The organism is Thermohalobacter berrensis, assembly GCF_003609645.1.
GTDB lineage: Bacteria > Bacillota > Clostridia > Tissierellales > Thermohalobacteraceae > Thermohalobacter > Thermohalobacter berrensis.
Window position 1 is genome coordinate 1 of sequence record NZ_MCIB01000023.1, and the last position, 57,671, is coordinate 57,671.

Sequence of the window (57,671 nt, forward strand, 5' to 3'; positions counted from 1 at the left end):
AAATCAAAGGGACGGTTCTTTTGATTTATAAGTAAAAAGCAGGTATTGCTCTTACTTGGCCAATGTAGCTGTAATATATATTTGATAAATGTTTAAAATCTGGTCTAGTTGCAGTATTTGTTAAGTATGCTGATTCAGTTGCCCCTTCCCGTCTAAAATTGTTTAGAATTCTTATCATTTCTTCAATAGTTTTTATTCCTATACCATGACCATAATAATAACCATCTCCAAGATCTATGGCATTTTCACCCTGCCAATACGGGGTTTCAGGATCTACATCAGGGTTTTTGATATATAAACAATCACCAGGAATATAATCAGTAATATTTCTATAGAGATTTACTCCTAAATCTCTATCAATGTGATGCCAGTTCATTAGATATATACGTTGAAATGTACGATCAAACAACTCCTTTGGATAAACATCAATAACTGCTTTATAAAAAACAATAACCATGGCTGTAGCACATTCTGTACCGTACATGTAGCTGTTTATATAAATATCATTTATTGCATTCAAAGGACTTACACCATCCTTTAATAAAAAACCCCCCTCATTAGTACGCTCCCAAAATTCAGGATTACAAGTAGACTCCCTAAAAACTTTAAAAGAAAACCTACTTCTATAAAGGTCTTTAGATGCCTTAATTATATTTATTCTTAATTTAATTTCAAAGGTTAGCTGTTCTAAGGATTCATAATTATATACTGTCTGACTTGTAGATAGTTTTCTAATTATTTTTACTTCAATACTATTAGGGGGATATTGACTAATAAGACTAGTTGGATCAAATCTGTTACCTGCTATTATAATCATTATATCCCTCCTTTTCTAATACGGGCTATCCTTAATTGTTCTTCTATTGACTTATTAATCCATGAATTCCACCAATGGATATTTTTTCTTCGCATTTTGCATGAAAAACTAGCCAATAAATCTCTACTACTATCATCTAAACTATTAAAATCCTTTATTTTACCAAATTCTTTGGAACTAAGTGTACCATATATATTTTGAGAGTTAGTTGGAATAGTTTCACAAAGATATTTTGCTTCAAGGGAAACTGCATAAGGTATAGGATTACACCCTTGCTGAAAGCTTTCTCCTGTAAAATATAAGAATGATCTGTTTTCTTCAAACCAATTAATAAAGTTAAAGTATAAGTAATCTTTATTAGTTTTATATTTGATATCTATGCCGGGTATAAATTTAAGAAGGTCACAGGCAAGCTCAACTTCCTTCATATTTTCTGAACGTAGTCTTTTGCCTATTAAAAATAAACAGTTAGGATCTCTAGACTCATAAAAGGCCCAAACTAAATCATGGATTAATCTTCCTTCTTTATATCTTTTAAAAATTATATCTAAAATAAGGGGTAGTAAATCTAATTCATTAAATACTTTTATCAAAATTATAGCTACAATGTCTAATAATTTATCGAAATTATCATCTAGTCCATCATCTTTAGAGCCGGTTTTTAATATCCATATTAAGGTTGATTTAATTAGGTGTATTAACTTAGGTATGGTATGTTGTATATTAGTAATTTTTCCATCCTTATCTAGAATCTCTCCAGTTGTTTCTAAAGCAATTTGATTTCTGGGAGACAGATTTTCAAGTATATCTGGATTTTTAAGCTGTTCTTTTAGAAGAAATAGAGTAGTAAAAGATAGGTTTTGGTCATTAATATAATCTATTGCTTTATCTGGATTTGAATTAACTAATTGAGTAAAATGACTACATAACCTTTCTTTACCACTTTGTATTCTAATTTCATCTAAAGGGGTTTTAGGATTAGAATTATCCATGAAAATTACACTCCTTTCTATATATTAGAATTCAAATTAATTAACCACAAATATATAAGTTTTAAAAGAAAAGTTTATTTACAAAAAAACTATTACTATATCATATTAAAAGTGAATCTATTTGGTCAGAAAAATTACAAAAAGTAACAGACAGTTTGAGTTATTTTTTGATAACAGAGCATAACTTGACAAATTAAGAGAGATAATGTATCATTATATACGAAAATGATAATCATTATCAATAATATGAAAGGAGAAGAAAAATGAGTGTAGTTGTCCTTGGGGGACATGAGAGAATGGAAAAATTATATAAAAAAGTCTGTAAAAAACATGGATGTAGAGCAAAGGTTTTTACACATATGAAGACAAATTTAGAAAAAAGAATAGGATGTCCTGATTGTATAATACTGTTTACAGATGTAATATCACATAAATTAACTAATACTGCAATGAAAATATCAAAAAAGAAAGATATACCTAAAGTGAGACTACATAATAGTAGTTTAAATACATTGGAGAAGGCTTTAAAGGAGATTAAACCTGAAAACTAACGTTCGCGAAAGCGAACGATTATTTTTTTGCCAATATAACTGACATATGCCCAAAAATGAAAGGAGCTTTTTTAATGCCAAGGGGAGATAGAACAGGTCCATATGGAGAAGGTCCAGTGACAGGAAGAGGAATGGGTTACTGTAGAGGATTTGGAAGAGGTTATATAGGCAGAGGCTTCAGAAGAGGATGTAGTAAAAGATTTGCAGCATATAATGCCCACCATAATGCACCTATAATTAAAAAATCAAACAACTATAGAAAAAATTTTTAAAATTTTTTTAGTGTGATTGGTTGATTTTTTTGCTTATCTCTTTTTATATAGTGTAAGGCGAAAATGTTGGCCAACAGATAGAAGTCTTACAAATAAAAATATTATATAAGGAGAGATTAATTATGAGTAGAAAAGAATATATTGACACACTTACGTTAACAAAAGATGATCTATATAAAGCTAGAAGAGCACAAGCTGAAATAAGACAAAATGGTTTTAAGCAGCCAGATGAATCTAAACTTGTAGAAGGCTTAACAACTTTTACAACAGTTTTATCACTTATGTTTAAATTACCAACTCCAGTAACGTTAGCAGCGGGAGTCATTTCAGCAGTAGGAAGTATGATCCCAAGTGATATTGATACTTTTATTAGCGTTTCTCTCAATGGAGAGGATTTTTTAGATGAAGTTTATAATTTTCTGTACGATAATCTAGACTACGATCTTGTAGAAGTAAAATTGCCATTTCTTGAATTTGTTGATGAAGGGTTTAGAATTGTCCAGGGTAGAGGAGTGGTTACTAAAGTACACGCTGGAAATGGATGGATTTTAGTATAAAAATTTAAATCAACAAAGTGGGTTGTATTACAATTTTATTGTAATACAGCCCACTTTTGTTATTTTTGAGAAGTATTAATTAAGTCATTAACATACTTATAATCAAATTTGGAATCTATAATTTTATAGTATCCATCATGGAATCCTGGTTTATTAGATCTAATAAAAAGAACAGATAAATTATCTAACCATATTTCATCAATAGTTATATAATAATGTGTTGATGGTTTTGGTGGACGAAATCTAAACCTGTAAGAAAAATTTATATCACTCTCGTGTTCAAAAATTTCTTCTTTATTTGTTTCTTCTTTTAAAGGTATCAAATTTAAATCACTAAAATATTTAAAAATAAGAGTATTAGTATTTAAATTATAACTAGCATTGGTTATCCCACCATTAGAATAATTTAAGGTAAAATGACAACTATAAGGATTATCTGTGATGTCTTCTAAAGGATTATAAGGAATTAGATAGTATATATAATTCTGATAAAGATTTACTAACAAAACAGATAATATCAATACAGTGAACAAATATTTGATTTTTTTCATATTTATTATTCACTCCTTTCTATCTATAACAAATTCTATAAATATCATATACAACTATTATATGTATATGGAAATCAACCGAGCATTACTATAATAAATGTAATTACTTGTATTGATTTATAAATCATTCTTTCCTTTTCCAAATAGAACATTCCTTAATTTTATATTTGTTATTTATTAATCAAGTCAAAATATATTTAAATTATATTTATTATATAATTAGTAACCAGATTTTGTAAACACTACAAGGGAAATTAATTGAGGAGCAATAAGTAATAAAAAATATACATTTTGTTCATTCTTTATAAAATCTAGGCTACAAAGAGTTTGTAATTTATCTTTTGCGCAATTTGGTAAATCTTCTATTACTAGAGCTTCAATATATTTTTTATAAGGGAATTTAGTATTCCTTATCCTATTTTTTCTACCATTTTCTTTTCTAACATCATAAGCATTTTTGAAAACATAACATAAAAATTCTTCATAAGTTTTATTTTTTCTATCGGCTTCATTTATTTTCTCTTCTAAATACTTCTGGACTCCTTTTATAGGTAGCTACTAATTTATTATCATAATATACTTTAATTTTTTCAGGATATATTTTTACAAATGTAAATTTACCAACTAAATCTTCTAGAACTGAGTATTTATTTTGCTCTATATCAATAACAGAATATTTATTTACTCTAAGCTCTTTTGTTCTTGCAATATCATAATCTAGCTTAATGGCTAACAAATAATCTTTTACGTATATTACAAAATAAAGTGATAGTTTTAAAAGCTCTTCTGTAGGAATCTTTTCTGTTTTACTTACAAATATTTTTTTGCCAATATAATTGACATATGCCCAAAACCATAGTATAATAAAATCAAATAACAAGCATATGCTCAAAATAAAAGGAGGTTTTTTAATGCCAAGGGGAGATAGAACAGGTCCATATGGAGAAGGTCCAATGACAGGAAGAGGAATGGGTTACTGTAGAGGATTGGCAGCACCTGGATATACTAGAAGCAATAGAAGAGGTTTTGGTAGGGGATTTGGAAGAGGTTATATAGGCAAAGGCTTCAGAAGAGGATTTGGTAGAAGATTTGCACCATATAATGATTACAATAATGTACCTAGTAATGAAGATATTAAAGGATTTTTAGAAGAAGAAAAGAAAATATTAAAATCAGAAATAGAAGAAATCGAAAAAAGATTAAAAGAAATAGAAGATAAAGATAATGATTAACTGAAAATTTGGGACGGTTCTGTTTTTCACCATAATTTTCCAAAAGTGAAAATCAGAACCGTCCCCTTTTTCATTTAAAAGGATATTTATATCTTTTGTTGAATTATAGTATTGATATTACTATAGGAGTGATTTGTGTGAATAAAGGGATAATTTACTATGGACCTATAAATAATGATAATAAAGAAAAATTTATAAAAAAGGCAAAGGAGTATCTTAAAGAGAACAGAGGTGATAAATTTTTCTACATTCTTCCATCGGGAAATCTTCTTACTAGATATAGAGAAAGATTAATGGAAGGATTGATAGGTGTTCTTGATATAAATGTAATTACCTTTGACGATATAGTAAATAGATTACTAGATTCAGACTTTTATACAAAAATAGATGAAAGTACTAAGGAAACTATTATTTCTAAAATAATTAATGATTTAGATAATAGGGGTAATATCTCATACTATAAAAACTTAATAGATAAGGAAGGATTTATATCGTCCTTAAGCTATATAATTAGCAAAAATAAGATGTCTTTAGTAGAACCTAAGACATTTAATTTAGAGATACCAAATGAAAAAAGATTTAAAGAAATAGGATTAATTTATGAAATGTATCAGGAATTTATAAATGAAAATAAACTTTTAGATAATGAAGAAACATTTATTAAGGCTATAGAAAATTTTAATGAAAAAAAGGATATATTTAGTCAATTAGATTTCATAATTATAGACGAATTTTTTGATTTTAGACCTCAAGAGTTAGCCATTTTAAATAAATTAACTACACTTGATATAGATATATACATAAATATGCCTTTTAAGACAAAAGAAAGATTTAAAACAGTTGAGAACACATTAGATACATTAAGGGATATGGGATTTACAATAGAGGAAAATAATAAAACTAATAATAAAACCTATTTTGAACAAATATCAGACAACATATTTAATTCTAAACTTCCAATACTTAGTAAAACCGATAAAATAAAACTTATTAAAGCTCCTAATAAGTACCTTGAACTAAAAAAGATTTGTGAAGAAATAAAAAGACTTGAATATAATGGAGTTTCCCTTAAAGATATTGCAGTCATAGTAGGAAATTTAAATAATTATAGGGAGATTTTATCTAAGGTATTAAAGGAAGAAGGAATTCCATCAACATTAAAGGAAGAGATTTCCCTTTATGATATACCCCTTGTAAGAGAAGTTTTAAGTTTAATAGAGCTAAAAATAAATAACTTTAAAAAGGATAATATAATAAAGACTTTAAAATCAGGGTATTTAGATATTTCTGAAGGCTCTATAGATAGTGACAAGCTTGAGAACCTTTTTTATAATTTAGGAATACAAGATATGAATAGTGAGTTTAAAGAAAAGATAGAAAAGGAAAAAAGAAGACTAAGGCTTTTAATAAAAAATGATGATGAAAATAAAAAAGTTTATGAAGATAAATTAGAGGATATAGTAAATTTTGAGTTTATAATGAAAGATTTAACTGAGAAGATGTCTGAACTTCCAGAAAAAGAAAATCCAAAAGGGATTAAAGACAGTATATTAGATATTTTAGATTATTATTCTTTAAGGGAAAAAATAAATGATATCTACAAAAAAACCGATGATTATTTACTTTTTTATAGGGATAAAGCTGCCTATTATAAACTAATGAATATAATTGAAAGGGCTACATTAGTAGCAGAAATTACCTTTAAAAAAGAAATTTGTATAAAAGAATTTTATGATATTATGGTTAGAATCCTTAAAGATGAAACAATAGTTATGAACCAACCAAATAGAAAGGGAATTAGTATATTAACTCCAACAATATCAAGGGGACTAAAGTTTTCCTATGTCTTTTTTGTTGGACTATCACAAGGAGAATATCCAAACATTAAAGAGGATAATTGGTTCTTTAGAGAAGAAGATTACAGCATTTTTAAGAAAGTAGGAATAGATTTAAAAAATTATGATGAACTATTTGATAAAGAATCACTTATTTTTATTTTAGGAATTACAAGGACAAAAGAGGGATTAATAATAAGTTATTCAGAAGATGTTGGGAAGGATACAAGTATACCTTCTATATTTTTAGAAGAAATACTTAATATATTTAAAGGAGATAAAATTGAAAATAAGGTTAATTTTCTTCCTTTAGATATGACTTACCTTTTAAAAGAAAAGCTTGAAGATGTAACCCATGAAAGAGAACTTGTAAAATGTATTCTACATAAATACTATAATAGCCAGGATGAACAGGAGCATTTAAGTTTGCTAAATAATATAAATAAAGATGTTGTTAAGGAAATAATAGAAAAAATAGAGTGTGAAGTAAAAAGGGAAGAAAATGAATTTAATGAATTTGATGGACTTATAATTGATAAGGACATAAAGAATGATTTAACAAATAGTTTTTCTAATAGTAGGTTTAGTATTACACAGCTTGAGACCTATGGTAAATGTCCCTTTAGATTTCTTTATGAAGTAGTGTTAGATGTAAAAGAAGTAGAAAAGGAAGTATTAGATTTTTCTCCAATAGAGCGTGGAAGCTTATATCATAAGGTTTTAGCAGAATATTATAATAGGCATAAAGATGATTTTAGAAATTATGTATTAAAAAATGAACAATTTAAAGTAGAAGATACTAAAAAAGAGATCGAGGAGCTTGTAATAGATGAAGTATATAATTTAGGTGTTAAGTATATAAACAACATGTGGAAATTAAGAATTGAGCAAATAACTGATAATATTATAAACTTAGTTAACAAGGATTTAGAAAGACTTAAAAAGTATAAGGGTAATTTATATCCAAGTGAATTTGAAGTAGAGTTTGGTTTTAAAGAAAAATATATTATTAAGATAGATGATATTGAAATTCCCCTATTAGGAAAAATAGATAGGATAGATATGATAGATGAAGGAGATAGTCAAAGTTTTATAGTTTATGATTATAAGTATTCTTCATACGGGATAAAGTACATTAAAGATATATTAGAGGGTATATCCTTTCAGTTACCTGTATATATAATGTCTCAAATTGATAAAGGAAAAGAGGTAATAGGTGGAGGATATATTATTATCAAAGATGGTAAGGTCTATATACAGATGATTAAAGAAGATAAAAGGTCCTATTTAAATAAAAGAAAGAGTAAAAGTACATTATCTGATGAAGAATGGAATCTTTTAATAGAAGAGGTAAAGAAAAAAATAAAGGATTATATTGAAAAAATATTTATGGGTGACTTTAGATTAAATCCACATTACTGTGAAGATTTCTGCCAATACAAAAATATGTGTAGGTATGATGAAGAGAGAATATTAAGAAAGGGGCAGAATAATGGAATTAACTGATAGTCAAAAAAAGGCTGTATTTACAATAGATAAAAATATTGCAGTAAGTGCAGGAGCTGGTTCTGGTAAGACAAGGGTACTTGTTGAGAGATATTTATACATATTAGAAAAGGGTAACCTAAGAAAGGGCAGAGAAATAGATTCAATAGTAGCAATAACATTTACCAAAAAAGCAGCCGCGGAAATGAAAGAGAGGGTACGAAGGGCTGTATATAAAAAAATTGAAGAAGATGAAAAATGGAAAAGGATATATATAGATATAGAAAGGGCTAATATATCCACAATCCATAGTTTTTGTTCTAAAATATTGAGGGAAAATCCAGTTGAAGCAGGGATAGATCCAAACTTTGCCCTACTTGAAGATTATGAGGAAGATAGGCTTCTAAATGATGTCATAGAAGAATATATTACTGATGGTATAGAAAATAGTAATAAGGTATTTGAATTAATAAAGCATTTTTCAGCATCTAAGTTAGATGGAAGCTCATTTAAAGGTGGGCTTATTTCTGATATAAAATGGGTTTATAGAAAGGTAAGAAGTACAGGAATAGATTTTAAGGAATTAAAAAGGATTACCCTTGAAACTATAGATAATATTAAAATAGATAAAGAATTACTAAACAAAATAAAATATAAATTTCAAGAATTAATAGATGATTCTACAAAGAGGTCAAAATTAGGCAAACTTGCAGATGATGAAGTATGGATAGATTTTAAAAACAATAATTTTAATGATGTAGACGAGAACATTTTAGATACACTTTATTATCTATATAAAAATATAGGTACTTCATCAAAGGAAGAAAAGCAGAAAAAGATAGATGAATTAAAGGGCCTAATAGGTAAAGCTTTCTTACTTAATGAGAAGAAAATGATAAATATATATGAAAGCTTTTTAGATGTTCTTATTGTAATCGATAATAAATATACTAAGGAGAAGAAAATAAGAGGTTTACTAGATTATGAGGACCTTCAGATTAAATTACTTAATCTTTTAGATAATGATAATATAAGAAAAAGATATCAGGATAGATTTAGATACATAATGGTAGATGAGTTTCAAGATACTAATGAGCTTCAGAAAAAGATAATCTACAAACTGTGTAGTGAAAATAGTGACCTTGATAGAGAAAATCTTTTTATAGTAGGTGACCCAAAACAATCTATATATGCATTTAGGGGAGCAGATGTAGATGTTTTTTATGATGTAGTAGAGGATATTAAAAGGATATCAAAAGAAAGCCCTATATCCCTTAAGGATAACTTTAGAACTATGGATACAGTAATGAATTTTATTAATGATATATTTAATAAATTAATGAACAATATATATGAAGAACTTGTTCCTAATAGAACTTCCTCCAACGATATAGATGTTGAAATACTGGAAAATGAAAATTTAGAAATACCAGAAGGAGTTTCTAAAACACAATATGTAAGGGAATATGAAAGTGAACTTATAGCCAAAAGAATTAAACAGTTAGTCAATAATGAAGGATATAATTATAATGATATAGCAATATTATTTAGGTCTATGTCAGATACCCATATTTATGAAAAGGCTTTAAAGGATTATAATATTCCATATTATAACTTGGGAGGAAAGGGCTTTTATAATAAACAGGAAATATTAGATATTATAAATGGTTTAAAAGCCATAAATAACAAATATGATCCCCTTTCTATTGTAGCTGTATTAAGAAGTCCTATGTTTGGACTTTCAGATAAGACTATATACTGGTTAATAAAGAATATGGAAGATAATTTAATTTCTACTTTATCAAAGGATATACAAAATATTACTGAAAAAGAGATGAAAAAGGTAAAAAAAGCATATAAGATATTGTCTAGTCTTAATACTAAAAAATATATGGCTAAGATATATGATTTAATAGAAGAATTGTTAGATAGAACCTACTATATTGAAACATGGATGCTTAAGTTTGGTAGTAGACAGGCTATAGCCAATATATATAAGTTTATTGAAATGGCAAGGGAATTTGACAAAAAGGATAATAACAGTATAGAGGATTTTATCCAATATATAGACAGTAAATCTGACAGCTATGATGAAGGACAAGCTCAAATTGAATCAGAGGAAGGTAACACGGTAAAGATTATGACAATACATAAATCTAAAGGATTAGAATTTAAAGTTGTAATTGTACCTCAGATGGCTAAGAGGTTTAATATGAATTTTTCCAGTATTCTTTTCGATAAAGATAAGGGTATAGCTATAAAACATAATACTTTCTACGAAAAAGATAAAGGGTTAATTTCTCCATTATATTATGATTTAAAGGAAATTGAAAAGAAAAGGGAAAAGGAAGAAAATAAGAGAATACTTTATGTTGCAATGACTAGAGCTGAAGATAAGCTTATAATTGGAAATCAAGATACTGATAAAGATACTAAGAATACCTTTAGGGAGTTTATAAAGGATTTAATACCTGAGGATAGGTGTGTAAAAATAGATAGTATTGATATAGAAAAGGATAAATTTATTAGTATAAAAACTATAAATAAAGTGGATACAAATAAAACATATGAGAATAAGTTTCCATTACTAAAGAAATTTAAGGAATATGGTAGCAAAGATTTTAATAGAGTTAGTATAACCCAGTATATGACCTTTAAAGAATGTAAAAGAAGGTTTTATATGTCTTATTACAGAAAAATACCTATAGACACTATTATTGAAAATGAAACAAATATTGAAAATTATATAATAATAGATTCTGCTACTAAGGGATTAGTAGTACATAAAATATGTGAAAATTATAAAAAGGGAATAAATACATTAGAGCTTATAAAAAGTGTATTAAAGTCATATAACTTAAAACCTTCAAAAGAGATAATCGATGAAATAAAGGTATATGTAGATAACTATTCTAAATACCATAGTGAAGATTATGATAAAAGATTCAATGAAAAAAGCTTTTACTATAAAATACAAAATAAATTTATATACGGAATAATAGATAGAATAAATATAAAGGGAAAAGAAGCCGAAATAGTTGATTTTAAAACAAATAAAGTTGAAAATATAGAATACATTAAGAAGAAATATGAACCTCAAATCCATTTATATTCTAAAGTCTTTAAAGATATATATAAAATACAGGTAAAGAAGGCAGGACTTTTACTTTTAGAAACAGGTGATTATGTAGACATAGACATAAGTAGTCATAAAGTAGATAATTCTATGGAGGATATAAAAAATTTCATAAATTATATAGATAAATTTAAAAATATTAAGGACTATAAAAAAGATAAGAAAAATTGCCAGTTTTGTAAGTTTAACAAATTTTGCATAGATTAGAGGTCAGGTAATGATTACCTGACTTTTTGTATTTGTAATAAAAAATTTACAAAAAATTCGCAATAGTATGATAAAATAATATTAAACATCATTTGAAGATAACAAAAAATTTGGGGGAGAATGTATGGAAGAGATAAAAATTTTAAGCCAAGGAGAAAGATTAAAAAAGATTAGGAAGACTCTAAACTTAAGCCAAGAGGAATTAGCTGGAGAAAAGTTTTCTAAAAACTATATATCTATGTTTGAAAACGATAAAAGAAGAATTAGTCCAATAAATGCAATATATCTAACACAACAGATTAACAATTTTGCTAAGAAAAAAAATAAGAACATACATATTACTACTACCTATTTACTAAAAACGGAAAAAGATATAGCAAAGGATAAATGTGAAAAGCTTCTTAGAGAGGTAGAATCTAATCTTGGTATTTCAAATTACAACATACAATTAAATCTTTATGTTGCTTATGTCCTATCTAAAAAATATAACCTTAAAAACTTTTTAGCTAAATCACTATATCTAAAGGGATTGAATTCCCTAAAAAGAGAGTTAGACCAGTGTGCTGTTATTCAATTTCTAGAAGCATTAACTTATTTCTCTAAAATAGATGATTTTCAAACAATAGCCCAATTATATACCAACATAGGAGTAATCTATTTAAAACAAAATAGAACTGTTGATGCCCTTCCATATTTTAATCTTGCAAAGAATTCTCTATCAAAACTAGAGGAATTTGATGATGTTAACTCAACTATTAAGCATATAGACTATTATAGGACTTTATGCTATCCTAGAACTGGGGTAAAAAGTTAAAACATACAATAAATGTAAAAAAAGAGTCGAATAATAGGGGGCTTATTTTGGCTGATCAATGGAACGTAACTAAGACTATTGAAAACCTTTTGAAGAAATGAATAAATTATCTATACCTGTAATTAATATAGGTCCTTGGGGTAAGGATTTGCATAAGTTTACAGAGAGGGTATATAAAGAAGACCTTTTTGAAAGAACACCAAGAATAATTGATTTAGCAATAGAACATGTTTTAAATGAATAAAGTTAATTATTTTTTAATTAAAAAGTAGCAGCTACTTTATTAGCTGCTACTTTTAATTTAGTATGAAGGAATTTTATTGTTTTTGTAGAAATTTTATAGAAACAATATTAAAAATCAGAGAAAGAGAGGCAGCTAAATGGATTTTTTACAGCTTGTTAATATGGTTATTGGGGTTGTAGGAGTATTTTTAGTTTTGTTAATGGTTATTTTAGTATCGTTAACAAAAGCAACCTTTGAGTGGAAAATAACCCGTTATTTAACTGCCGTTTTTCTAGGTTTTTCTATTTGGGCCATATATAGATTTTTAAAACTCTTTCCTGAAGTAACTATATTTGACTATTTGACTTTAATATTTAATATTGGCCTGGTAATAGTTTCGAAATATGCATCTACACATATAGATGAATAATATTAACTTAATACATGTTCTCTGCGGGGCTTTACAGCGTACCTTATTCCCATAAACTCTGCTAACTCCTTATCTACAGTAACTAAATCCTCTTTACTTAATTCTTTTATTGAATATTTTCCTACAGCCTGAACGGCTAATTTCATTTCTTCAAGGCAGGATTTTAAGAAGTTAGCTAGATTCCTAGCTGCTTTATCTACATTTAGCCTATCTGTATATTTACCTATATATAAAGAAAGTTGAGTAGGTGGTGCTTCAGGAAGGGTTTTAATAGCTTCACATTGTATAGCTGCAAAAACCGCAATAGAACCAATATAGACAGCATCTGCTCCTAAAGCAATAGCCTTTAGGAAATGACCAGGTGTTGTTAAACCACCGGCTGCTATGACACTAAATCTATCCCTTTCATTATTTTCTTCAAGCCAATTAATAGTTCTAACAAGTGAATGTAAGGTAGGTAAACCTACATTATCTTCAAGGGTTGGAGGGGCAACTGCTGTACCTCCTTCTGAACCATCAACTACTATATAGTCAGCATTTGTCTTAGCAATAACTTCAAGTTCGTATTCTATATAATCTGTTCCAGCTATTTTTATTCCTACAGGAACATCATATTGTTCCTTTAAGTTGTTTACTAAATCTATAATATCCTGAGTTGAAGTTACCCCGGGCATACGTGAATAAATTGTGCAATCCTGTCCATCTTTTATATGCCATATTTTCCTTAAATGAGTACCTATATTTTCAGATTCCATAGTAGATTCAACAGCTCCACCCCATGCTCCTTGACCTAGTTGTACTTCTATTGCATCAAGCTGACCTAAAAGTTCAGGACTAGTCTGTAAACCTCCGCGATTATATTGACCTATTAAATATTTTGCATTATCTCTTACTTCATGGGTTACTGCAGATTCTCCTGTATTTGTTGATGTTCCAACCATTGCAGCACCTTTAGCTAGAGCCATTTTCATCTTTAAACTTAAAGAACCTCCATAGGACATACCAGTAATCATTATAGGAATATCAAGCTTAAGGGGTTTTTTGGCATTTGGCCCTATTATAGTAGCAGAGTCAACATTACTAGTACTAGGTGTTGGAAGTTGGAATAACTGTTTAGGACTAAGTAAAATTTTGTTCCATGGTGATAAAACTACAGGACTTCCATATGGAAGTTTTAATACTTTACCACTTTCAGCCCTTAACATTGCTTCTACTATTGCTTTAGGTGTAAGCTTTTGGCTAGCAGTTACCATTACATACGGATTATCTGGAAAATCTTCAGTAAACATTTTCTTTACTATATCATCTGAAAAAGGGTCTAATAATTTAAGTAAAGCCCAATTAAGCATAATAACACCTCCAAATAAAATTTATAACTAAATATAGTATTTGTTTGGAGTAAATTTTTATTTATTGTTGCATAATAAAACTATGGTATATAATGGTTTATTTTTTTTATTATAGTTTCTATAAGGAAAATAAGGGTAAAAATTACCATATAATATTAAAAAATAGAAAATAGGAGGATGATGTTATGATACTTGTAAATACTGACTATATTCCAAACAAAAAGATTGTAAAAACATTAGGTATAGTTAAGGGGAATACTATTCGTGCTAAACATATAGGAAAAGATATTTTATCAGGATTAAGACATATAGTTGGAGGACAAATGAAGGAATATGAAGAAATGTTTACAGAAGCTAGACAATTTGCTGTTAATGAAATGGTAAAGGAAGCAGAAAAATTAGGTGCAAATGCTATAATAAATATTCGCTTTTCTACTTCAGCAATTATGCAGGGAGCAGCAGAGATGCTAGTATATGGTACAGCTGTAGTTGTAGAGGATGAAAATTAAATTTAAAATTTCCATTTACTCTTTTTAGCTTGTAAGAATAACATTTTATAATTTTTTTAGAAAACAGTTGCAAAATACAACTGTTTCATGATACAATTAATTTGAGGTGAGAATATGAAAAATTTTACAGAAGCAAATCTTTTAAGGGAACTTGTAAGGTTACTTGTTAGAAATTTAGGAATTTTAGAAAAGGATGAAGCAACTTGCTGTGGTGTAACTATTTCACAATGTCATACTATTATTGAGATAGGAAAACATAAAGAAATTTCTTTAAACGATTTAGCCACAATACTTAATTTGGACAAAAGTACAATAAGTCGAACAGTTAATAGACTAGTAAAGGAAGATTTAGCCCAAAGAATACCTGATGAGAATGATAGAAGATTTGTAAAAATAATGCTAACTGATAAGGGAAAAAGAATATTTAAAAATATAGAAAAAAATATGGATGACTATTACCAGAGAATATTTCAATCTATACCAGATGATAAAAAAGACCAAGTTATAGAGAGTCTTAATATTCTAATTAATTCTGTAAAACAAAATAAATGTTGCTAAAGGAGTGGGATTATAATGAATTCAGACATAAAGAAAAATGTTAAAAAATATTATGGAAGTATAGCTAAAGAAGTATTGAATGGTTCAACAAATGGATGTGGATGTGGTCCAAGCTGTTGTAGTAATCCTATGGATGTAACTCTTTTTTATGAAAAAGAAACTATAAAGGATTTGCCTAAAGAGGCTGTTAATGCATCATTAGGATGTGCTAACCCTATAATATTTGCAGACATTAAAGAAGGAGAAACCGTATTAGATTTAGGTAGTGGTGGAGGAATAGATGCATTACAAGTATCTAAACAAGTAGGATTAAATGGTAAAGTATATGGTTTAGATATGACTGATGAAATGCTTCAATTAGCAAACAAAAATAAGGAAAAAAGTGGTGTTACAAATGTTGAATTTATGAAGGGATATATTGAAGATATTCCCCTAGAAGACAACATTATAGATGTTATAATATCAAACTGTGTAATAAACTTATCTGAAAACAAGAAAAAAGCAATCTCAGAAGCCTATAGAGTTTTAAAAAATGGTGGAAGGCTATGTATTGCAGATATTGTAACTACTAAAGAAGTACCAAAAAAATTAGTAGAAAGCGTTGGAATGTGGGTAGGATGCATAGCAGGAGCATTAAGTATTTCAGAGTATAAAGAAATATTAAAAGAGGTAGGATTCAAGAATGTTAGAATTATAAAAGCCCAGAGTTATGATAAAAGATTTATTAAAGACATGGCAGAGAAGTTTAACGAAAATATAAATGAGATTTTTAGTGAAGAAGAAATAGAGCTTTTAGACAATGCTTTTGCAAGTGCTATTATAAAGGGAGTTAAGGATGAGTAATAAAATGGAAAAATATAGGACTAGGATAGCCAATTTAGATGATATTTCAAGTATAACTAAGATATATAATGAAGGTATAGAAGATAGAATGGCTACACTAGAAACAAGGCCAAGGACAAAAGAAGAAATGGAAGAGTGGTTTGTTAAAAGAAATGAGAAATATAAGGTAATAGTAATTGAAAATACAGAAGGGAAAATTTTAGGTTGGGCTTCATTAAATCAGTATAATTCAAGATGCTGCTATAAAGGAATAGCAGACATTTCAATTTATATCAAGGGAAGTATGAGGGGAAAAGGGATAGGTAAAAAATTAATGAGATATTTAATCAAAACAGCTAAGAATGAAAGTTTTTATAAGCTAGTTTTAAAGATGATTAGTCATAATAAAGCAGCAAAAGGGTTGTATTTATCAATGGGGTTTAGAGAAGTTGGCATATATAAAAGACATGGGATGTTAGATGGAAATTGGGTTGATATAACTATAATGGAAAAGCTTCTTACAGATTGATTTTTTCTAAAAATTCGTTGGTCTTTAGCAGTAGTTAAAGGTCAGCGAATTTTTTATATAAAAAAATTTATTATTAATATATTCACTAATACTATAGGAACTAACTACATGGCCAGTACATATTATAAAATTGACAAAAATATAATATAGGAGTTGATGATATGAATAACTATCCATACGATATGAAGCCAATGTATCCTACAATGTCTACTCAAAACGTAACCTTAGTAGATCCATATGTTATAAGGACATTAGAAACAATTAGGGGAAGAAATGTTGTTGTAGAAACGGTTAGAGGTAGTTTACATGGAGTATTGATGGATGTAAAACCTGATCATATCGTTGTTAAATCTGATAATGGAGATTCTAGATTCTTTGTGCGTATACAACAAATTGTTCACATAATGCCAATTTAAAAATTTTTTAGTAGCCAATCTATAGAATAAGATATCTATAGATTGGCTAATTTTTATTAAACTGGAATAGATTCAACAAATTAAAAATTAATAAAGTTTAGATTAAAAATATACAGTGATATAATATAAGCTGTGATAGGAAGATAATAATATACTTTAAATTATTATAAAGGATTTGATTTACATGGAACATGAAATAAGGGTGTCAGTGAGAAATTTAGTTGAATTTGTAATGCGTTCAGGAGATTTAGATACTAGATTTATGGGGAAAAGTAGGGCACTTGAAGGAACAAAAGCACACCAAAAGTTACAGAAATCAAGTGATGAAAACTATACTCCAGAGGTTACAGTAAAACACCAGTTTGAATATGAAGGTTTTAAATTTACCATAGAGGGACGAGTAGATGGAGTTATTGAAGATGTAGAAGATATAATAATCGATGAGATTAAGACAACAACTAAAGAGCTTAAATTAATAGATGAAAACTATAATCCAATCCATTGGGCTCAAGGAAAATGTTACGGATATATTTATGCAACACAAAATAATCTAGATAAAATAAGTATTCAGCTTACTTATTTTCAGTTAGATACAGAGGAAATAAAGAGGATTAAAAAAGATTATAGTATTGAAGAGCTAAGACAGTTCTTCTATCAATTATTAGATAAATATCTCTATTGGGCTAAATTTGTTAAGGGTTGGGTAAATAAGAGAAACAATTCAATTTTGAGTTTGGAGTTTCCCTTTAAAAACTATAGAAAGGGCCAAAGGAAACTTGCAGTTGCAGTCTATAAAACAATAGTGGATGAAAAAAATCTTTTTGCACAAGCACCAACGGGAATAGGAAAGACTATATCTACAGTATTTCCTTCAGTAAAGGCTATGGGGGAAGGTTACACATCTAAAATATTTTATTTAACAGCAAAAACTATTACTAGACAGGTTGCAGAAGAAACCTTCTGTATTTTAAATGATAATGGTCTAAAATTTAAAACTATAACATTAACTGCAAAGGATAAAATATGTTTTAAGGAAGAGTCAAACTGTAATCCTGAAAAATGTGAATATGCCAAGGGACACTTTGATAGGGTTAATGATGCAATATTAGATATATTAAAAAATGAGAATTTAATAACTAGAGAGATTGTAGAAAGGTATGCTAAAAAACATAGAGTATGTCCCTTTGAATTTTCATTAGATATTGCCATTTGGACTGATGGGGTTATATGTGACTACAATTATGCATTTGACCCTAGGGTATATTTAAGGAGATTTTTTGACGAGGGAGATGGAGATTATATATTTTTAGTAGATGAGGCCCATAACCTTGTTGACAGAGGAAGGGAAATGTTCTCTGCTGAGCTTTATAAAAAGACTTTTCTAGATGTTAGAAGAAAAATTAAAGATAAAAATAAATACATTGCTAAAATACTAAGCAAATTAAATTCTTATATGTTAAAACTAAAAAAGAAATGTGATAATAAAGATTATTATATTTTAGATGATGAGCCAGAAGGAATATATGGTTATTTAAGACAATTAATCACAGAATCAGAGGATTGGCTTGCTAAAAATCAAGATGTAGACGGATATGAAGAATTACTTCAACTTTACTTTGATGCCCACGCTTTCTTGAGAATAGCTGAATTTTATGATGAAAGATATGTAGCATATGTTGAAAAAGTTAATAAGGATTTTAAATTAAAATTATTTTGCCATGATCCATCATATTTACTAGGAGAGGCTGTAAAAAGGGGAAATAGTGCCATTTTCTTTTCGGCAACCCTTACTCCTATTAAATATTTTAGAGATGTTTTAGGGGGAAAAGAAGATGACCATATAATGAGACTTCCTTCCCCATTTGATAGGAAGAATTTATGCTTAATGATTGCTAGTAATATTTCAACTAGATATAAAGATAGGGAAAATAGCTACTTAAATATAGCTGAATATATAAATGAAGTAGTAAAGGGGAAAAGTGGTAATTATATGGTGTTTTTTCCATCATATAAGTATATGACCTCAGTAATAGAAATATTTAAGGAAAGATATCCTAATTTTTCACTTATAGAACAGGCTCCATCAATGACAGAAGAAGAACGGGAAGAATTTTTAAGACAATTTAAGCCAGATTATAAAGAAACTTTAGTTGGGTTTGCAGTATTAGGTGGAATCTTTTCAGAGGGAATAGATTTAAAGGGTGAAAGGCTTTCAGGGGCAATTATTGTAGGGGTTGGTCTTCCACAGTTATGCCTTGAAAGAGATATAATAAGGGATTATTTTAATGATGTGAATGGTAAAGGGTTTCAATATTCATATATGTATCCGGGAATGAATAAGGTTCTTCAGGGGGCTGGAAGGGTTATACGTTCAGAAAAGGATAAAGGTGTAGTTTTATTAATCGATGACCGTTTTTGTTATTCCAGTTATGAAAGATTGTTTCCAAGGGAATGGTTTCCATATATTGGGATTAAAAATAAAAAAGATATTCCATATTATTTAAATAAATTTTGGAATAGATAAAAACCACAGTATTAATACTGTGGTTTTTATAAAAAACTATTTCATTTTTTTCAAAAAAATATTGTTTACTAAATAGATATAAAGGATTAAAATACATATGTGGACAAAGGACATTTGCTAGTAGAGGAGGTAATAAAAATGAAAATAATTTTTCTAAGTTTACTTTCAGGGTTTATTCTAGGTTGTGCATTTAAGTTTTTTAGATTACCATTACCTGCACCGCCATCATTAGCTGGTATAACAGGTATTGTAGGTATATATCTTGGTCATATATTTTATGAAATAATACTTAAATATTTGAGATAAAAGGTTGAAAATTTATTCGACAAAACCCATCTGTTCTTGACAAAATATCAAAATACTATTATAAATATTATTTGTACGCATACAGTTCATCTTTTTTTAAATATTTAACCTCTCTCATCACGGTGTATTATTTATTTTTGCGTCCTTTAATGGGCGCTTTTTTCTTTTTTAAAAAGGTTTTTCTATAGATAATATAGAACTATTATGAATAATATAGAATAGAAAAAATTAAGGGAGAGGTTTGGTGAATAATAGAGTTAAGTTGTTTTATATATTTAAGCTTGTAACACTTGTTATATTATTTATTGGTGCAATAATGTTTGAAAATGCCCATGGAAGCAGATTATATCTTTTAAGCTTAATATTTATATTGTATATTTTAATAGGGATATTAAGAGGTAGAATTTTTAAAAATAAAAGGATTTATAGTCTTTCATATTTTATAGATATAGCCTTAGTTTATTATCTTGAACATAATTCAAGGTTTCTAATTAATTATTTTTTTCATACCTTCTATATAGGAATATTAATAGAATCCTCCCTTACCCTAAAGAAAAAGGACAGCCTTATTATAGGGATTATAACTGTAGTTACCTCTCTAATTAAATATGTACTTTTAATTTATTATAAGACAAATCTGTCTAATATTTCCCAAATATCATTTTTTACACTTATAAATGTATTTATTTTAGTACTTACACATTTTGCACAATATTATAAAGAAGAAAAGGAAAAACAAGATAAATTGTATAAGCAGCTTATAAAGGCACATAAAAAGCTAAAAGAGTATGCTGATAAAATTGAAGGACTTACTATAATCGAGGAAAGAAATAGGATTGCAAGGGATTTACACGACACTTTAGGACATAATATGACAGCTTTAATAATGGAGATGGAAATGGCAGAGCTAATGATAAATGATGATATTGATAAGGCAAAGGAGTTAATAGGAAGGAGTAAAAAGACGGCACGGGAGGGATTAAGAAAGGTTAGAGAAGTTGTTGAAACTTTAAGGCCTGAAAAAAGAATATTAAAGGGTGTAGAATCTATAAAGGAGTTAATAGAGGATTTTTCTAATAAAGCTAATATAAATGCAGAATTAAATATAAAAGGAAAAATTGTAAAGACTAGTCCTACAATAGATGTTACCTTATATAGAATTGTACAGGAATCTTTGACTAATGCTGTAAGACATGGTAAAGCCAGTAAAGTTAAAATAGATTTGGAGTATACATATAAAACTGTTAATTTTAAAATTAAGGATAATGGAATAGGTATAAAAAAAATAGAGAAAGGTTTTGGACTTAAAGGGATGGAAGAAAGGGTAAGGAACATAAATGGTGAAGTTAAGTTTCATTCAGACAAAGGATTTTTAATAGAAGGATATTTGCCGTTGGAGGTGAACAGAGTTGATTAAGGTTGTCATTGTTGATGATCAAAAGATATTAACAGAGGGACTTAAAATGGTTTTAAGTAAAAAGGAGGAAATAGAGGTTTGTGGTATTGCACTTGATGGAGATGAAGCATATATGGTTTGTAAAAAAACTAATCCAGATATAGTTTTAATGGATATTAAAATGCCTAAAGTAAATGGAGTAGAGGCTACCAAAAGGATAAAAAGGGATTTTCCAAGAACAAAAATAATTGTACTTACTACCTTTAATGATGATGAATATATATATGATGCACTAAAGAATGGGGCATCTGGATATCTTTTAAAGGATGCTGACCCAGATAAAATTGCTGAAGCTATAAAAACTGTTTATAATGGAGGAGCATTAATACAGCCTGATGTTGCTACAAAGGTTATAGATAAGTTTTCACAATTAGCTAAGGGAAGTTTAGAAAAGGATATAGATAAAAGGGTAGATAAGCTTACAAAAAGGGAAAAGGATATATGTAGGCTTTTAGGTGAAGGTAAAAATAATAAGGAGATTGCAAAAGAACTTTATTTAAGTGAAGGAACAGTTAAAAACCATATTACAAATATTTTAGGAAAGCTTGAATTAAGGGATAGAACACAGCTTGCAATATTTGCAGTAAAAAATGGTTTAAGTTAGTAAAGCCACTTATGTGGCTATTTTTTATTATGCAAAAAGTCATAGGTAAAAATAGAATAAGTGAAATAAGATAGAAGAATCCCTTTATGGAAAATAATACAATATAAGTAAATAAAGACAAACAAGGAGGATATATATGAAGAGATTATTAGTACCATTTATTTTAATTATATTATTAGTTTCAGCCTTTGGATGTAGTGAAAATACCCTAAAAACATATAAGGATGCAGTTAAAAAAACAGATGAAATAAAAAGGGGAAAACTTTATAGTGAAATGAAGATTACAAATGATTTTAACTTAGAAGGCCTAACACCTGAACAAATAAAAAAAATAAATTACTTTAAAGAGATTGAAGGATCAACTGAGATGACCTTTGATTGGGAGAAGGGTAAATTAATTACTAGAAATTATTTTAACTTTGGCGGAATGGGTTTTGACTCAACATTTTATAAAAATGGAGAAGAAATGTTTATTAAAATGCCTATGATGGGGAAATATCTTAAAATAAACGATTTAAAAGAAGTAGAAAATAATGCTGAAAATAATACTGAAAAAAATTCTGACGTGCCTTTAAGTGAAGAAAGTAGACAAAAAATTAAAAAACAGTGGATAAAGGTTTTAAATGAAAAGGATGTTTTAAAGGGAGAAGATACAGTACTATCTACTCCAGATGGTGAAGTTAAAGTAAAGCATTTGACTATAAAACTTAATCAAAATCAGATTAAGAATATATTAAATAAATGGATAGATATTTTGTCTAAAGATGAAAAGCTTAAAGAGTTTATAGATAAAAATATAGAAGCTGAAAAAGACTTATTTACAATTGCAAAAGAATCAATTGAAAATAGTAAAATTAAAGAGTTTACAAATAATGTATATATAGATATAGATGGCTATATTATAGAAGAAGATGTAATGATAAAGATTAAATTTAATAATCCAAAGAAAGGAAATGTAAAGGAACAGGAAATAGACTTTCAAATAAGAAGATGGGGAATTGAAAAGGAGCAAGAATTTGATTTTCCAAAGCTTACAGATGAAAACACCCTTGAAGAAGAAAATATAGAGCAAGGAGTACCTTTTATATTTGAAGATTTTATAAAAAAAGAGGGGGAAAAGTAGGTGACTTTATTAGAAATTAGGAATCTAAAAAAGTATTTTAAAAATGTAAAGGCCGTTGATGATATTAGTTTTAGAGTAAATAAGGGTGAAATATTTGGCTTACTAGGGCCTAATGGAGCGGGAAAGTCAACAACAATTTCAATGATTTCAACCCTTATAAAACCCACATCTGGAGAGATACTTTACAAAGGAGAAAGTATAGTAAAAAAACCTTCCATTATACAGAAAAAGCTAGGAGTTGTACCACAGGATATAGCCCTGTATCCTGACTTAACAGGATATAACAACTTAAAATTTTGGGGACATTCATATGGATTAAGAGGTAAGCTTTTAAATAAAAGGATAGATGAGGTATCAGAAATAATAGGATTAAAGGATAAATTGAAAAAGAAGGTTAATGAATATTCAGGTGGTATGAAAAGAAGGTTAAATATTGGTGCAGCACTTTTGCATAAGCCTGAGCTTTTAATAATGGATGAGCCAACGGTTGGTATAGACCCTCAATCCAGAAACCATATTTTAGATACAGTACTAAAACTGAATAAACAGGGGATGACAATTATATATACAAGTCATTACATGGAAGAAGTAGAGTATGTATGCTCAAGAATTAGTATTATGGATAATGGGAAAATAATAGCCATGGGAACTAAAGATGAGTTAATAGATATTATAAAAGGTCAAAAAAAGATAAGTCTTAAGTTTGATGAATTTTCAGAAGATGTTGTAGAAAAAATTAAGGGGATAGAATCTGTAAAGGATGCTTATATTTTAGATGATGAGATTATTATTAGTACAGAAAATGGTGAAACAATCTTTAAAGATATTATAACAGAGGTAAGTACAACCAACAGCAGCATAACATCAATTGATATACAAAAACCAAATCTGGAAACAGTATTTCTACATCTTACAGGTAAATCCCTAAGGGATTAGGAGGCTTTATTATGAGAGTTTTAGATATAGCAATTAAGGACTTAAGATTAATGTTAAGTGATAAAAAAGCATTGGCTATTATGATTATGATGCCTATAATATTAACTTCAATTTTAAGTTTTGCTTTAGGTGGTACTTTTACAAGTGAAGATTCCATAGGTAAAACAAAAATAGCAGTAGTTAAAAAATATAATATTGCCACTGAAATTGAAGATTTTAGGTACTCTTTAAGTAATGGTATTGTAAGTGAAAATATTTCTAAATCAGATTTAGAAAAAATTTCGAAAGGAGTAGAAGAACTTAGTATTGAAAAAATCTTTTTTAAAGACTTTCTTGACAATAAAGATATAAAAGAGTTTTTAGAGTATGAAATAGTTAGGGAGGATGAAGCTCTAAAGCTGTTAAATAGTAAAAAAATATCAGCTATTGTAATTCTTCCTGAAAATTTTATTTATGACATGTATACAAATTTTTTAACTCCCTTTAGAAATAAAGTAGAAATTAAGGTTATAACTCATCCTGATATGAATTTTAAAGGTAGGATAGTAAATGGTATAATGGAGAGCTTTACAGATATGACATCCACATTAATAGTAGGTAAAAATGTGTTGATAGAAACAGCTTTAGAGGAAGATGTAATAGATAAGGTATTTAATAATATGAATGATGTAATAGATGATATAACTGTAAATCTTAGTAACAATTCACCTGAAATTGTTTATGAAAGCCTTAATGGAAGAAATCCAATATCAAGCTTTTCTTATTATTCAGCAGCAATGACATCTATGTTTATATTATTCTCAGCAGGATATGGTGGTAAATCTCTATTAGAAGAAAAAGATAATATAACATATCAGAGGATGATTATAGCTGGGGTATCCAGGTGGAAAATACTTGTTGGAAAATTCTTTACTATACTTGCCTTTACACTTATTCAGATATTTGTGATGGTTACATTTTCAACCTTTGTATTAAAGGCCAATTGGGGAAATATATACATTGTAACTATTATAAGTATACTAGCTGCATTTGCAGTAGCTGGTTTAGGAACTTTGATTGCAGTATTAACATATAAGGTTGGAAACTATAAAATGACAAACATCTTTGAATCAGGCATAATACAGGTAATGGCATTTGTAGGAGGAAGTTTTATTCCGATAGATGTACTTCCAAAGTTTATTAGATTCTTAAGTAACTTAACAATAAACGGGCTTGCTTTAAATTCATATTTTAGAATAATGATGGGGTATGGCATAGGGGAAATATTAAAGTACTTGGCATTATTAGTTTTAATTGGAATTGGATTAATGTTTATCTCAATATACCTATTTAGGGAGAAAGAGAGGTATTATTATGTTGAGCGTGTTGATGCTGAGAATTATGAAACTGCGTAATGAGTGGATGCTCTTTTTAATGATGATAGCTATGACATTAGTTTTTTCAACAGTATTTGGGTTTACTTTATCCCAAGGTCATAGCCCTAAAATATTAATAGTTGATAAAGATAAAACTGAATATTCCCAAATATTAATAGATGAACTAAGTAAAGATGAAATATTTGAATATGAATTTGCAAATTATGAAGATGCAGTAAAGATGGTAGATGAAAATAAGGCATTAAGTGCAGTTATAATTGAAGATGACTTTTCTGAAAAGATTAAAAATGGTAAGAAGACCACCTTAAACATACTCAAGGTCAAAGAAAATAGGGAACTTATGATATTTGAAAATCTTTTATCTAAAACTACAGCTAAAATTGCTGGAAATATAAATATTGCAGAAATAATAACTAATTATATTACTGAAAACGGTAGTGAAGATAAAATAGAGATTTTTAATAAAGCATATACTAGAATGAGTAAAGGTCTAAAATATAGAAGACCTCTAATGATAGAAAAAGAGATTTTCAATAGTTCTAATAATAGATATGATAATTATAAACATCTTGTAATAGGATTAATGCTATTCTTTTCTATGTATACAATGGTTTTTGGAATAGGTGAAATTTTAAATGAAAGAAAATATAATACTTGGCAAAGACAGTTAGTTTCCCCATTGTCAAAGTTTTCAATATTGTTAGGTAACATGGTATATACTTTAATAATTGGAATGGTTCAAATAAGTATATTAATACTTTTTAGTAAATATATTTTTAGGGTAGAGTGGGGCTCAAGTATAGGAGGCATACTTTTAGTAGCATTTGGTTTTACTTTCTCTGTAACTTCATTGGGATTATTATTATCAGGTATAGTAAAAACCCATGGACAGCTATCAGCAATAACGCCTGTAGTTTTAACAAGTACTTCCATGTTAGGTGGATGTATGTGGCCACTTGAAATAGTTAATTCAAAAATACTTTTGGCACTTGCTAATATAACACCTCAAAAATGGGCAATTGAAGGCATGGAGAGGATTGCAATGTATGGGCAAGGTTTTGAATCAGTTCTATTTCCAACATTAGTTTTATTTATGATGGGTATTATATTTTTAGGAGTTGGCACAAAACTAGTAAAGTTTGAATAAAAAGAAACGCGAATCGGGTTCGCGTTTCTTTTTGATTTACTTATTTATATTAGTTAAAATATATTCTACATATTTTTTTTAGTTGTTAGATCTTCTTCTAATTCTCTAATTGTGTTTTTTAGCTTCGTATTTTCTTTCGAGCAATCATTATATAGTTTTTCATAGTCTATGACATTAACTTTAGTATTGATTAGAGGTTTAAGATAGTCTCTTACAATGGATTTCCCATAATCAGGGTTAGGAGCCCACTTACCTCCTAATTCTTCAACATATTTGATACTACCAGCCCAAGATAGGTTTTTTACAAGATAGTATCTATCATGGGGTTTTCCTATAGGATTAACACCTATATAAGCTGCTATATGATTAAAATGGGCCCTTATACCATCTTCCATAGTTGGAAAGCTTTCATGGTCTTCTGTTCTATCTCCCTTAGGATTTTTTGTTTTTATTCCAGCAAAGTTGTTCATATCTTCAGTAACCTTTCCAGTATACTTTCCAAAATTGGTCTCTTTTGCACTTTGACAGTAAAGTACATCTGCTCTTATTCCTATAAGCTTATTATATTTTGCATAAATTTCTGCAGCATTAATAAATTTTTCTGTAGCGTTATTATTCTTGGCCCAAGCCTTCATTTGCTCTAAAGTTGCTTTGCTTTCTCCTAGTATTTCTGTCTTTTCTTCAGCTTGTCCTTCAAGACCTAAATAATTTAACAGCCCTTTAAAAATATGCTGTGCACATTTCTGTCTAAAATTATCATCTTCTAACTTTTTACGTCCTTCTGGATTAGTATAAAATTCATGTTCAATTAATACAGCTGGCATTTTGGTATGCCTAAGAACATAAAAGTTTGCTTCTTTTATTCCTCTATTCTTAATTTCAGTTCCAATACCTAGAATCTCTTTTGCTGCTTCCATTATAGATTTAGCAATTTCGTATCTTTCTTCACTCTTCCTAAAAACATATATTTCATATCCACTTACATCAGGGTCTGAATAGGCATTTGCATGGATAGAAATGAATATTGATTTACCCTCAACACTATTCGCTACATTACATCTATGTTGAAGGTTTGCTCTTCTTCCATATGATGTAGTTTCAGGATATGGATGAGTAGGCTCTTTCATAGTAAGAACTACTTTGCCATAAGGTTCAAGTAATGATTTTAATCTATATGCAACATCATAATTAAATTCATATTCAAAAAAACCGTTAAATCTTTTTCCAGGTGTATCCTTACCATGACCAGGATCAATAATAAAATTCATATAAGTCCCCCCTTGAAATAAATATATTTAAAAACATCCATACTAATAGAATAGTCACTGACTTTTTTTTATACTATTAAAAAAAATAAACCCTTCCCTTAGACTAATTCGACATTTTTCTCAAGTTATGCAAACCGGGACGGTTCTCCTTTTCACCATTATTTTCCAAAACTGAAAAATAGAACCGTCCCCATTTTCCATAGTTTACATTCTTTAATATTAAGTAAAATTCAAATTATTATTAAAGTAACATTTAACAATAATTTATAAATGCTGAGTTTTATCGTAAAACATTTCTCCTTTTTATCTCTTGACTTATTTCGGAATATACAGTATACTTTTAAGGCATTAACAAAATATGGAATATACATTGTAAAAAAATCTAAAGTTTTCGTATTATGTTTTATTTCATTTTTTCTAATTTAGTATTAGAAAACCAAATTAATGATTCATATGTTGATTATAAGGGAGTACGGTAAAAATAAAACAAGATATTTCAGAAATGAAAGTTAATAATTCAACTCAAATAATCCTTTCAAAGCCATTATCTTCATCAGCAAATATTAGTAAAACAATAATAGTAGATAAAAGGAATGAGATTGATTCTACTAAGGCTAGTTTTGAAAAATGCGTAGTTATGTATGAAGAGAAAATAATTATTACATTGCAAGATAATAGTTTATATACGAATATGTATAATTTGAATAGTGTAACATCTAAATTAGAAACAGATACTAAATACGTCACTTTTCAAGGTGTTACTATTGAATTAATTTCATAAATATAAGCTTCAGTAATTTATTACCCTATTGAAGGGGTCGATACAGATGTAATGAAGATAACCCAAGTTGAAGATTACTGAGAAGGCAATAATTTAGAATATAACACAGTAATGCGTGGAGTTGAAAAAAAGACACCGACAACAAAAAAAGGGGGAATTTAATGAAAAAAATAATTTTATTTATATTGATAAGTATACTAACTTTAACTAGTTGTAATATCAATTCAAATAACAAATCAAACGAAAAAAAAATTAATCAATTAGAATTGGAGAATTTAAAATTAAAAAGCAGAATACAAGAACTTAAAAAAGAAAATAAAAAATTAAAAGAAAGAGATAAATTATATAAAAGTCATATAAATGACGAAAGTTTTAAATGGATAAATATTAAAGAATGGGATAAAGTAATAATTTCTAATCCAGTAACAAATCAAAAAGTAGATGTATTAGAAACTAAGTTATTCAAAATGATTGATTTGAAAGAAATTTTCTATCCACTTACAAATTATTATATTGCAAGTGAATGGTTACCTGATGTTCAGCCATATTTTTTTGATTTCATCAAAGACAATTCTGCTTACAGGATAGAAGTAAAGGGACGTAACATAATAAAGTTTAAAGACAAATATTATACTGTTTCAAACAAGTTATATCGATTAGGAAATGCACTTCTTCCTTCTCCTGAATATATGAAAGTAGGTAATACATTAGCAAAAATGTATTATAGTGGATATATGATAGAAAAATCTTTAAATTTAAATAATAAATACGAAAAATCTTTACATTCTGATATTGGATTGATACGTACTTTCCCTCAATATATACATAAAGAGTTTTCAAAAGGCAATTTAGTTATAATTGATGCTTTACCTTCAGACAACATAAAGTTAGCATCAACTTTAAAATTTTATTGGCATGGAGATATAGTTATTATGAATATATATAACTACAATGGAATAGAAAGTAAATATATTGAAATAACAGATGATAAGAAAAAAATAATATATGAACAAAAAAATAGAGGTAATATTCGTTTGTTTTTAGGTATGTAAATATAAGGAATGGGTTTAAAATAAAAACCCACTCCTTACTATTGATTTAATTTACCATCTTCCTACATGAGTAAATATATCAGCTAAATAATCCTGGTAACTTGAAGAACTATCTCTCCACTCACAGTTACTTAGATCATTCATATCAGTTAATATAATATATCCTTTATGTGGTCCACCAACTCCACCCCTACTGGAATGGGCATAGTTAATTCTCCAAGGTTCGTATAATCCTGTATCTGGATTTTTTGCATATTCCACTTCATATATAACAGCTACATGTCCTGTAAAAAATATTAAATCATTTGGCCTAATATCTTTTATATCAGTGACTTCTGTACTATGTTCAATCATATCCTCAACATTTGTATAATATCTAGATTCTCCTATAACATTTGAAAAATCACCACTAGTTGCATTATCTAATGTAATATATACAAATCCAGAACAATCAACCCCACAGCCAGATGTGTTGTTATCCATAAAACTTTGTAGTTGAGAACTAGAAGTATCATCACCATTATAATTATTATCAATATAGCTTGTGATTTGTTCTACAGTATTTTTGCCACCTAAATGATACGGAACATCTAATGAAATACCGTTGTATTGATATTTTGTGTATTTTTCAATTTCAGCTAATAATGTTTCGTTTTTATAACCAGTAAAAGCCATAAAAATTCTCTCCTTTCACTTTTTTTAATAGGATTTCTAGTCGGCCGACTAATTTTACTTTCACTATATAAAAAGAGATAATGTACAAAAAAATCAACTATATCTTAAAAAATTTATAAAAAGCTTCATTTTCGGATTTTAAATTTCTTCTTATTTAATGGGGAATAAATAATAAATGCAAACCGGGACGGTTCTCTTTTTCACCATTATTTCCTAAAACTGAAAAACAGAACCGTCCCTAATTTTCACAGATACAAAAAAATAGAGGGATTTACAACTTATTGAAGAATACCTTAATTAAAGAAAGTATTATGATAGGTGAATGTGATCGCCAATGTATGTAATAGACATAGTTGTAAAAGGAGATGAGGTAGAAAAAATGCAAAAGAAAAGCATTATTTTATTCAATGTATCATTTGGAATACTTATTTTTCTTCCCCCAGGTTGGATAGTGATAGTCCTAGTATTAGTACTAGAGACGTTTCTTTTAAGTAGATATTTGGAAAATAAGAAATTTTATTCACCTATTACTAAATCAGTTTTGTTAGCTAATATAATAAGTGGAGCTGCGGGCATTTTTCTTTCTAGTAAACATAATGGAGGCTGGTGGCTAGTATGTTGGTTTCCTTGGGTTAGTAGAAATGAAGTGAAGTTTGATGACATACAAAGTTTTATTATATATTTTGCAGTAGCTTTAATAGGATCTATACTTATAGAAATTTTAGTTAACTTATTACTACTGAAGAAGAAATTTGAAATCTCTAAGATTACCAAGGGTACATTAATTGCTAATTTGTTTTCAAATGTAATCATAATTCCAATAATGTATCTTATTAGTTTTTTAATATAACAATATTATAGTGTTATTGTATTGAAATGTGGCAAGGCTACGTAGCTATTTTCCCAACATCGTATAACAAGATGTTTGAGAAAGGGCGCCTTAGAGGTACGCTTTTGGGCTCGAATCCATTGGTACAACATCTCTTTGCTGGGAGCAAAGCTCCAACAAGGAGTATTCTTCTCGGGTCCAGTTCAGAGACGTCTTAAGCACCAGAACGTTAGGTGAAATCACGACAAATATGGAGGTGTACAATGAAAAAGAAAATATTGTATGTGGGTGATAGTATAACTGAAGGTATCTCCGGTGTGAACTATGTTAAATATATAGAAAAAGAGTTTCCTAATTATCTGCACATAAATCAGGGACTAGGTGGAGATACACTTTTAGGTATTAGCAATCGACTTATGTCTCTACTTGAAAATGAAGAGTTTAATTACATTGTATTTGAAGCGGGACATAATGATATAATAATACCTTATTTTGAGAAACAAGGTTTATTATTAAAAATGACAGCAAAAAAGTTAAGATCTAGAGGAAGTATTCCAACAGATATTAATAATTTTAAAGAGGTTCTTGAAAATAAAATGAGAGAAATAAAAAAAATAACAAATGCCGAGATAATATTAACTACCTTAAGTTGTATTGGAGAAGTTTTAAACTCAGATTTAAATAATAAACGTGCAGTTATAAATAGGAGTATTAAAGAAGTTGCAAAAAAATATAAATGTAAAATAGCAAATGTTGGAGATGCCTTTGATGAAAAATTAAGAAGAGTAGATAGTGGAAATTATTTACTAGGTGGATTTTATAAATTAATGCTTATTGATCCGATATTTTCTAAAAAAAATAAATGGGCAGAAAAGATTAGTAGGCACAGAAAATTATATTTAACAATAGATGGGGTACATATAAATGGAGAAGGTGCAAAGATATATGCTAATGAAATCATTGAAACATTAAGAGGGTGTCCTGACTTCGTATAAGATGGTGTTCCATCCGCCAAAAGAGTGGGTGACCCTACGGGACATGCTCTCTAGCACAAAGTTTGCATAAACTTAAGTAAGTTATGCTACAGCAAACTTTGCACCAGGCCTTTGGCACGACAACGTTTGCAGACATAATTTTTATGGAAGTATTTTTAAACTTAGGGGTAAACAAATATTATTTAGTTATTATTGAATATATTTATGATAATAAGGAGTGTGTTTATGAGAACAGAAAAAGAAGTTTTATCACAGTTCAAAGAATGGGCTGAAAGAAACGAATTAATTAGAGCGGCAATATTAACTAGTTCTCGTGCTAAACCTGATGCAAATGTTGATTTTTTATCTGATTATGATATTGAATTATATGTATCAGATTTGAGTAAATTTAAAAAGAGTGATGATTGGCTAGAAGAATTTGGAGCTATTATGGTACGTTGGCCATTTAAGCCACGTTCTACAGGTTTCAAGACTGGTTGTTGGATTACTCGACTTGTTTTATTTAAAGATGGTGTTAGAATTGATTTTCAAATTACAGATCAGCTTAAAATAGACTCAGATGCTTATGATAATGGTTATAAAGTCTTAATTGATAAGGATGAAATAACTAAAGGATTATCCAAACCAACATATTCAGAATATATAATAAAAAAACCGAGTAAAGAAGAATATGAAGTTTTAGTAAATGAGTTTTGGTGGAATGCGTATTATGTTCCCAAATATCTTTGGAGAGATGAGTTACCATTTGCTAAATATATGTTAGATTACACACTTAAGTATTCCTTTTTACATAAGATTATAGATTGGTATATTGGAATGAAAAATGATTGGTCAGTGGAAACAGGAGCTTTTGGGAAAAAATTTAAGAAGTATCTTAGCTCAGAAACTTGGAAAGAGTTTAAAGAAACATATGCAGGAGCAGATATAGAGGAAAATTGGAATGCATTTTTTAATACAATTACTTTTTTTAGAAAGATAGCAAAAAAAGTTGGAGAAAATTTAGGATACAAATACCCGGACCAAGTAGATAAAGAGGTTATACAATTTTGCAAGAAAATTAAAGAAACAAAGAAGATTGATTGATTTTAAAGACATATGTTAAATTGCAACTTTAGTTAGAAGTTGTAAGCGTTTATAGTAATGTCGCGAAGTTGCGGAACGTTATGTAAAATCGGCTAAAAGCCATAAACAGCATTAATAGACCAGAAACTTGGGTACTTCTTTAGAAATAATTGTTTACATATAATAATATAATTAACGCTTTAAGTCATTAATTTTGAGGAGGAGTTATTTTGAAGGGAAAATTTTGTAAAATTTTAGTGTTAATTATAATTATATCTATTGCTGCTAATGTTGGATGTAGCAATAAAAATGAAGACAACAAAACAATCGCTTATATTTCATCAAATGAAGGTTCGGAATACGAAAATACATTTAAAGAATTAAACCTTGGGTTATTATTTGATTTTAACTTTAAATTGTCTAGAGCAGATAAAAGTTGGGTCAATTTATGGGTGGAAGGATATAGTAACGGAAAAGCTATTAAGCCTTTTCCTCTTATACAACTTTCTCAGGGGTTAAGTCCTGAACAATTTGAAGAAGGGAAAATAGGATTTGGAATAATAAACTCCAATAAAAACCCCTTATTTTTTTTATATTCAACAGGTGCTAGTGTAGGACCCCTTGCTATTGATAATAACTTTTTTGTTGATTCTGGCATTAGTAGCTGGGACTATGCTATTAGAAGTGAAACAGTTGGATTAGAGTATGGTGAAGAAATGGTATTGGCAGTATATAGGCAAGGAAAAGAGTCATTAAGGACAGCTTATGATTATCAAGATCCAGAATCTATTAAAAAGATTATAGATGAAGACATCACTGTGCTTTTACTTAAAATTAAAGTAACAAAGAAAAATGAATTATAAGATTGAATATATATTAATACTTTATAGTTTAAAACAAAGACAAATTCGACTATCAGCTAACAATATGTTTCCATAAGGACGTTGCAGGACAGATGGATTTTGGGAAAGGAAGCGACACACCTCCTCACTAGGAGCAAAGCTCCACCCATGAGTATTCCGATGAGGTCCAGCTCGAAGGCGTGGCAAACAAGGAAAGTTATGTGAAATGGCCAACTATATAAACAGGGACGGCTCTCTTTTTGACTATTATTTTCCAAAACTGCAAAAGAGAACCGTCCCGCTTTTCACCATTATTTTCCGTCTAGTCAAATTCTCTTTTTACTGCATCCCATTTCTTTTTGTTTGCCCTCAAAGTTTTAACATCAATTAGTTCATCATGGATATCTGGATTAACATAGAAAAATGAACTTTCTGACCTTTTTGGCTTTTTTCTAAAGTGATGTTTTCTCTCCATAAAAATCTCCTTTCAGATGATTTGTAATATATAGTTTCTCTAATTTAATAAAATATATAAATAATACTTTACCAATGTTTAAAGAGGGAATAGAGGAATTTTTGATTTTTTTGTAGAATTTATGTAAAATAAAGAAAATTAATAAAATTAAGAACACATTTATATTGTTAGGGGGCCTATTTATGAAAATAGAATTTTTAGGAGCTGCTAAGGTTGTAACGGGCTCTAATTTTTTAATTACCACAGATAAGTATAAAATTTTAATTGATTGTGGAATGTTTCAAGGAAGTGAACAATTAGAGAAGTTAAATTTTGAAGATTTTAAGTTTGATCCTTCTGAAATAGATTTTATGCTTCTAAGCCATGCACATATAGATCATAGTGGCAGGATACCTAAGCTAGTAAAAGAGGGCTTTAATGGTAAAATTATATGTACGAAGGCTACTAAAGATTTATGTGATATTATGCTTAAAGATAGTGGTCATATACAGGAATCTGATGCAAAATGGGAAAATAAAAAGAGAAAGAGAGAAGGTAAACCTTTAGTAAAACCACTATATACCGTAAAAGATGCAACTGTTAGTTTAAACTATTTTGATCCTGTTTTATATGACCAAAAAATTGATATAAATGAAGATGTAACAGTAAGATTTAAGGATGCTGGTCATATATTAGGTTCATCAATAATTGAGCTTTGGATAAAGGAAAAGGGAAATACAGTAAAAATAGTTTTTACTGGTGATTTAGGTATGAGGGATAGACCAATTATAAGAGATCCTGAGCTAATAGAAGAAGCCGATTATCTTATTATTGAATCAACATATGGTAATAGGCTACATGAAAATGCAGAAAAAAGAACGGAAAAATTAGTAGAAATCATTAACTCTACTGTTATGAATAATGGTACAGTAATAATTCCTTCTTTCGCTGTAGGACGAACACAAGAGCTTATTTATGAACTAAATAAATACTATGAATACAATAAAAATCTTGACCAATTTATGAAAATTCCTATATATATAGATAGTCCAATGGCTGTATCAGCCACAGAGGTTTTTCAGGAAAATACCTACTGTTTTGATGAAGAGGCTAAAAAATTGATATTAAGCGGAGATAACCCATTTGAATTTAGCAACCTTCACTATGTTAGAGATCAACAAGAATCTATGCGTTTAAATAATGCAAACTATCCAAAGGTTATTATTTCTGCAAGTGGAATGTGTACTGCAGGAAGGGTTCGTCATCATTTGAAACACAATTTATGGGATGAAAAAAATAGTGTTGTTTTTGTAGGATATCAGGCAGAGGGAACCCTAGGAAGAATATTAAAGGATGGAGCAAAAAAAGTAAAGCTTCTTGGAGAAAGAATAGCAGTAAAAGCTAAAATATATGATATAGAAGGTTTTTCAGCCCATGCAGATAGGGATGAATTAATCAGATGGCTTAATGGATTTAAAAGTATGCCTAATAAAATTTTTATTGTACACGGAGAAGAAGATTCAGCTGAAGAATTTGCAGATTTAGTTTCTGAAAGGTTTAATGTTGAAACAATTGTTCCAGATATGGGAGATGTTTTTGATCTTAAGGATGAATTTTATAAAGAAAAATCTGGAGAAGTATTAAAACCACTTCAGCAAAAAGAAAATATACAAGAAGAGTTGCAGAAGGTTTATGATGAATTTGAAATATTAGCTGCTAAAACGGACCAACTTATTGATAAGGATTTTCTTAAGGATAATTATGATAAGCTTAATAACAAACTTCTAGAGCTTCAACAAAAACTAATGGATATAAATATTATGTTAGGTAAATAAATTAAACTGCGTCCAATTGGACGCAGTTTAATTTATCCTTTTACACTTACCATTAAAAAATGCTCCTCTGTCTATAATAAACTTTTTAGTTATAATATCACCTGTAAGTATACTGTTTTCAGTAAGATGAATTTTAGTTTTTGCTTTAATATTACCATTAACTTCACCATTAATAATTATATTATCAGCTTCTACATTTCCAATAATTTTACCCGTTGAGCTTATATATACATTATTTGCAGAATATATATCACCCTTAAAAATACCATTAATTTTAATATCTCCAGATGCATTAAGTGTACCTTGAAAGAGGGCATTCTTCTCAAGAACCATTAATGATTTAGATTTACTCATAGTTCGTCCCCCATAAGGTTATTTTAATTATATTATATTACTTTTGGGGAAAGAACTAATGAGGCTTAGATACTAATTTTATATCATACTTAAGTTCTAATTGTCAGTTTCTTCCTTGAGCTTTTCTACAGCAGCACTTACTGAATTGGAGGCATCTAGCTGTACTTGAGATAATTTCTTTAAATTATCTATTTCATTATTTATTTTCTCTATTTCAGTAGATAATTTTACTAATATATCATTAATCTCTTTAGCAAAGTTTTCACTCTCATTTGCAAGCTTTTGAATCTCACTAGCTACTACAGAAAAACCTTTTCCATATTCTCCTGCCCTTGCAGCTTCTATATTGGCATTTAATCCTAATATTTTAATTTGCTGAGCTATTTTATTTACATACTGAACAATCTTGTCACTTTCCTCAATATACTTGTTTGAGGCTTCCGTTGTATTTACTAACATTTCACTTACATTATGTATGTCCTCTACAGAAGTTGCTATTTCTTCTAATCGATTTTGGACTACTAAAGAAGTTTCATTTATTGCACTCATTTGAGCATCAAGCTTTTCTAATGTTTCTATATCCCTTTCAACTAAAGTCATTATAAGGAAAGCACCTTGAGAATCAATAATTTTACAGTCATCTCCATATTTATCATGAAGTGTGTTAGCTACATTCTCTATCCCAGTAGCTTCTATAATCATATCTGTATCTACAGGGTTTATATCTTCTATAGATGTTGAGGTATCAACATTTAATTTCTTTGCAAGTTTAATTCCAGATGCATTTACATTGGTATCAATTATAACACTTACATGGACCTCATCTAATCGAGCTAGTGATTTAAGAATAGCTGTTCCACCTTTTCCAGCTCCAACTATTGCAACCTTCATATATTTGTCCCCCTTTAATATAACCTTATATTTAATTTTATATTATAAGACAAGAATTTTCAATTTTATATAAAAAATAGAAAATAATTTTTGCTGAAATTTAGCAATAAGTATAATTATTGCCACATGGGATTACAATAATTAAAAAAGGGTGATATCTTTGCTATATATAGGACTTATTTTCATAATAAATGGCTTATATCTTATTCTAAGTGATGTATATGATTTAAAAGTTTTAATAAAGGACAGGGAATTTATAAAAAAGAAAGGCTTTAAGGTAGATACTTTTTATGAGTTAAAAGTTTCGGTAGGACTTCTATCAATAGCTTTAGGAATTTTCTCCGTATTAAATTATATTTACTATTAAAAGGGTGTATTTATGAGAAGATATTTGGCTGTTTTTTTTACTATAATTATTTTAATTTTAAACATAAATAATACTGTTATTGCAGATAAAAATAAAAAAACTTTAATTATCATTGTAGACAAGTTAGATTTTTTTTTGGCTAAAGAAATCTATAATGATAAAAACATGTCTATAGGGCTTATGAATATAAAAACTGGTAACATATATAAAAATAATAGTCAGGAAAGTTTTTTTACTACTATTTCAACTGGTAGAAGGGTAAAGGTAGAAAAAGGACTTTTTAAAGGAATTACTAAAAAGTCAAAAGGATTATATATAAAAGGATATGATGACATTTTTAGTTTTTCCTGGGAAATAGATATCTTCGGTCAGTTTTTTAAAAAGCAGAAAATTAAAGTTGGATATATAGGAAAGGACCCTTCAGCAATTATTGCTGCTGATAAAAATGGATTCATAGAATATGGGGAAAATAAGGTAATATATAACCTTTCATGGCTTGAATCAGAAATAGAAAATATTTATAAAAAAGTTGATATTCTTATACTTTCATATAAATTTAAAGAGGAAAATAAAAGGATTAGAATACTAAACAATCTTTTAAAAAATATTGACTATCAATACCTTCTTATTTTTCCACAAGATATAAAGGGAGATATTAATAAAAGGTGGAATACTACGCTAGTTCCATTGTTATATAAACTTCCCTATTCTAAAAAAGGTATTCTTACAAGTGGTACAACCAAAAGAGTAGGAGTAATAACAAACTTAGATATCTTTCCAACTATAGCTTCAATTTATAATATAGATAATTCAATGTTTATAGGAAACCCTATTGAAGTAATAGATAATAAAAAGGCCTTTAATATATCAAAGGATAATCTAATAGAGTTTTTAAACTTAAATATTATTAAATATATTATCCATGGAATTATTATTTTATCTCAATTTTATATTATTTTAAAATGGAATAGTAAAGATAAAAAGAAAATCAGAAATTTAAAAACAGTTTCTACTAGTATATCAGCTGGGATATTTATTTCTTTGATACTGGGTTTATTAGATATCCATAAAAGTATAATCTTATATGTATTAATTTTTTTACTATCTTCCATAACAGTATCATTTATATTTTTAAAAAAGGAAATTAAAGTTGTGATGTTATTATGTATAGGAACAAGTTTTATGATATTATTTGGTATATTTATATATAAACCGATTATTTATGATTCATATATTGGATATAACAATATAGTAGCAGGTGGGAGATTCTACGGTTTAAATAATGAGATAATGGGTGTACTGTTATCAACCTCTATAATAGGATACTTTTCCTTAAGAGAAAAAATAGAAAATAGTATTATTAAGAATAGTATTTTATTTTTATATTTCCCATTAGTAATTTTATCTCTATCTAATAGATATGGAGCTAACTTCGGGGGCTTTTTAGGAGCCATAACAGCATTTTTAATGATTATATATATAATTATTTTTGGAGCTAAACTAGAAGAAAAAAATTTTTTACTATTAGCATCTATAGGGGTTGTAATTTTTTTATTTAATATATATTTTGATGTAAATAATGCTGAAAAAACACATATTGGTAACTTAATTGAAAGAATTAATTTAAATGGATTAAATGAGTTTGTAACGGTATTTATTAGTAAAATAAAGCAGTTTATGTTTATGATTGTAATTCCACCATGGAGTATTATATTTTTAGGGCAGCTATATTTTATAATAAAAATATATAAATCTGAAAAAGGACTATTATTTAAAATTAAAGATATATATCCAGAGATTATGAAGGGAATGTATGTAGTTTTTATTACTTCAGTTGTTGTTCTATTTATGAATGATACTGGGGTTATTTCCTTTGTATATATGAATACATATCTAATATCAATTATTATAAATTTATTAAATTAAACATAATAGGGGGACAAAATATGTTAAAGAAGCTTTTAAATAAAGATACTATTAAATTAGATATAGTAGCAAATGATTGGAAGGAAGCAATATTTAAGGGATGTGAAATACTTTTAGATAAAGGATACATAGAGAAAAAATATATAGATTCAATAATAAAAAATATTGAAGAAAATGGGCCCTATATAGTTATAACTAAAGGTGTAGCATTTCCACATTCTAAACCAGAGGATGGGGTTAACCATCTAGCGATGAGTCTAGTTACTTTAAAAGAGCCAGTTTATTTTGGCCATGAACAAAATGACCCTGTAAGATTAGTTATTACACTTGCAGCTGTAGATAGTAATACACACTTATCTGCATTAAGTAAATTTATTAGTCTTTTAAGAAGTAGTGAAGATATAGAAAAAATTATTAATTCTAAGACTAAAGAAGAAGTTATAAAAATAATTGAAAAGTTTTAAAAGAATAAATATCGAATAATAACAAATTAAGAGAAAGATAAATATACAGGAGAAAAGATACAAGTTAAGGTCATAATGATAAATGTGATATAATAATATTAATAAATTGTAGGATGTGGTAAATATGCCAGTAACTATTAAAGATGTTGCTAAACTTGCAAAGGTATCTCCATCAACTGTATCAAGGGTTATTGCTGAAAGCCCCAAGATTAGTGAAGAAACAAAAAAGAGAGTATATAAAGCAATGAAAGAGTTAAATTATTATCCAAATGCCATAGCTAGAAGTTTAGCAAACAAATCCTCTAAAACCTTAGGGATAATTTTGCCTAATACTGCTGAAGACTTATTTGTAAATCCTTTTTTTATACAGGCTATGAGGGGAATAAGTACTTATGCTCAAAAAAGAGGGTATTACATAATGCTTGCCTATGGGGAAGAAGAAGAAAATGAAATAAATATCATAAAAGATTATACAAATAGTAAATTAGTAGATGGAATTATTCTTTTGACAGTAAGACAGAATGATAAAGCAATAAAATATTTAAGAGAAGCAAGACGTTCCTTCGTTGTTATAGGTAGACCAAAAAACTTAGAAAATGTTTTATGGGTAGATAATGATAACTTTAAAGCAATGTATGATGTAACTACATATCTTATAGAAAAGGGACATAAAAACATAGCTTTTATCGGTGGACCATATAATCTAAATGTTACTAAAGACAGATTTGAAGGATACAAAAGGGCACTTGAAATTAGAGGTATTTCATTAGATAAGGAGTTAATAAAGGAAGCGGATTTTAATGAAGTTAAAGGATATCAAGCTATGAATGAGATATTAAAAAATAAAACTCCTTCAGCTGTTATTACAACAGATGATCTTATAGCCTTTGGAGCATTAAATGCTATTAAAGAACAGAATAAAAAAATAGCATTAGTGGGATTTAACAATACACCACTGGCAGCTTATCAGAAGCCTACATTAACTTCGGTGGACATTAATGCAGAAAAATTAGGTTATAATGCTGCAAAGCTTTTAATAAGCAAGTTAGAAAATAAGAAAGTTGATAAAAACCATTATATTGTTGAAACAAAGTTAATTGAAAGGGAATCTACAAAGGGGTAAAAATAAAAAACACAATAAATTTGACCCTACTTGTAAAAAAGTAGGGTTATTTTTTACTTGAAATTCATAAACTGTTATACAACAAATAAAAGAGGAGAATGTCTGATGTATAAAAAAGAGGATTTGTTAGATATGGTTTATACAGGTGATGATTTAGGAGCAACATACAGGAAAGATTATACTATATTTAAAGTATGGTCTCCTGTGGCAGATAATATGAAGGTAGTAGTTTATGAAAATTATGATGATAATGTGGGAACAGAATATCCTATGAAGTTAAGTGAAAATGGAGTTTGGGAACTGAAACTAAAGGGTGATTATAAAAATAAGTATTATAATTATAGGGTAACTATAGATGGAGTTGAAAAGGAGACACCAGATCCTTATACAAAGGGTGCTACAGCTAATGGGAAAAAGGGAATGATAGTTGATTTTAAATCAATTAATCCTAAAGGATGGGAAAATCATAAAATTCCAAAGGCTTTAGAGCTGACAGAATCGGTAATATACGAAATACATGTAAGGGATTTTTCCGTATCAGAAGATTCAGGAATAAAAAATAAAGGAAAGTATCTTGCCTTTACTGAGAAAAATACTAGAGGTCCACATGGTATTAAAACTGGCTTAGACCATTTAATAGAATTAGGAATTACACATTTGCATTTATTGCCAGTTTTTGATTTTGCAAGTGTGGATGAAACTAAAGAAGGAGAATATAATTGGGGTTATGACCCTTACCTTTATAATGTTCCAGAGGGCTCCTATGCAACAGACCCTTATGATGGAAGGGTGAGGATTAGGGAATTTAAAGAGATGGTTAAAACTCTCCATGAAAATGGTATAAGGGTTGTAATGGATGTTGTTTACAATCACACATATACAACAGGTGACAGTCCCTTTGATATACTTGTACCGAAGTATTATTATCGTACTGATATTGATGAAATCTATACAAATGGTTCAGGTTGTGGTAATGAGATTGCAACAGAAAAACCTATGGTAAGAAAGTTTATTCTTGATTCAGTTAAGTTTTGGGCAACAGAATATAAAATAGATGGATTTAGATTTGACCTTATGGGGCTATTGGATATTATAACAATGAAAGTAATTGAGAAAGAATTAAAAGAAATTAATCCTAATATTTTAATATATGGAGAGCCTTGGACAGGAGGAGCTTCAGCTTTACCATTTGAAAAGCAATTCAAAAAGGGTAGCCAAAGGGGAATAGATATTGCAGTATTTAATGATGATTTTAGAAATGTAATAAAAGGTGATAATGATGGTATAGAAAGAGGATTTGCAACTGGAAAATATGGACTTGAAAAGGAAATTAAAAAGGGAATAGTAGGAAGTATACACTATAATGATGAAATTGTAAGTTTTACTGAAAATCCTGTTGAAACTATTAATTATGTAAGCTCCCATGATAATCTCTGTCTATTTGATAAGATAGAAAAGAGTAATCCTGATAATACGCCTAAAGAAAGAGAAAAAATGAACAGATTATCATTGGCATTAATTATAACCTCACAGGGGATACCATTTATACAGGGTGGTACAGAATTTTTAAGAACTAAATTTGGAGACCATAATAGTTATAATTCAGGTGATAATATAAATAAAATTAAGTGGAGCAGAAAAGCTGAATATAACCAAACCTTTGAATATATTAAGGGTTTAATTGATTTTAGAAAAAGTCAAAGGGTAATGAAGCTTAATAAAGCTGAAGAAATTAAGAGTAGTTTAACCTTTATTGATACCCCTGAAAATTGTGTAGGATATTTGTTAAATTCACCTTATAGTGAAGATTATCAATATATATTAGTAATCCACAATGCCAATAGGGAAAGTGTAGAGATAAAACTACCTATGGAAGGTAAATGGAAGGTAATTGCTAATGAATATAAAGTTAATAAAAATGGAATAGAAAATGAAAATATATACTGTGAGGATGTAGTAAATGTAGAATCAATATCCACCTATATTTTATGTAAGTAAACTATAAACAAAAAATTATCGAGGGGGGTTTATCTCCCTCGCTTTTTAATTGTCTACTAAAATTAACAAATCTAAAGGTTTAAGATTAATTTTTAGTCTTTTATCATTAACTTTAAGTACTTTATTAGATAAAATATCTTTATAATTTTTACTATCATTAGGTATATTAATAGATACTTGTTTTTCTTTATCCCGTATATTCATAACAACAATAACAGAATCTTTCCCTTTTTGTCTTATATAGGAAATGAAATCTTCATCATAGTCTAATAATCTAAATTTCCCTTCTTTTAAAGCATTATTATTTTGTCGAAGGTTTACTAATTTTTTATAGAATTTTAACATCTTTGAACTATCAACTCTATACCACTCCATGTCCCTTCTATTATCAGGATCATCTCCACCAGCCATGGCAATTTCAGTTCCATAGTATATTACAGGTATTGCAGGATAGGTCATTACAAATGTTAAAGCTTGCTTTAAGTATTTATCTCCATGTTTTCCTACTGCAGTAATAAACCTTTTATTATAGTGGTTATCCAAGAAAACCCCATTGATACTAGGATAGCTAAAGAATCTTTCTCTTTTTATTGCATTAATTAAGGCAGAAGTTTTTCCATACCATGTAAATGTTTCCCTTATTCCTTTAAATAAAGAGTAATTTGTTAGTCCATCAATACCAAGCTTGTGGTATAACTCAAGGTATCTTGGATTTTCGCTCCAGACTTCACCTAGAAGGTAAAAGTCAGGGTATTCTTTTTTTATTCTATAGGCAAATTCATTCCAAAAATCCTTTGGTACATGCTTAACATTATCTAGTCTCATACCGTCAATATCTGTTTCTTTTATAAACCATAATGCGTTATTAATTAAAAAGTTTCTGACCTTTGGATTACTCTGGTCTAGATCTGGAAGTCCATAAATCCAACCATTTTCTAATTCAGTCTGGTCATTCCAATCATGTATATCTTTCTTAGGGTGGAACCAGTCTTTATGTTTTTCGTCTTTAAGCCATGGTGATTTATACCCAGTATGGTTTACTACATAATCAAGCATAACCTTTATATTTCTCTTATGTGCCTGATCTACAAGCTTTTTTAAATCTTCTAATGTACCTAAGTGGGGGTCTAATTTATTAAAATCAGTAATCCAATATCCATGATATCCATAGGATTGATTTTTATAAACAGGAGTTATCCATATAGCTGTTGCCCCTAAAGATTTTATATAGTCTAATTTTTTTATTATACCCTTTAAATCTCCACCATGAAATGCTTTAGGGTCTTTTTTGTTAACATCTTTAAAATTATTATTACTTTTATCACCATCATAAAAACGGTCAGTCATAATAAAATATATTAAATCTTTATGGGAAAAATCTCCACCATCGTTCTTTACTTTTAATATAGTTTCTTCATTTGATTCTTGATTTTGTGAAATAGGTTCAGGTTCATTTATATTACTACACCCTATACTAAGAATAAGTGAAAAAATAATTACAAAGCTTATAAACTTTTTAAACATTAATATTCCTCCCAAAGATTTTAATACCAATTTAATAAGACAGTTAATGTTAAAAAATAATTAGCTTTGTTAAAGTATAATTCTATTTTAGGTACTAATTACCTTTTTAAGAAAAAATTAAATTTTAGTAATACTAATAATATTTTTATGACATTTTACAAATAAATTGTATTTATTAAATTTTTTTAATCCTACTTGATTTTTTGTAAAAAATATATTACAATAATGTAAACATTTTATTTTTATAAAAAAACAATAATAATTATGCAGACAATAATGTTGAAGGGAGGAGAATATACTGTCTGAGAAATCAGAAAAACAAATTCATCCTATACTTAAATCCTATATACCGATTGTAAAGGGGTTGGGAAGGACACTTGGTAAGCATTATGAAATCGTTTTACATGATATATCCCAGTCAGAGTCATCAGTTATAGCTATTGAAAATGGTCATATTACTAAAAGAAAAGTAGGTTCTCCAGTTACAGATTTTCTTTTAGAGTTACTAAGTTTGAATAAAGAAAATGGAAAGGATATGGCGTTAAATTATATTTCTAAAACTAAAGATGGGAAGAGATTAAAATCATCAACTATTTTAATAAAAGATGAAAATGGGAAAGTAATAGGTTGCCTTTGTATTAATTTAGACTTAACAGCAATTGAAGTATCAAAAAAATTTCTTGATGAAATATCAAAGGTAGAACATGAAAATTCAACAGAGAGTTTCCTAGAAGATGTAGAGGACTTTTTAGAAGTAATGATTCATAAAGGACTATCTATAGTGGACAAGCCAGCTAATTTACTTACAAAGGATGAAAAAATTAAAATTGTAGAATACCTTAAAAATAAGCATGTATTTAACATAAAAGGAGCCGTAGATGCCGTAGCAAAGGAATTAAATGTTTCAAGATATACAGTTTACAACTATATTGATGAAATTAATTCAAAGGACATTTATAAATAAAAAATGGAGGGATATTAGTGAAAAAATACAATAAAGCAGAACCATTCAAAATTAAGATGGTAGAGCCTATAAGACAAATTCCTTATGAAGAGAGGCTTGCTGCATTAGAAAGGGCTGGATATAACTTATTTGCCTTAAATTCAGAAGAAGTTTATATTGACCTTTTAACTGATAGCGGAACAGGAGCTATGAGTGATAATCAATGGGCAGGAATCATGCTAGGTGATGAATCATATGCTGGAAGTAAAAACTATTATCATTTAGCAGATACAGTTAAAGATATATTTGGCTATAATTATGCAATACCAACTCATCAAGGTAGAGGTGCTGAACAAGTTCTCTTTCCTCTTTTAATAAAACCTGGTCAATATGTTATAAGTAACATGCATTTTGATACTACTAAAGCCCATGTTGAAATAGCAGAAGGACGTGCAATTAACTGTGTAATTGAGGATGCCTTTAATACAGAAGAATATCATCCTTTTAAAGGAAATTTTGATGTAGATAAAATGGAAGAGTTTATTAAAGAAAAGGGTAAAGGAAATATTGCTTTCATAATAATTACAGTTACTTGTAATAGTGCCGGTGGACAACCTGTTTCTATGGAAAACATTAAAGAAGTTTCTGAGATTGCTAAAAAATATGACCTAAGAGTAATTATTGATGCTGCTAGATATGCAGAAAATGCATATTTCATTAAAACAAGGGAAGATGGCTATGGGGATAAATCAATAAAAGAAATTGTAAAAGAAATGTTTAGTTATGCTGATGGTTTTACTATGAGTGCTAAAAAAGATGCAATTGTTAATATCGGTGGTCTTATAGGTATTAAGGATGATGAAGAATTATTTAATAAAGCTAGAGCAAGATTAGTGCCACTTGAAGGATTTGTAACTTATGGTGGACTTGCAGGAAGAGATATGGAAGCCCTTGCTAGGGGATTAAAAGAGGGAGTTCAATTTGAGTATTTAGAATATAGAATTGGTCAAGTAGAGTATTTAGGAGATAGATTAAGAGAAGCAGGAATTCCTATTCAGTATCCTGTAGGTGGACACGCTGTATTTGTTGATGCTAAGAAATTATTACCACATATTCCTTATTATCAATTCCCTGCCCAAGCCTTAGGTAATGCCCTTTATCTAGAGGCAGGAGTTAGGGGAGTTGAAATAGGTTCATTCCTATTAGGAAGAGACCCAGATACTGGTGAACAAATTGAATCACCTCTAGAATTATTAAGATTAACTATACCTAGAAGGGTATATACTAACAATCATATGGATGTAGTAGCAGATGCCTTAATAAGTATTAAAGAAAAATCAGAAACATTAAAGGGACTAGAAATAGTTTATGAGCCTAAGATATTAAGACACTTTACTGCTAAACTAAAGCCTGTTGAATAATAGGTTTATATTAAGTAGAAAGATTAGCATATAAGCTGTTAATCTTTCTACTTTACTAACATAATTTAAATAACAGAAAGGGGTTTTCAGATGGAGCAGCGTGAAACGTGGACAAGTAGAATTGGCTTTATCCTTGCCTGTATTGGAGCTGCAATTGGGCTTGGGAATATATGGATGTTTCCTTGGAGGCTAGGAAGATATGGGGGAGCAGCCTTTTTAGTACCATACTTTATATTTGTATTTATTTTAAGTAGAACAGGGCTAATGGGGGAATTTGCCTTTGGTAGAGCAAGACAAAAAGGAGCAATAGGTGCATTTGAAGATGTATTTAAGGAAAAAAACCTCCCCTTTGGATCTTTAGTTGGAACAATCCCTGTTTTGGGAGTTTCGGGGGTTTTTATTTTTTATCTAGTTGTAGTAGGTTGGATTATAAAATACTTTTCAATTTCACTTTTAGGTACATTTAGTAAGGTAGATATACCAGCATATTTTGGGGGATTTGCTGGACAACCTGAAAGTATATTTTGGCATTTACTTGCTATAGTTATTACTTTACTAATTGTAAACCTTGGAATTGCTAAAGGTATTGAAAGGGCTAATAAATATATGATGCCATCCCTTTTTATTATATTAGTACTTTTAGCTATAAGGTCAGTAACACTTGAGGGAGCAAGTGAAGGTTTAAAATTTATGTTTCTACCTGATTGGTCTTATCTATTAAAAGTAGAAACATGGGTTATGGCCCTTGGACAATCCTTCTTCACTGTTTGTCTAGGTGGAGCTGCTATGGTAGTATATGGTAGTTATCTTAAAAAAGATGAGGATATTCCTTCCTCAGCATTCAACACAGTAATATGGAATACTGTTGCATCATTACTTGCAGCTACAGTAATAATACCTGCAGCCTTTGCCTTTAATCTAGATCCACAGGCTGGACCTCCTCTACTTTTTATTACTGTACCATTCATATTTAAAATGATGCCAGGAGGATATATATTTGGTATTCTATTCTTCTTAAGTGTAGTATTTGCAGCATTTTCTTCCGCCGTTAATCTTATGGAAGTTCCTGTTGAAGCTGTAATGGACCGCTTAGGATGGACTAGAAAGAAAAGTACAATAGTTGTTGGTATTTTAGGATTTTTATTCGGACTTCCATTAGATTTAAGTGTAGATAGGCTTGGTAAATTTGCAGACTTTGTAAGTGTTTATCTTGTTCCACTTGGAGCAGTTTTAGCAGCTATAGCTTTCTTCTGGATTTATGGAATTAAAAAGGCTAGAATGGCAATTAATGAAGGGGCTAGTAAACCTGTAGGAGAATATTGGGAGTTCCTTGCCAAATATGTTTTCACACTTGTGTCTATTGCAGTATTAATTTTAGGCATTGTTTTTGGAGGAATTGGTTAATATAAAATAGAATTATAAAATATAGCAAAAAATATAAAATGGAGGTAGTAAAGATGGCGAAAAAGATTGGTATTACAGCTAAGAATTGTGCGGCTGCTATAGGTCCGTACTCCCATGCAAACAAGTTTTGCAACCTAATTTTTACTAGTGGACAAATTCCTTTTACACCTGAGGGTGAATTGATAAGTGAAGATGTTCAAGAACAGACAAGACAATGCCTTGAAAATGTTAAGGCTATATTAGAAGAAGCTGGAAGCAGCATGGATAATGTGCTTAAATGTACTATTTTTATTAGTGATATGAATGATTTTCCAAAAATAAATGAAGTTTATGCGGAATATTTTGGTAAACCTTTTCCAGCACGTAGTTGTGTAGAGGTAGCGAGATTACCTAAAGATGTTAAGGTTGAAATTGAAGCTATAGCAATAGCTGAATAAAGCTTTAATTCCCTATATCTATGAAAGATATAGGGAATTTTTTATTGTGACACAAGGACGTTTCCTTTGTCATTATTGCAGATGGAGTTGTGTATTGGTAAACTATTAGTTTTTTTAAGATAAAATTAAAAAAATGATGCAACCGTTTGCATAATTATGTTATAATAATTTTAAGATAAGAATATAAAAGAAATATCTTGTTAGATATAGAAAAAGCATATAGTTAATAAGAGTGTAAATTATTATATACTATATGGACTTAAATGTTTAAATAAAAAGGATAGGGATTAACAAGAGGATTAGGAAAAAACTTGAAGAATTTTATAATCATATGAAGGATGGATGTGTTGGTAGCATATCAGAAATTTATGACGGGGATTTTCCACACTATCCTAGGGGAGTATTTTCCACAGGTTTGGTCTGCAGCAGAGGTTTTAATAACCTATATGAGCTTCTTGATAACTAATATTGTTAAATAAGTAAGTCAAAAAGGGACTTACTAAAAATAAATAAAAATAAAAGGGGGATAAATATGATAAGAAAAACAGATTATGGGTATTGTGCAGAGGGAAAGAAGGCTTATTTACATATTCAATTTTTTTCAGATAGTATAGTAAGGTTTGCTTATACTAAAAATAATATACTTCCAGAATCTACTCCTGCTGTAATAGGACAATCTAAAAATATTGAAGCTTTAGTAGATGGAAACTACATAAAAACTCAAAATTTAAAAATAAAAATTGATTCAGAAGATTTGAAAGTATCTGTATTTGATTCTGAAGATAACTTATTAAGTAGAGATTTAAGTGTTGATATTGATAATATAAAGGTTGAAAAGGAATTATTATGGGAGAAAGGATTTTATGGTTTAGGAGAAAAATATGGTTGGATCAATAAAAAGGGAACACAAACAGAAAACTATAATTCAGATGTTTTAGGTGCCCATCCACTACATAATCCAACTATAAAAGAATACCATACTTCAATTCCATTTTATATTGGACTAGATAAAGATAAGGCCTATGGAATCTATTTTGATAATAGCTATAGAACATATTTTGATTTTGGAAAAGAGAAGGATAAGGTTGTACAATTTAGTGCAGATGGAGGACATATAGATTATTATTTTATATACGATAAAAAGGTTTCAGAAATAGTAAAAGGATATAGTGAAATTACAGGAACAATGCCATTACCAAGAAAAGAATTCTTAGGTTTTCAACAGTGTAGATGGAGCTATATGAACAGGGAAGAATTAATGGAAATAGCAAAAAGAATGAGAAAAGAGAATATACCATGTGATGTATTGTATTTAGATATAGATTATATGGAAAACTATAAAGTATTTACAGTTGATTCAGAAAAATTTAATGAGTTTAAGGAAATGGTAAAAGAGTTAAAAGAAATGGGTTTTAAGATTGTGGTTATTATTGACCCAGGAGTTAAAAAGGAAAAGGGATATTATGTATATGAAGAAGGACTTAAAAATGATTACTATATAAAGGATTCAGATGGATTAGTTTATGTAGGTGAAGTATGGCCTGGTGCAGCAGTTTTTCCAGATTTTCTAAGAAGTGAAGTTAGAAAATGGTGGGGAGAACTTCACAAGGGTCTACTTGAAGATGGTGTTGAAGGTATTTGGAATGACATGAATGAACCTTCTGATTTCAGTACAGAATCAAAGGTAGTACCAGAAGATATAGTACATGTTGATGATGAGGGAAGGGAAAGAAAACATGCAGAAATACACAACATGTATGGAATGTTAGAAGCTATTGCTACTTATGAAGGGTTAAGGGAATTACAACCAAACAAGAGACCTTTTGTACTTACTAGGGGTACCTTTGCAGGTACACAAAGGTATGCAGCCCACTGGACTGGAGATAACACAAGTCTATGGGAGCATATGGAATCAAGCATGCCAATGTTTATGAATCTTGGATTAAGTGGATATACCTTTATTGGTTCAGATGTTGGGGGATTTGCAGAAGATTCAAATGGTGAGCTGTTAGCACGCTGGACTCAGTTAGGTGCATTTACTCCACTGTTTAGAAACCATAGCATGAAGGGGACAATTAACCAAGAGCCATGGTGCTTTGGGGAAGAGGTTTTAGATAATACCAGAAAATATATAAAATTAAGATATAAGTTTATAACTTACCTTTATAACTTAATGAGGGAAAGTTCTAAAGAAGGACATCCTGTAATGAGACCTCTATTCTACCATTATCAAGGGGATGAAAGAACATATAATATTAATGACCAGTTCCTATTTGGTGAAAATATAATGATATGTCCTATAGTAAGACCAGGAATGGATGCAAGGATGGTTTACCTTCCAGAGGGAGATTGGTATGATTATTGGACTGGAGAAAAGATAGAAGGTGGAAGATATATTATAAAAGAGGCGGCAATTGATACACTTCCTATATTTATAAAAGCAGGTGCAATAATACCGCAGGATGAAGTAGTAGAATATATTGGACAAAAGGAAAATACAAAATTAGACCTACATTATTATGTTGGAGATAATGGAGAATATACACTTTATTTTGATGACGGAAGAACCTTTGATTATGAGAAAGGAATATACTCAGAAATCAAACTAAATGTAGAAGAAAATGATGGAAAGATTACTGTAAAATCAGAGGTTTTAAAGGATGAATATAAAATTCCAGAATTAGTACTTCATATACATGGTATCGAAGAATTCAAATCAATTGATGTAGATAATGGAAATACTCCTGTTGAAAAAGGAGATGTTATATCAATAGATATATGTAAACCAGAATTTAAAGTAGTTATAGAAAAGTAGCAAGAAGGTATCCGCATTTGTGGATGCCTTTTTTATTAAAACCCAATTGGAAAATACTGGTGAAAAACCGGGACGGTTCTCTTTTTCAGTTTTGGAAATAATTGGTGAAAAACAGAACCGTCCCTGTTTGCATAAGTTGAGAAAAATGTCGAAAAGTTATAAAGTTGTATTACAGTTAAATAGTGATTTGAGTTGCTAAAAATTATGTTATTTTAAAATATCATCTAATGTGATAAACTTTACATAAAATAGAGTTAATGAATTAGGTGATTTTTATGGTAAAGACAAAGATTTTTAAAGATAAATACTTTTGGATAATTACTATTTTAGTTACTTGTATAACTTTTCTTCATTATTCAACTATTATGTCAAAGTGGGAATTACATGTTTTTTACAGAAGGCTTTATTATATTCCCATAATCCTTTCTGCATTTAAGTATAGATTAAAGGGGGGACTAGTAACTTCCATATTAGTAGGTATATTATATGCTCCACATCTAATTTTTTATGGTAATAATTTAAATATAGGGTCAATAAATCAATATCTTGAGATTATACTTTTTATATCAATTGGCGCAATAACTGGAAGGTTAGTAGAGCTAGACTATAAAAAGCAAAAACTTCTTGAAAGAAAGGTGGTTGAAATTACTAGGTTACAGAACTATACAAGAAATATTGTTGACAGTATAAAGAGTGGAGTGATATCACTAGACAATAACCTATATATAACATCTATTAATAGAGAAGGTAAAAGGATACTGGATTTAGATGAAAACCACAAAATAAAAATATCTAATATTTTAAAAGATGGAAAAATTATTGATATTTTAGAACAAGTGAAACTGCAAAAGAAACCTATTACTAATATTCACCTTAATCCTGAAATAAATGGAACTACTTTATATCTTGAACTAAAAGTTTTCCCATTGTTTGATATAATAGGAAGGGTTAAGGGGTTGGTAATGGTTATAGAGGATAAATCAGAAGAAAAGTATCTTGAGGCTCAAGCCCTTAGGGCAGATAGGCTTGCTGCAGTGGGAGAACTGGCTTCAGGGGTAGCCCATGAAATAAGGAATCCATTAGGTATAATAAAGACGACAAGTCAAGTTCTTAAAGAAGAAACCGATGATAATGATTTAAAAGAAGGTTTAGACATTATAGAAAAGGAAATAGATAGGGCAAATAGGGTAATTAAAAGCTTATTAGATTTTGCCAAACCTAAAAAAAGTGTAAAAGAAGACACATCCTTAAATGAAATTATTGAAGAAGTAGTCCTTATAATTAACAAGTATTCTAAAAAACAAGATGTTTCGATAAAAACGAATTTAGAAAGAGATATTATATTGTATATAGATAAAGAGAAAATGAAACAAGTATTTATAAATATTATTTTAAACTCAATACAGGCAATGCCTAGGGGAGGATTAATCACTATAAGTTCAGAAATTTTAGATGGTTGGGTAAATATAAAGTTTGTTGATACAGGAAAGGGAATACCTAAAGAACATCTCCAAAAGATATTCAACCCATTTTTTACTACTAAGAAAGAAGGAACTGGTTTAGGTTTATCAATAAGCAATAGAATAATTGAAGATCATAAAGGGTATATAACAGTTGATAGCACTAAAGGAAAGGGGACAATTGTAGATATATATTTACCTATTAAAAAGAGGTGAACTAAATGGCAGGAAAGATTTTAATAGCAGATGATGAAAAAAATATGTTGTGGGCATTAAAGAAGGCTTTAAGAAAAGTAGGTTATGACATTATTACGGCTGAAAATGGATTAGAGGCTGTTAATATTTTTTTAGAAGAAGGCCCAGATCTTGTTTTATTAGATTTAAAGATGCCCAAAATGAATGGAATAGAAGTATTAAGAAAAATAAAGAAAGAAAATCCTGATACTCCAGTAATAATGATTACAGCCCATGGTACAGCAGAAAGTGCAGTAGAAGCTATGAAGATAGGGGCCTTAGACTATATTTCAAAGCCCTTTGATATTGAAGAATTAAAGGTAGTAATAAGAAAAGCCCTTAAATATAAGAACTTAAACGACGAGGTAAAGTATTTAAAAGATAAGCTTAAAGAAAAAACAGGATATATAAAATATAAAAGTAGTAAAATGGAAGAGGTCTTAGATATAGTTTCAAGGGTTGCTCTAACAAATTCTACTGTTTTAATATTAGGTGAAAGTGGGACAGGAAAGGAGCTTATAGCTGATGCAATCCATGATAATAGTAATAGAAAGGATGGGCCTTTAATAAAGATAAATTGTGCTGCTCTTCCGGAAAACCTATTAGAAAGTGAATTGTTTGGATATGAAAAAGGAGCATTTACAGGAGCAACTAAGAGTAAACCTGGAAAGTTTGAAATGGCCCATAATGGCACAATATTTTTAGATGAAATAGGGGAAATAAGCCCTTCTATGCAAGTAAAATTGTTAAGGGTTATTCAGGAAAAGGAATTTGAAAGAATAGGTAGTACCGATACTATAAAAGTAGATATTAGAATAATAGCAGCAACAAATAGAGATTTAAAGAAAATGGTGGAAGAAGGGAAATTTAGAGAGGATTTATACTATAGATTAAATGTTATTCCTATATATATACCTCCACTAAGGGAAAGGAAAGAAGATATCCCCATTTTAGTTAATCATTTTATTGAAAAGTACTGTAAGCAAATGGGGAAGACTAAGATGAGTATTAGCCCTAGGGCTTTAGATAAATTAAAGAATTATGAATGGAAGGGAAATGTAAGGGAACTACAGAATGTCATTGAAAGGTGCGTTATATTATCTACAGAAGATGAAATCAAAGAGGATATGTTCCCTGAGGAAATAAGAAAAACATCAGCTACTTCATTAGAAAATTTTATATTACCAGATGAGGGAATTTCACTAGAAGAAGTTGAAAAAAGTTTAATTTTACAGGCATTAAAGAAAACAAACTATAATCAAACTAAAGCAGCTAAAATGCTAGGAATAACTAGACATACCTTACTTTATAGAATGGACAAATATGGAATAAAAAAGACTAATTAAAAATTACAATGCAGTGATTAAAGGTGTTCCTTTTGGAACACCTTTTTTGTATGAAAAGAAACATTAAATGAATTAACTGTGTGATATCCTACAATGTGAATTTATAAATGGAAATAATAGGTGAAAAACCGGGACGGTTCTCTTTTTCAGTTTTGGAAATAACTGGTGAAAAATAGAACCGTCCCGGTTTGCATACAGTTTTGGAAATAACTGGTGAAAAATAGAACCGTCCCGGTTTGCATAAGTTGGGAAAAATGTCGAATAAGTTGGCAGATGTGTTGAATCTATCACATGTGGACATATGTTTGTAATAACTCATCTAGAGAAATTGTTAAGCATTTTAGTAAGTTGGCATGTTATTTGCAATTATAAATTTATAGAAAATGAATCTAGGAGGGTTTTATATGAAAAAGTGGTTTCAAAAACTATTAAAAAAGATAGAAAAAGCTAATAAAAAGAATTTTGGTTCAGGTAGAATGGATTGCTGTGACTTAAATAAACATCATACTAATAACAGTAAAAAATAGAAGTCCAGTTTTATATCTGGACTTTTACACTAAATACATTTAGACCTTCTATTAAGGAAGTGTATATTATGATGTTTTTTTATATTTAATTCTGATTATTATAATTTTTTTTCTGTGTAAAAGGGATAAAAAAATTTCTTATAAAGAAAAGTGTTCCAATTGTTATACATTAGTTAGTCAAGATGAACTATATTGTCCCTTTTGTAATGAGCAACTGAAGAAAAAATGTCAAAGGTGTAATAAATTAATAGAAATAGATTGGAGATACTGTCCATTTTGTGGGGAATTTAAAGAAATTGTTAATTATAAATATGAAGGTAATAAAAACTTTGTTAAAAGATTTTAGTTAATACAAAAATAAGGGAGATGAAAGAATGAGAAAAAAAGTAAGTATAATTGTTTTAGTATGTACTATAACATTACTATTTTCAGGTTTAGTTATAGCTAAAAGTTTGGATAATAATGAAGAGGTATTGCCTGTAGGAATTAACAAAAGGTTAGAAAAAATTGAAGATGAAAAAATAAAAGAAATGGTAGAAGAATGTGTAAATTTGGGTAACCAAAATGGAGAAGAAGGAGTTAAAAATATGTATGATATGCATAATTCAATGAAGGACCCTGGAGCTATAAACAAAATGATAACTTTCATGCAAAAATTTGGATATGACAATATGATAGAAGTACATGAAAAAATGCATCCAAAATATCATGATAATTTAGATGGGTGTCACTAGAAGGAAAACCCCTGTGTTAGCAACAGGGGTTTTAAAAGTTTAATTAAACCGAGTGGTTAATTAACTATTTGTTACATTAACTAAATTTTAAACAATATTAGAAAGGAGAAAATTAAGTAAAAGTACTGTCTAATATAGGTGGAATTTCAGTTTATTTATTTGGGGTTTTTATATCTCTAGCAATGATTGCAGGCTATATTGTATTAATAAAAGAAGTAGATTTTTCAAAAATAAAATAACCTATATAAAAAAAGAATGTCGATTTAGGCATTCTTTTTTTATTTTTAAGTCCATAAGTCGTAATATTATGAAAAAGCATTATATAAATATAGTATCAAATAACTAGATTAATTTTCTAAAGGAGTGATATATTGGAGCAATATATTCACATTATAAAAAATATTATTGATGTTAACTCTCCCTTTAATTTTGTCTTAGCTTTTGGAATAGGTTTTATATCTTCAATTAATCCACATATGCTTTCAATGGTACCAATGTTCATAGGATATATTGTACAAGAAAATATACAAGATAGAAGAAAATTATTACTGAAGACAGCTGGATTTTCTATTTTTTTTGCTATAATACTTACTATTTTAGGTTTAATAATGTATGTAGTCGGACATTCTTTACATATTTTAATGAAGTTATCATATATAGTAGCTTCAATCATTTATATTATTTTAGGTTTTAAATTATTAGGAATTAGATTGTTTAAAAATAGAAAATTAATAGAAATATATTTTATAGGTGGATATAAAAAGAGAAAAATTTTTTCCCCGGTATATATTTTGTTTACTTTAGTATTTACTCCATGTAGCTTACCATTTATTATTTCTATTTTGACAATAACCTTGTTTAAAAATAGTATTATATATAGCCTTCTAACTATTTTTTTATTTGGTATTGGACATAGCTTAATATTTATCATTGCAGGTGTTTCTTCAACTTTATTTACAAAAATTCAGAACAAAAGTATTATTGGTTTTTATCTAAAAAAAGTTTTCGGTGCTATTCTTTTAGTTTTAGCATTAGTAATGTTAACTTTAGGTTCTAATCATTAATAAGAGTAGGGGATTTATGCCCTGTGTGTACCATATATATTTAAGTAGTAATCATTTACAATATATGAATTGGTCTAATATTTAAAATG

Annotated in this window: 57 protein-coding genes; 45 read left to right on the forward strand and 12 right to left on the reverse strand. The window is 28.7% G+C overall.

Annotated features, from left to right (window positions below; translation table 11 throughout):
- Positions 1–25: 25 nt before the first annotated feature.
- Positions 26–817, reverse strand: a complete 792-nt coding sequence (locus BET03_RS08995; protein ID WP_120169532.1) for a protein-glutamine gamma-glutamyltransferase — start codon at positions 815–817, stop codon at positions 26–28.
- Entirely contained in the window at positions 817–1,809 is a 993-nt protein-coding gene (locus BET03_RS09000; protein ID WP_120169534.1) for a hypothetical protein, read from the reverse strand. Before BET03_RS09000 ends, BET03_RS08995 begins: the two co-directional genes overlap by 1 nt.
- Before the next feature lie 263 nt (positions 1,810–2,072).
- Between BET03_RS09000 and BET03_RS09005 the strand changes: the two genes are divergently transcribed.
- The 3 genes from BET03_RS09005 to BET03_RS09015 all read left to right on the forward strand — a co-directional run bounded on the left by BET03_RS09005 (position 2,073) and on the right by BET03_RS09015 (position 3,189).
- A complete protein-coding gene (locus tag BET03_RS09005; RefSeq protein ID WP_120169536.1) occupies positions 2,073–2,360 on the forward strand; it encodes a DUF2325 domain-containing protein in 288 nt (95 codons plus the stop codon).
- A 74-nt stretch (positions 2,361–2,434) separates the two neighbouring features.
- A complete protein-coding gene (locus BET03_RS09010; RefSeq protein ID WP_120169538.1) occupies positions 2,435–2,632 on the forward strand; it encodes a DUF5320 domain-containing protein in 198 nt (65 codons plus the stop codon).
- 122 nt (positions 2,633–2,754) lie between these two features.
- Positions 2,755–3,189 carry a hypothetical protein gene (locus BET03_RS09015; RefSeq protein WP_120169540.1) on the forward strand — a complete coding sequence of 145 codons (435 nt, stop codon included), beginning with the start codon at positions 2,755–2,757 and terminating at the stop codon, positions 3,187–3,189.
- A 59-nt stretch (positions 3,190–3,248) separates the two neighbouring features.
- Here BET03_RS09015 and BET03_RS09020 read toward each other — a convergent pair whose 3' ends face one another.
- From BET03_RS09020 to BET03_RS09030, 3 genes are all read right to left on the reverse strand, one after another.
- Positions 3,249–3,722, reverse strand: a complete 474-nt coding sequence (locus BET03_RS09020) for a hypothetical protein (RefSeq protein ID WP_183108803.1) — start codon at positions 3,720–3,722, stop codon at positions 3,249–3,251.
- A gap of 237 nt (positions 3,723–3,959) precedes the next feature.
- Positions 3,960–4,289 carry an ATP-binding protein gene (locus BET03_RS13840; protein ID WP_341466508.1) on the reverse strand — a complete coding sequence of 110 codons (330 nt, stop codon included), beginning with the start codon at positions 4,287–4,289 and terminating at the stop codon, positions 3,960–3,962.
- Entirely contained in the window at positions 4,249–4,620 is a 372-nt protein-coding gene (locus BET03_RS09030; protein WP_183108804.1) for a Mu transposase domain-containing protein, read from the reverse strand. The genes BET03_RS13840 and BET03_RS09030 overlap by 41 nt, the downstream gene beginning before the upstream one ends.
- A 31-nt stretch (positions 4,621–4,651) precedes the next feature.
- Here BET03_RS09030 and BET03_RS09035 point away from each other — a divergent pair, with 31 nt between their 5' ends.
- From BET03_RS09035 to BET03_RS09055, 6 genes are all read left to right on the forward strand, one after another.
- The gene (locus BET03_RS09035) at positions 4,652–4,972 is read left to right on the forward strand and encodes a DUF5320 domain-containing protein (protein ID WP_120169544.1); all 321 of its coding nucleotides are present in this window, start codon (positions 4,652–4,654) and stop codon (positions 4,970–4,972) included.
- Between the two features lie 137 nt (positions 4,973–5,109).
- The gene (locus BET03_RS09040) at positions 5,110–8,313 is read left to right on the forward strand and encodes a PD-(D/E)XK nuclease family protein (protein ID WP_120169546.1); all 3,204 of its coding nucleotides are present in this window, start codon (positions 5,110–5,112) and stop codon (positions 8,311–8,313) included.
- On the forward strand, positions 8,300–11,635 hold the full coding sequence (locus BET03_RS09045; protein ID WP_120169548.1) for a UvrD-helicase domain-containing protein: 3,336 nt from the start codon (positions 8,300–8,302) through the stop codon (positions 11,633–11,635). The genes BET03_RS09040 and BET03_RS09045 overlap by 14 nt, the downstream gene beginning before the upstream one ends.
- 124 nt (positions 11,636–11,759) lie before the next feature.
- A complete protein-coding gene (locus BET03_RS09050; protein ID WP_120169550.1) occupies positions 11,760–12,449 on the forward strand; it encodes a helix-turn-helix domain-containing protein in 690 nt (229 codons plus the stop codon).
- Between the two features lie 97 nt (positions 12,450–12,546).
- Positions 12,547–12,693, forward strand: a complete 147-nt coding sequence (locus BET03_RS13660; protein ID WP_183108805.1) for a hypothetical protein — start codon at positions 12,547–12,549, stop codon at positions 12,691–12,693.
- A 136-nt stretch (positions 12,694–12,829) separates the two neighbouring features.
- Positions 12,830–13,102, forward strand: a complete 273-nt coding sequence (locus BET03_RS09055; RefSeq protein WP_120169552.1) for a hypothetical protein — start codon at positions 12,830–12,832, stop codon at positions 13,100–13,102.
- Positions 13,103–13,104: 2 nt separating this feature from the next.
- On the opposite strand, the gene BET03_RS09060 is transcribed toward BET03_RS09055, so the two are convergent.
- Complete coding sequence (locus BET03_RS09060; protein ID WP_183108806.1) at positions 13,105–14,451, reverse strand: FMN-binding glutamate synthase family protein; 1,347 nt, start codon at positions 14,449–14,451, stop codon at positions 13,105–13,107.
- Between the two features lie 185 nt (positions 14,452–14,636).
- On the opposite strand from BET03_RS09060, the gene BET03_RS09065 reads away from it, so the two are divergent.
- The 13 genes from BET03_RS09065 (at position 14,637) to BET03_RS09125 (ending at position 26,757) form a co-directional block, all read left to right on the forward strand.
- Positions 14,637–14,960 (forward strand): YbjQ family protein, encoded by a 324-nt coding sequence (locus tag BET03_RS09065; RefSeq protein ID WP_120169557.1) that lies wholly within the window; start codon positions 14,637–14,639, stop codon positions 14,958–14,960.
- A 114-nt stretch (positions 14,961–15,074) separates the two neighbouring features.
- Positions 15,075–15,518, forward strand: a complete 444-nt coding sequence (locus BET03_RS09070) for a MarR family winged helix-turn-helix transcriptional regulator (protein WP_120169559.1) — start codon at positions 15,075–15,077, stop codon at positions 15,516–15,518.
- A 15-nt stretch (positions 15,519–15,533) separates the two neighbouring features.
- Positions 15,534–16,361 (forward strand): arsenite methyltransferase, encoded by an 828-nt coding sequence (arsM, locus tag BET03_RS09075; protein ID WP_120169561.1) that lies wholly within the window; start codon positions 15,534–15,536, stop codon positions 16,359–16,361.
- Complete coding sequence (locus BET03_RS09080; protein ID WP_243096904.1) at positions 16,354–16,869, forward strand: arsinothricin resistance N-acetyltransferase ArsN1 family A; 516 nt, start codon at positions 16,354–16,356, stop codon at positions 16,867–16,869. Before arsM ends, BET03_RS09080 begins: the two co-directional genes overlap by 8 nt.
- Positions 16,870–17,030: 161 nt before the next feature.
- Entirely contained in the window at positions 17,031–17,285 is a 255-nt protein-coding gene (locus BET03_RS09085) for a YuzF family protein (RefSeq protein ID WP_207666059.1), read from the forward strand.
- A 208-nt stretch (positions 17,286–17,493) separates the two neighbouring features.
- Positions 17,494–19,809 (forward strand): ATP-dependent DNA helicase, encoded by a 2,316-nt coding sequence (locus tag BET03_RS09090; protein ID WP_279230374.1) that lies wholly within the window; start codon positions 17,494–17,496, stop codon positions 19,807–19,809.
- Positions 19,810–19,947: 138 nt separating this feature from the next.
- Positions 19,948–20,115, forward strand: coding sequence for a XapX domain-containing protein (locus tag BET03_RS09095; protein WP_120169565.1), 168 nt, complete (start codon positions 19,948–19,950; stop codon positions 20,113–20,115).
- Positions 20,116–20,359: 244 nt separating this feature from the next.
- On the forward strand, positions 20,360–21,532 hold the full coding sequence (locus BET03_RS09100; protein ID WP_120169567.1) for a sensor histidine kinase: 1,173 nt from the start codon (positions 20,360–20,362) through the stop codon (positions 21,530–21,532).
- The gene (locus BET03_RS09105) at positions 21,525–22,175 is read left to right on the forward strand and encodes a response regulator transcription factor (RefSeq protein WP_120169569.1); all 651 of its coding nucleotides are present in this window, start codon (positions 21,525–21,527) and stop codon (positions 22,173–22,175) included. The genes BET03_RS09100 and BET03_RS09105 overlap by 8 nt, the downstream gene beginning before the upstream one ends.
- Before the next feature lie 136 nt (positions 22,176–22,311).
- Positions 22,312–23,298 carry a hypothetical protein gene (locus BET03_RS09110; RefSeq protein WP_120169571.1) on the forward strand — a complete coding sequence of 329 codons (987 nt, stop codon included), beginning with the start codon at positions 22,312–22,314 and terminating at the stop codon, positions 23,296–23,298.
- Positions 23,299–24,234 (forward strand): ABC transporter ATP-binding protein, encoded by a 936-nt coding sequence (locus BET03_RS09115; protein WP_120169573.1) that lies wholly within the window; start codon positions 23,299–23,301, stop codon positions 24,232–24,234.
- An 11-nt stretch (positions 24,235–24,245) separates the two neighbouring features.
- Entirely contained in the window at positions 24,246–25,628 is a 1,383-nt protein-coding gene (locus tag BET03_RS09120) for an ABC transporter permease (RefSeq protein WP_120169575.1), read from the forward strand.
- Complete coding sequence (locus tag BET03_RS09125) at positions 25,603–26,757, forward strand: ABC transporter permease (protein ID WP_183108807.1); 1,155 nt, start codon at positions 25,603–25,605, stop codon at positions 26,755–26,757. Before BET03_RS09120 ends, BET03_RS09125 begins: the two co-directional genes overlap by 26 nt.
- Before the next feature lie 65 nt (positions 26,758–26,822).
- Here the strand turns inward: BET03_RS09125 and BET03_RS09130 are convergent, their stop codons facing one another.
- On the reverse strand, positions 26,823–28,025 hold the full coding sequence (locus tag BET03_RS09130) for an N-acetylmuramoyl-L-alanine amidase (protein WP_120169579.1): 1,203 nt from the start codon (positions 28,023–28,025) through the stop codon (positions 26,823–26,825).
- Positions 28,026–28,527: 502 nt separating this feature from the next.
- On the opposite strand from BET03_RS09130, the gene BET03_RS09135 reads away from it, so the two are divergent.
- Together BET03_RS09135 and BET03_RS09140 are read left to right on the forward strand one after the other, a co-directional pair.
- Complete coding sequence (locus BET03_RS09135) at positions 28,528–28,806, forward strand: hypothetical protein (protein WP_120169581.1); 279 nt, start codon at positions 28,528–28,530, stop codon at positions 28,804–28,806.
- Between the two features lie 161 nt (positions 28,807–28,967).
- On the forward strand, positions 28,968–29,858 hold the full coding sequence (locus tag BET03_RS09140) for a hypothetical protein (protein ID WP_120169583.1): 891 nt from the start codon (positions 28,968–28,970) through the stop codon (positions 29,856–29,858).
- 51 nt (positions 29,859–29,909) lie between these two features.
- Here the strand turns inward: BET03_RS09140 and BET03_RS09145 are convergent, their stop codons facing one another.
- Complete coding sequence (locus BET03_RS09145; protein ID WP_120169585.1) at positions 29,910–30,533, reverse strand: NlpC/P60 family protein; 624 nt, start codon at positions 30,531–30,533, stop codon at positions 29,910–29,912.
- A gap of 334 nt (positions 30,534–30,867) precedes the next feature.
- Here BET03_RS09145 and BET03_RS09150 point away from each other — a divergent pair, with 334 nt between their 5' ends.
- From BET03_RS09150 to BET03_RS09165, 4 genes are all read left to right on the forward strand, one after another.
- Positions 30,868–31,383: a hypothetical protein gene (locus BET03_RS09150; RefSeq protein ID WP_120169587.1), complete on the forward strand. Its 516-nt coding sequence runs from the start codon at positions 30,868–30,870 to the stop codon at positions 31,381–31,383.
- A 242-nt stretch (positions 31,384–31,625) separates the two neighbouring features.
- Positions 31,626–32,357 (forward strand): SGNH/GDSL hydrolase family protein, encoded by a 732-nt coding sequence (locus BET03_RS09155; RefSeq protein ID WP_120169589.1) that lies wholly within the window; start codon positions 31,626–31,628, stop codon positions 32,355–32,357.
- 225 nt (positions 32,358–32,582) lie between these two features.
- Complete coding sequence (locus tag BET03_RS09160) at positions 32,583–33,440, forward strand: aminoglycoside 6-adenylyltransferase (protein ID WP_183108808.1); 858 nt, start codon at positions 32,583–32,585, stop codon at positions 33,438–33,440.
- Between the two features lie 209 nt (positions 33,441–33,649).
- Positions 33,650–34,282, forward strand: coding sequence for a hypothetical protein (locus BET03_RS09165; RefSeq protein WP_243096906.1), 633 nt, complete (start codon positions 33,650–33,652; stop codon positions 34,280–34,282).
- A 301-nt stretch (positions 34,283–34,583) separates the two neighbouring features.
- Here the strand turns inward: BET03_RS09165 and BET03_RS13665 are convergent, their stop codons facing one another.
- On the reverse strand, positions 34,584–34,736 hold the full coding sequence (locus BET03_RS13665; RefSeq protein WP_183108809.1) for a hypothetical protein: 153 nt from the start codon (positions 34,734–34,736) through the stop codon (positions 34,584–34,586).
- 182 nt (positions 34,737–34,918) lie between these two features.
- Here BET03_RS13665 and BET03_RS09170 point away from each other — a divergent pair, with 182 nt between their 5' ends.
- Complete coding sequence (locus tag BET03_RS09170; protein WP_120169595.1) at positions 34,919–36,550, forward strand: MBL fold metallo-hydrolase RNA specificity domain-containing protein; 1,632 nt, start codon at positions 34,919–34,921, stop codon at positions 36,548–36,550.
- Positions 36,551–36,577: 27 nt separating this feature from the next.
- Here BET03_RS09170 and BET03_RS09175 read toward each other — a convergent pair whose 3' ends face one another.
- Together BET03_RS09175 and BET03_RS09180 are read right to left on the reverse strand one after the other, a co-directional pair.
- Positions 36,578–36,904 carry a bactofilin family protein gene (locus BET03_RS09175; protein ID WP_120169597.1) on the reverse strand — a complete coding sequence of 109 codons (327 nt, stop codon included), beginning with the start codon at positions 36,902–36,904 and terminating at the stop codon, positions 36,578–36,580.
- A gap of 96 nt (positions 36,905–37,000) precedes the next feature.
- On the reverse strand, positions 37,001–37,795 hold the full coding sequence (locus BET03_RS09180; RefSeq protein ID WP_120169599.1) for a methyl-accepting chemotaxis protein: 795 nt from the start codon (positions 37,793–37,795) through the stop codon (positions 37,001–37,003).
- Positions 37,796–37,955: 160 nt separating this feature from the next.
- Between BET03_RS09180 and BET03_RS09185 the strand changes: the two genes are divergently transcribed.
- From BET03_RS09185 to pulA, 5 genes are all read left to right on the forward strand, one after another.
- Positions 37,956–38,162, forward strand: coding sequence for a hypothetical protein (locus BET03_RS09185; RefSeq protein WP_120169601.1), 207 nt, complete (start codon positions 37,956–37,958; stop codon positions 38,160–38,162).
- Positions 38,163–38,174: 12 nt separating this feature from the next.
- A complete protein-coding gene (locus tag BET03_RS09190; RefSeq protein ID WP_120169603.1) occupies positions 38,175–40,088 on the forward strand; it encodes a hypothetical protein in 1,914 nt (637 codons plus the stop codon).
- A gap of 20 nt (positions 40,089–40,108) precedes the next feature.
- A complete protein-coding gene (locus BET03_RS09195) occupies positions 40,109–40,552 on the forward strand; it encodes a PTS sugar transporter subunit IIA (protein WP_120169605.1) in 444 nt (147 codons plus the stop codon).
- Between the two features lie 124 nt (positions 40,553–40,676).
- Complete coding sequence (locus tag BET03_RS09200; protein ID WP_120169607.1) at positions 40,677–41,675, forward strand: LacI family DNA-binding transcriptional regulator; 999 nt, start codon at positions 40,677–40,679, stop codon at positions 41,673–41,675.
- Positions 41,676–41,780: 105 nt separating this feature from the next.
- Positions 41,781–43,673, forward strand: coding sequence for a type I pullulanase (gene pulA, locus BET03_RS09205; protein WP_120169609.1), 1,893 nt, complete (start codon positions 41,781–41,783; stop codon positions 43,671–43,673).
- Between the two features lie 45 nt (positions 43,674–43,718).
- Here the strand turns inward: pulA and BET03_RS09210 are convergent, their stop codons facing one another.
- Entirely contained in the window at positions 43,719–45,197 is a 1,479-nt protein-coding gene (locus BET03_RS09210) for an alpha-amylase family glycosyl hydrolase (protein WP_120169611.1), read from the reverse strand.
- A 346-nt stretch (positions 45,198–45,543) separates the two neighbouring features.
- Here BET03_RS09210 and BET03_RS09215 point away from each other — a divergent pair, with 346 nt between their 5' ends.
- From BET03_RS09215 to BET03_RS09260, 11 genes are all read left to right on the forward strand, one after another.
- Positions 45,544–46,161: a helix-turn-helix transcriptional regulator gene (locus BET03_RS09215; RefSeq protein WP_279230379.1), complete on the forward strand. Its 618-nt coding sequence runs from the start codon at positions 45,544–45,546 to the stop codon at positions 46,159–46,161.
- Positions 46,162–46,178: 17 nt separating this feature from the next.
- Positions 46,179–47,561: a tryptophanase gene (locus tag BET03_RS09220; protein ID WP_120169615.1), complete on the forward strand. Its 1,383-nt coding sequence runs from the start codon at positions 46,179–46,181 to the stop codon at positions 47,559–47,561.
- A 90-nt stretch (positions 47,562–47,651) separates the two neighbouring features.
- Entirely contained in the window at positions 47,652–48,965 is a 1,314-nt protein-coding gene (locus BET03_RS09225; RefSeq protein ID WP_120169617.1) for a sodium-dependent transporter, read from the forward strand.
- Positions 48,966–49,018: 53 nt separating this feature from the next.
- Complete coding sequence (locus tag BET03_RS09230; protein WP_120169619.1) at positions 49,019–49,402, forward strand: RidA family protein; 384 nt, start codon at positions 49,019–49,021, stop codon at positions 49,400–49,402.
- Between the two features lie 532 nt (positions 49,403–49,934).
- On the forward strand, positions 49,935–52,217 hold the full coding sequence (locus BET03_RS09235; RefSeq protein WP_120169621.1) for a glycoside hydrolase family 31 protein: 2,283 nt from the start codon (positions 49,935–49,937) through the stop codon (positions 52,215–52,217).
- 275 nt (positions 52,218–52,492) lie between these two features.
- Complete coding sequence (locus tag BET03_RS09240; RefSeq protein ID WP_120169623.1) at positions 52,493–53,893, forward strand: ATP-binding protein; 1,401 nt, start codon at positions 52,493–52,495, stop codon at positions 53,891–53,893.
- A gap of 5 nt (positions 53,894–53,898) precedes the next feature.
- Entirely contained in the window at positions 53,899–55,257 is a 1,359-nt protein-coding gene (locus BET03_RS09245) for a sigma-54-dependent transcriptional regulator (RefSeq protein ID WP_120169625.1), read from the forward strand.
- Between the two features lie 404 nt (positions 55,258–55,661).
- The gene (locus tag BET03_RS13965) at positions 55,662–55,784 is read left to right on the forward strand and encodes an LDCC motif putative metal-binding protein (protein ID WP_279230375.1); all 123 of its coding nucleotides are present in this window, start codon (positions 55,662–55,664) and stop codon (positions 55,782–55,784) included.
- A gap of 133 nt (positions 55,785–55,917) precedes the next feature.
- Positions 55,918–56,130 carry a double zinc ribbon domain-containing protein gene (locus BET03_RS14070; protein WP_423246979.1) on the forward strand — a complete coding sequence of 71 codons (213 nt, stop codon included), beginning with the start codon at positions 55,918–55,920 and terminating at the stop codon, positions 56,128–56,130.
- A 28-nt stretch (positions 56,131–56,158) separates the two neighbouring features.
- A complete protein-coding gene (locus BET03_RS09255) occupies positions 56,159–56,518 on the forward strand; it encodes a hypothetical protein (protein ID WP_120169627.1) in 360 nt (119 codons plus the stop codon).
- Positions 56,519–56,889: 371 nt separating this feature from the next.
- Positions 56,890–57,582: a cytochrome c biogenesis CcdA family protein gene (locus BET03_RS09260; protein WP_120169629.1), complete on the forward strand. Its 693-nt coding sequence runs from the start codon at positions 56,890–56,892 to the stop codon at positions 57,580–57,582.
- The last annotated feature ends 89 nt before the right edge of the window (positions 57,583–57,671 follow it).

Excerpts from the sequence above, each read along its gene's own strand:
- BET03_RS08995 (WP_120169532.1), bottom strand. The coding sequence starts at position 817 with ATGATTATAATAGCAGGTAACAGATTTGATCCAACTAGTCTTATTAGT.
- BET03_RS09000 (WP_120169534.1), bottom strand. The coding sequence starts at position 1,809 with ATGGATAATTCTAATCCTAAAACCCCTTTAGATGAAATTAGAATACAA.
- BET03_RS09005 (WP_120169536.1), top strand. The coding sequence starts at position 2,073 with ATGAGTGTAGTTGTCCTTGGGGGACATGAGAGAATGGAAAAATTATAT.
- BET03_RS09010 (WP_120169538.1), top strand. The coding sequence starts at position 2,435 with ATGCCAAGGGGAGATAGAACAGGTCCATATGGAGAAGGTCCAGTGACA.
- BET03_RS09015 (WP_120169540.1), top strand. The coding sequence starts at position 2,755 with ATGAGTAGAAAAGAATATATTGACACACTTACGTTAACAAAAGATGAT.
- BET03_RS09035 (WP_120169544.1), top strand. The coding sequence starts at position 4,652 with ATGCCAAGGGGAGATAGAACAGGTCCATATGGAGAAGGTCCAATGACA.
- BET03_RS09045 (WP_120169548.1), top strand. The coding sequence starts at position 8,300 with ATGGAATTAACTGATAGTCAAAAAAAGGCTGTATTTACAATAGATAAA.
- BET03_RS09050 (WP_120169550.1), top strand. The coding sequence starts at position 11,760 with ATGGAAGAGATAAAAATTTTAAGCCAAGGAGAAAGATTAAAAAAGATT.
- BET03_RS13660 (WP_183108805.1), top strand. The coding sequence starts at position 12,547 with ATGAATAAATTATCTATACCTGTAATTAATATAGGTCCTTGGGGTAAG.
- BET03_RS09055 (WP_120169552.1), top strand. The coding sequence starts at position 12,830 with ATGGATTTTTTACAGCTTGTTAATATGGTTATTGGGGTTGTAGGAGTA.
- BET03_RS09060 (WP_183108806.1), bottom strand. The coding sequence starts at position 14,451 with ATGCTTAATTGGGCTTTACTTAAATTATTAGACCCTTTTTCAGATGAT.
- BET03_RS09065 (WP_120169557.1), top strand. The coding sequence starts at position 14,637 with ATGATACTTGTAAATACTGACTATATTCCAAACAAAAAGATTGTAAAA.
- BET03_RS09070 (WP_120169559.1), top strand. The coding sequence starts at position 15,075 with ATGAAAAATTTTACAGAAGCAAATCTTTTAAGGGAACTTGTAAGGTTA.
- arsM (WP_120169561.1), top strand. The coding sequence starts at position 15,534 with ATGAATTCAGACATAAAGAAAAATGTTAAAAAATATTATGGAAGTATA.
- BET03_RS09080 (WP_243096904.1), top strand. The coding sequence starts at position 16,354 with ATGAGTAATAAAATGGAAAAATATAGGACTAGGATAGCCAATTTAGAT.
- BET03_RS09085 (WP_207666059.1), top strand. The coding sequence starts at position 17,031 with ATGAATAACTATCCATACGATATGAAGCCAATGTATCCTACAATGTCT.
- BET03_RS09095 (WP_120169565.1), top strand. The coding sequence starts at position 19,948 with ATGAAAATAATTTTTCTAAGTTTACTTTCAGGGTTTATTCTAGGTTGT.
- BET03_RS09110 (WP_120169571.1), top strand. The coding sequence starts at position 22,312 with ATGAAGAGATTATTAGTACCATTTATTTTAATTATATTATTAGTTTCA.
- BET03_RS09120 (WP_120169575.1), top strand. The coding sequence starts at position 24,246 with ATGAGAGTTTTAGATATAGCAATTAAGGACTTAAGATTAATGTTAAGT.
- BET03_RS09125 (WP_183108807.1), top strand. The coding sequence starts at position 25,603 with ATGCTGAGAATTATGAAACTGCGTAATGAGTGGATGCTCTTTTTAATG.
- BET03_RS09130 (WP_120169579.1), bottom strand. The coding sequence starts at position 28,025 with ATGAATTTTATTATTGATCCTGGTCATGGTAAGGATACACCTGGAAAA.
- BET03_RS09135 (WP_120169581.1), top strand. The coding sequence starts at position 28,528 with ATGAAAGTTAATAATTCAACTCAAATAATCCTTTCAAAGCCATTATCT.
- BET03_RS09140 (WP_120169583.1), top strand. The coding sequence starts at position 28,968 with ATGAAAAAAATAATTTTATTTATATTGATAAGTATACTAACTTTAACT.
- BET03_RS09145 (WP_120169585.1), bottom strand. The coding sequence starts at position 30,533 with ATGGCTTTTACTGGTTATAAAAACGAAACATTATTAGCTGAAATTGAA.
- BET03_RS09150 (WP_120169587.1), top strand. The coding sequence starts at position 30,868 with ATGTATGTAATAGACATAGTTGTAAAAGGAGATGAGGTAGAAAAAATG.
- BET03_RS09155 (WP_120169589.1), top strand. The coding sequence starts at position 31,626 with ATGAAAAAGAAAATATTGTATGTGGGTGATAGTATAACTGAAGGTATC.
- BET03_RS09160 (WP_183108808.1), top strand. The coding sequence starts at position 32,583 with ATGAGAACAGAAAAAGAAGTTTTATCACAGTTCAAAGAATGGGCTGAA.
- BET03_RS13665 (WP_183108809.1), bottom strand. The coding sequence starts at position 34,736 with ATGGAGAGAAAACATCACTTTAGAAAAAAGCCAAAAAGGTCAGAAAGT.
- BET03_RS09170 (WP_120169595.1), top strand. The coding sequence starts at position 34,919 with ATGAAAATAGAATTTTTAGGAGCTGCTAAGGTTGTAACGGGCTCTAAT.
- BET03_RS09175 (WP_120169597.1), bottom strand. The coding sequence starts at position 36,904 with ATGAGTAAATCTAAATCATTAATGGTTCTTGAGAAGAATGCCCTCTTT.
- BET03_RS09180 (WP_120169599.1), bottom strand. The coding sequence starts at position 37,795 with ATGAAGGTTGCAATAGTTGGAGCTGGAAAAGGTGGAACAGCTATTCTT.
- BET03_RS09190 (WP_120169603.1), top strand. The coding sequence starts at position 38,175 with ATGAGAAGATATTTGGCTGTTTTTTTTACTATAATTATTTTAATTTTA.
- BET03_RS09195 (WP_120169605.1), top strand. The coding sequence starts at position 40,109 with ATGTTAAAGAAGCTTTTAAATAAAGATACTATTAAATTAGATATAGTA.
- BET03_RS09200 (WP_120169607.1), top strand. The coding sequence starts at position 40,677 with ATGCCAGTAACTATTAAAGATGTTGCTAAACTTGCAAAGGTATCTCCA.
- pulA (WP_120169609.1), top strand. The coding sequence starts at position 41,781 with ATGTATAAAAAAGAGGATTTGTTAGATATGGTTTATACAGGTGATGAT.
- BET03_RS09210 (WP_120169611.1), bottom strand. The coding sequence starts at position 45,197 with ATGTTTAAAAAGTTTATAAGCTTTGTAATTATTTTTTCACTTATTCTT.
- BET03_RS09225 (WP_120169617.1), top strand. The coding sequence starts at position 47,652 with ATGGAGCAGCGTGAAACGTGGACAAGTAGAATTGGCTTTATCCTTGCC.
- BET03_RS09230 (WP_120169619.1), top strand. The coding sequence starts at position 49,019 with ATGGCGAAAAAGATTGGTATTACAGCTAAGAATTGTGCGGCTGCTATA.
- BET03_RS09235 (WP_120169621.1), top strand. The coding sequence starts at position 49,935 with ATGATAAGAAAAACAGATTATGGGTATTGTGCAGAGGGAAAGAAGGCT.
- BET03_RS09240 (WP_120169623.1), top strand. The coding sequence starts at position 52,493 with ATGGTAAAGACAAAGATTTTTAAAGATAAATACTTTTGGATAATTACT.
- BET03_RS09245 (WP_120169625.1), top strand. The coding sequence starts at position 53,899 with ATGGCAGGAAAGATTTTAATAGCAGATGATGAAAAAAATATGTTGTGG.
- BET03_RS13965 (WP_279230375.1), top strand. The coding sequence starts at position 55,662 with ATGAAAAAGTGGTTTCAAAAACTATTAAAAAAGATAGAAAAAGCTAAT.
- BET03_RS09255 (WP_120169627.1), top strand. The coding sequence starts at position 56,159 with ATGAGAAAAAAAGTAAGTATAATTGTTTTAGTATGTACTATAACATTA.